General features: G+C 67.7%; 51 protein-coding genes and 1 tRNA gene (1 of these 52 cut by a window edge). 34 read left to right on the top strand and 18 right to left on the bottom strand.

All coding sequences use genetic code 11. From position 1 onward, the window contains the following. The 4 genes in view from AC1RKE_RS13140 to rhmD are tightly spaced (at most 19 nt apart) and all read right to left on the bottom strand, a layout consistent with a single transcriptional unit that may run on beyond the window. Window positions 1–143, bottom strand: partial view of an amidohydrolase family protein gene (locus tag AC1RKE_RS13140; protein ID WP_201464063.1) — the 5' end (the start) only. The gene continues 760 nt to the left of window position 1, outside the view; 143 of the gene's 903 nt are visible here — the first part of the coding sequence; the start codon lies at window positions 141–143; its stop codon lies off the left edge, out of view. Window positions 144–152: 9 nt separating this feature from the next. Then, window positions 153–905, bottom strand: coding sequence for an SDR family NAD(P)-dependent oxidoreductase (locus tag AC1RKE_RS13135; protein ID WP_152949722.1), 753 nt, complete (start codon window positions 903–905; stop codon window positions 153–155). Beyond that, window positions 902–1,765: a 2,4-didehydro-3-deoxy-L-rhamnonate hydrolase gene (locus AC1RKE_RS13130; RefSeq protein WP_348683055.1), complete on the bottom strand. Its 864-nt coding sequence runs from the start codon at window positions 1,763–1,765 to the stop codon at window positions 902–904. The genes AC1RKE_RS13135 and AC1RKE_RS13130 overlap by 4 nt, the downstream gene beginning before the upstream one ends. Window positions 1,766–1,784: 19 nt before the next feature. Continuing rightward, window positions 1,785–2,978 carry an L-rhamnonate dehydratase gene (gene rhmD, locus AC1RKE_RS13125; protein WP_348683057.1) on the bottom strand — a complete coding sequence of 398 codons (1,194 nt, stop codon included), beginning with the start codon at window positions 2,976–2,978 and terminating at the stop codon, window positions 1,785–1,787. 140 nt (window positions 2,979–3,118) lie between these two features. Between rhmD and AC1RKE_RS13120 the strand changes: the two genes are divergently transcribed. The 8 genes from AC1RKE_RS13120 to AC1RKE_RS13085 all read left to right on the top strand — a co-directional run bounded on the left by AC1RKE_RS13120 (window position 3,119) and on the right by AC1RKE_RS13085 (window position 13,152). Further along, window positions 3,119–3,925 (top strand): IclR family transcriptional regulator, encoded by an 807-nt coding sequence (locus AC1RKE_RS13120; protein ID WP_182714112.1) that lies wholly within the window; start codon window positions 3,119–3,121, stop codon window positions 3,923–3,925. A gap of 29 nt (window positions 3,926–3,954) precedes the next feature. Next, window positions 3,955–4,716 carry an L-rhamnose 1-dehydrogenase Lra1 gene (gene lra1, locus AC1RKE_RS13115; RefSeq protein ID WP_348683059.1) on the top strand — a complete coding sequence of 254 codons (762 nt, stop codon included), beginning with the start codon at window positions 3,955–3,957 and terminating at the stop codon, window positions 4,714–4,716. 9 nt (window positions 4,717–4,725) lie between these two features. Further along, entirely contained in the window at window positions 4,726–5,859 is a 1,134-nt protein-coding gene (gene lldD / locus AC1RKE_RS13110) for an FMN-dependent L-lactate dehydrogenase LldD (RefSeq protein ID WP_348683061.1), read from the top strand. A gap of 85 nt (window positions 5,860–5,944) precedes the next feature. Further along, on the top strand, window positions 5,945–7,252 hold the full coding sequence (gene pelA / locus AC1RKE_RS13105; RefSeq protein ID WP_348683063.1) for a pectate lyase: 1,308 nt from the start codon (window positions 5,945–5,947) through the stop codon (window positions 7,250–7,252). A 93-nt stretch (window positions 7,253–7,345) separates the two neighbouring features. After that, window positions 7,346–7,906: a sigma-70 family RNA polymerase sigma factor gene (locus tag AC1RKE_RS13100; protein ID WP_228186374.1), complete on the top strand. Its 561-nt coding sequence runs from the start codon at window positions 7,346–7,348 to the stop codon at window positions 7,904–7,906. Continuing rightward, window positions 7,903–8,841, top strand: a complete 939-nt coding sequence (locus tag AC1RKE_RS13095) for a FecR family protein (RefSeq protein ID WP_333895930.1) — start codon at window positions 7,903–7,905, stop codon at window positions 8,839–8,841. The genes AC1RKE_RS13100 and AC1RKE_RS13095 overlap by 4 nt, the downstream gene beginning before the upstream one ends. Window positions 8,842–8,990: 149 nt before the next feature. Next, a complete protein-coding gene (locus tag AC1RKE_RS13090; protein ID WP_395942200.1) occupies window positions 8,991–11,969 on the top strand; it encodes a TonB-dependent receptor in 2,979 nt (992 codons plus the stop codon). Window positions 11,970–12,042: 73 nt separating this feature from the next. After that, complete coding sequence (locus tag AC1RKE_RS13085; RefSeq protein ID WP_348684963.1) at window positions 12,043–13,152, top strand: pectinesterase family protein; 1,110 nt, start codon at window positions 12,043–12,045, stop codon at window positions 13,150–13,152. Here the strand turns inward: AC1RKE_RS13085 and AC1RKE_RS13080 are convergent. Genes AC1RKE_RS13080 through AC1RKE_RS13065 form a run of 4 tightly spaced genes read right to left on the bottom strand, consistent with a single transcriptional unit; the run spans window position 13,127 to window position 16,539 of the window. Beyond that, a complete protein-coding gene (locus AC1RKE_RS13080) occupies window positions 13,127–14,059 on the bottom strand; it encodes a glycoside hydrolase 5 family protein (RefSeq protein ID WP_348684961.1) in 933 nt (310 codons plus the stop codon). The genes AC1RKE_RS13085 and AC1RKE_RS13080 overlap by 26 nt on opposite strands. Beyond that, window positions 14,056–14,847, bottom strand: a complete 792-nt coding sequence (locus tag AC1RKE_RS13075) for a TIGR04290 family methyltransferase (protein WP_395942199.1) — start codon at window positions 14,845–14,847, stop codon at window positions 14,056–14,058. The genes AC1RKE_RS13080 and AC1RKE_RS13075 overlap by 4 nt, the downstream gene beginning before the upstream one ends. Beyond that, window positions 14,840–15,427, bottom strand: coding sequence for a histidine phosphatase family protein (locus AC1RKE_RS13070; RefSeq protein ID WP_224764337.1), 588 nt, complete (start codon window positions 15,425–15,427; stop codon window positions 14,840–14,842). The genes AC1RKE_RS13075 and AC1RKE_RS13070 overlap by 8 nt, the downstream gene beginning before the upstream one ends. Further along, window positions 15,424–16,539, bottom strand: coding sequence for an inositol-3-phosphate synthase (locus AC1RKE_RS13065; RefSeq protein WP_348684505.1), 1,116 nt, complete (start codon window positions 16,537–16,539; stop codon window positions 15,424–15,426). The genes AC1RKE_RS13070 and AC1RKE_RS13065 overlap by 4 nt, the downstream gene beginning before the upstream one ends. Before the next feature lie 265 nt (window positions 16,540–16,804). Here AC1RKE_RS13065 and AC1RKE_RS13060 point away from each other — a divergent pair, with 265 nt between their 5' ends. The 10 genes from AC1RKE_RS13060 to AC1RKE_RS13015 are packed head-to-tail and all read left to right on the top strand — an operon-like array spanning window position 16,805 to window position 27,154. Beyond that, window positions 16,805–17,074: a hypothetical protein gene (locus AC1RKE_RS13060; RefSeq protein WP_348684504.1), complete on the top strand. Its 270-nt coding sequence runs from the start codon at window positions 16,805–16,807 to the stop codon at window positions 17,072–17,074. A gap of 13 nt (window positions 17,075–17,087) precedes the next feature. Then, a complete protein-coding gene (locus tag AC1RKE_RS13055; RefSeq protein WP_348684503.1) occupies window positions 17,088–18,200 on the top strand; it encodes an NAD-dependent epimerase/dehydratase family protein in 1,113 nt (370 codons plus the stop codon). Beyond that, on the top strand, window positions 18,197–19,240 hold the full coding sequence (locus tag AC1RKE_RS13050; RefSeq protein WP_348684502.1) for an SDR family NAD(P)-dependent oxidoreductase: 1,044 nt from the start codon (window positions 18,197–18,199) through the stop codon (window positions 19,238–19,240). Before AC1RKE_RS13055 ends, AC1RKE_RS13050 begins: the two co-directional genes overlap by 4 nt. Continuing rightward, on the top strand, window positions 19,237–20,343 hold the full coding sequence (locus tag AC1RKE_RS13045) for a glycosyltransferase family 4 protein (RefSeq protein WP_348684501.1): 1,107 nt from the start codon (window positions 19,237–19,239) through the stop codon (window positions 20,341–20,343). The genes AC1RKE_RS13050 and AC1RKE_RS13045 overlap by 4 nt, the downstream gene beginning before the upstream one ends. Then, window positions 20,340–21,476, top strand: coding sequence for a CgeB family protein (locus AC1RKE_RS13040; protein ID WP_395942119.1), 1,137 nt, complete (start codon window positions 20,340–20,342; stop codon window positions 21,474–21,476). Before AC1RKE_RS13045 ends, AC1RKE_RS13040 begins: the two co-directional genes overlap by 4 nt. Beyond that, on the top strand, window positions 21,473–22,564 hold the full coding sequence (locus tag AC1RKE_RS13035) for a CgeB family protein (RefSeq protein WP_054765038.1): 1,092 nt from the start codon (window positions 21,473–21,475) through the stop codon (window positions 22,562–22,564). The genes AC1RKE_RS13040 and AC1RKE_RS13035 overlap by 4 nt, the downstream gene beginning before the upstream one ends. Further along, window positions 22,561–24,636 carry a bifunctional glycosyltransferase/UDP-glucuronate decarboxylase gene (locus AC1RKE_RS13030; protein WP_348685217.1) on the top strand — a complete coding sequence of 692 codons (2,076 nt, stop codon included), beginning with the start codon at window positions 22,561–22,563 and terminating at the stop codon, window positions 24,634–24,636. Before AC1RKE_RS13035 ends, AC1RKE_RS13030 begins: the two co-directional genes overlap by 4 nt. A gap of 19 nt (window positions 24,637–24,655) precedes the next feature. Continuing rightward, window positions 24,656–25,162 (top strand): DUF1003 domain-containing protein, encoded by a 507-nt coding sequence (locus AC1RKE_RS13025; RefSeq protein WP_183217652.1) that lies wholly within the window; start codon window positions 24,656–24,658, stop codon window positions 25,160–25,162. After that, window positions 25,146–26,132, top strand: a complete 987-nt coding sequence (locus AC1RKE_RS13020) for an MDR/zinc-dependent alcohol dehydrogenase-like family protein (protein WP_224761312.1) — start codon at window positions 25,146–25,148, stop codon at window positions 26,130–26,132. Before AC1RKE_RS13025 ends, AC1RKE_RS13020 begins: the two co-directional genes overlap by 17 nt. Then, complete coding sequence (locus AC1RKE_RS13015; protein WP_348685011.1) at window positions 26,129–27,154, top strand: Gfo/Idh/MocA family protein; 1,026 nt, start codon at window positions 26,129–26,131, stop codon at window positions 27,152–27,154. Before AC1RKE_RS13020 ends, AC1RKE_RS13015 begins: the two co-directional genes overlap by 4 nt. 7 nt (window positions 27,155–27,161) lie before the next feature. On the opposite strand, the gene AC1RKE_RS13010 is transcribed toward AC1RKE_RS13015, so the two are convergent. Then, window positions 27,162–28,571, bottom strand: coding sequence for an SLC13 family permease (locus AC1RKE_RS13010; protein WP_054765040.1), 1,410 nt, complete (start codon window positions 28,569–28,571; stop codon window positions 27,162–27,164). A gap of 88 nt (window positions 28,572–28,659) precedes the next feature. Here AC1RKE_RS13010 and AC1RKE_RS13005 point away from each other — a divergent pair, with 88 nt between their 5' ends. Next, entirely contained in the window at window positions 28,660–29,514 is an 855-nt protein-coding gene (locus AC1RKE_RS13005; RefSeq protein WP_395942120.1) for a hypothetical protein, read from the top strand. 12 nt (window positions 29,515–29,526) lie between these two features. Here the strand turns inward: AC1RKE_RS13005 and AC1RKE_RS13000 are convergent, their stop codons facing one another. Beyond that, on the bottom strand, window positions 29,527–30,024 hold the full coding sequence (locus tag AC1RKE_RS13000; RefSeq protein WP_201463821.1) for a MarR family winged helix-turn-helix transcriptional regulator: 498 nt from the start codon (window positions 30,022–30,024) through the stop codon (window positions 29,527–29,529). A 64-nt stretch (window positions 30,025–30,088) separates the two neighbouring features. Between AC1RKE_RS13000 and AC1RKE_RS12995 the strand changes: the two genes are divergently transcribed. The 3 genes from AC1RKE_RS12995 to AC1RKE_RS12985 are packed head-to-tail and all read left to right on the top strand — an operon-like array spanning window position 30,089 to window position 34,749. Continuing rightward, entirely contained in the window at window positions 30,089–31,864 is a 1,776-nt protein-coding gene (locus AC1RKE_RS12995; protein ID WP_395942121.1) for an N-acetylglutaminylglutamine amidotransferase, read from the top strand. Beyond that, entirely contained in the window at window positions 31,854–33,623 is a 1,770-nt protein-coding gene (gene ngg / locus AC1RKE_RS12990; RefSeq protein WP_287104224.1) for an N-acetylglutaminylglutamine synthetase, read from the top strand. Before AC1RKE_RS12995 ends, ngg begins: the two co-directional genes overlap by 11 nt. Before the next feature lie 10 nt (window positions 33,624–33,633). Beyond that, on the top strand, window positions 33,634–34,749 hold the full coding sequence (locus tag AC1RKE_RS12985) for an osmoprotectant NAGGN system M42 family peptidase (RefSeq protein WP_054765045.1): 1,116 nt from the start codon (window positions 33,634–33,636) through the stop codon (window positions 34,747–34,749). A gap of 21 nt (window positions 34,750–34,770) precedes the next feature. Here AC1RKE_RS12985 and AC1RKE_RS12980 read toward each other — a convergent pair whose 3' ends face one another. Further along, the gene (locus AC1RKE_RS12980) at window positions 34,771–36,042 is read right to left on the bottom strand and encodes a cation:proton antiporter (protein WP_348684148.1); all 1,272 of its coding nucleotides are present in this window, start codon (window positions 36,040–36,042) and stop codon (window positions 34,771–34,773) included. 89 nt (window positions 36,043–36,131) lie between these two features. Here AC1RKE_RS12980 and AC1RKE_RS12975 point away from each other — a divergent pair, with 89 nt between their 5' ends. Further along, window positions 36,132–36,626 (top strand): DUF421 domain-containing protein, encoded by a 495-nt coding sequence (locus AC1RKE_RS12975; protein WP_348684149.1) that lies wholly within the window; start codon window positions 36,132–36,134, stop codon window positions 36,624–36,626. A 9-nt stretch (window positions 36,627–36,635) separates the two neighbouring features. Here the strand turns inward: AC1RKE_RS12975 and AC1RKE_RS12970 are convergent, their stop codons facing one another. The 5 genes from AC1RKE_RS12970 to AC1RKE_RS12950 are packed head-to-tail and all read right to left on the bottom strand — an operon-like array spanning window position 36,636 to window position 41,662. Next, on the bottom strand, window positions 36,636–37,016 hold the full coding sequence (locus tag AC1RKE_RS12970; RefSeq protein ID WP_348684150.1) for a DUF1622 domain-containing protein: 381 nt from the start codon (window positions 37,014–37,016) through the stop codon (window positions 36,636–36,638). Between the two features lie 48 nt (window positions 37,017–37,064). Then, complete coding sequence (locus AC1RKE_RS12965) at window positions 37,065–38,996, bottom strand: BCCT family transporter (protein ID WP_395942122.1); 1,932 nt, start codon at window positions 38,994–38,996, stop codon at window positions 37,065–37,067. Between the two features lie 51 nt (window positions 38,997–39,047). After that, the gene (locus AC1RKE_RS12960; protein WP_348684154.1) at window positions 39,048–40,085 is read right to left on the bottom strand and encodes an oxidoreductase; all 1,038 of its coding nucleotides are present in this window, start codon (window positions 40,083–40,085) and stop codon (window positions 39,048–39,050) included. A 7-nt stretch (window positions 40,086–40,092) separates the two neighbouring features. Continuing rightward, window positions 40,093–41,529, bottom strand: a complete 1,437-nt coding sequence (locus AC1RKE_RS12955) for a helix-turn-helix domain-containing protein (RefSeq protein ID WP_395942418.1) — start codon at window positions 41,527–41,529, stop codon at window positions 40,093–40,095. Further along, the gene (locus AC1RKE_RS12950; RefSeq protein WP_152949744.1) at window positions 41,522–41,662 is read right to left on the bottom strand and encodes a hypothetical protein; all 141 of its coding nucleotides are present in this window, start codon (window positions 41,660–41,662) and stop codon (window positions 41,522–41,524) included. Before AC1RKE_RS12950 ends, AC1RKE_RS12955 begins: the two co-directional genes overlap by 8 nt. Here AC1RKE_RS12950 and AC1RKE_RS12945 point away from each other — a divergent pair. Then, window positions 41,661–43,196 (top strand): acyl-CoA carboxylase subunit beta, encoded by a 1,536-nt coding sequence (locus tag AC1RKE_RS12945; protein WP_348685298.1) that lies wholly within the window; start codon window positions 41,661–41,663, stop codon window positions 43,194–43,196. The genes AC1RKE_RS12950 and AC1RKE_RS12945 overlap by 2 nt on opposite strands. Window positions 43,197–43,381: 185 nt before the next feature. Here the strand turns inward: AC1RKE_RS12945 and AC1RKE_RS12940 are convergent, their stop codons facing one another. Next, window positions 43,382–43,759, bottom strand: a complete 378-nt coding sequence (locus tag AC1RKE_RS12940; RefSeq protein WP_348684468.1) for a GIY-YIG nuclease family protein — start codon at window positions 43,757–43,759, stop codon at window positions 43,382–43,384. Window positions 43,760–43,880: 121 nt separating this feature from the next. Between AC1RKE_RS12940 and AC1RKE_RS12935 the strand changes: the two genes are divergently transcribed. The 7 genes from AC1RKE_RS12935 to tdh all read left to right on the top strand — a co-directional run bounded on the left by AC1RKE_RS12935 (window position 43,881) and on the right by tdh (window position 53,459). Continuing rightward, a complete protein-coding gene (locus AC1RKE_RS12935; RefSeq protein WP_348684469.1) occupies window positions 43,881–45,860 on the top strand; it encodes an acetyl-CoA carboxylase biotin carboxylase subunit in 1,980 nt (659 codons plus the stop codon). A 211-nt stretch (window positions 45,861–46,071) separates the two neighbouring features. After that, the gene (locus tag AC1RKE_RS12930; RefSeq protein WP_395942059.1) at window positions 46,072–47,451 is read left to right on the top strand and encodes a methylmalonyl-CoA mutase family protein; all 1,380 of its coding nucleotides are present in this window, start codon (window positions 46,072–46,074) and stop codon (window positions 47,449–47,451) included. Continuing rightward, window positions 47,448–49,604 carry a methylmalonyl-CoA mutase gene (gene scpA, locus AC1RKE_RS12925; RefSeq protein WP_348684471.1) on the top strand — a complete coding sequence of 719 codons (2,157 nt, stop codon included), beginning with the start codon at window positions 47,448–47,450 and terminating at the stop codon, window positions 49,602–49,604. Before AC1RKE_RS12930 ends, scpA begins: the two co-directional genes overlap by 4 nt. Beyond that, a complete protein-coding gene (gene mce / locus AC1RKE_RS12920; protein WP_336970665.1) occupies window positions 49,601–50,023 on the top strand; it encodes a methylmalonyl-CoA epimerase in 423 nt (140 codons plus the stop codon). The genes scpA and mce overlap by 4 nt, the downstream gene beginning before the upstream one ends. Window positions 50,024–50,092: 69 nt before the next feature. Then, on the top strand, window positions 50,093–50,998 hold the full coding sequence (locus tag AC1RKE_RS12915) for a DUF4232 domain-containing protein (protein WP_395942058.1): 906 nt from the start codon (window positions 50,093–50,095) through the stop codon (window positions 50,996–50,998). 52 nt (window positions 50,999–51,050) lie between these two features. Beyond that, the gene (locus tag AC1RKE_RS12910) at window positions 51,051–52,241 is read left to right on the top strand and encodes a glycine C-acetyltransferase (RefSeq protein ID WP_182714707.1); all 1,191 of its coding nucleotides are present in this window, start codon (window positions 51,051–51,053) and stop codon (window positions 52,239–52,241) included. Window positions 52,242–52,406: 165 nt separating this feature from the next. Then, window positions 52,407–53,459 (top strand): L-threonine 3-dehydrogenase, encoded by a 1,053-nt coding sequence (tdh, locus tag AC1RKE_RS12905; RefSeq protein ID WP_182714706.1) that lies wholly within the window; start codon window positions 52,407–52,409, stop codon window positions 53,457–53,459. Between the two features lie 230 nt (window positions 53,460–53,689). Here the strand turns inward: tdh and AC1RKE_RS12900 are convergent, their stop codons facing one another. Then, on the bottom strand, window positions 53,690–54,967 hold the full coding sequence (locus tag AC1RKE_RS12900; protein ID WP_348683496.1) for a lytic murein transglycosylase: 1,278 nt from the start codon (window positions 54,965–54,967) through the stop codon (window positions 53,690–53,692). Between the two features lie 182 nt (window positions 54,968–55,149). Between AC1RKE_RS12900 and AC1RKE_RS12895 the strand changes: the two genes are divergently transcribed. The 3 genes from AC1RKE_RS12895 (at window position 55,150) to gapR (ending at window position 56,011) form a co-directional block, all read left to right on the top strand. Beyond that, window positions 55,150–55,226, top strand: a tRNA-OTHER gene (locus AC1RKE_RS12895). Between the two features lie 191 nt (window positions 55,227–55,417). Further along, window positions 55,418–55,543 carry a type B 50S ribosomal protein L36 gene (gene ykgO / locus AC1RKE_RS12890; protein WP_031448545.1) on the top strand — a complete coding sequence of 42 codons (126 nt, stop codon included), beginning with the start codon at window positions 55,418–55,420 and terminating at the stop codon, window positions 55,541–55,543. Between the two features lie 192 nt (window positions 55,544–55,735). Continuing rightward, window positions 55,736–56,011 carry a nucleoid-associated protein GapR gene (gene gapR, locus AC1RKE_RS12885; RefSeq protein WP_054765057.1) on the top strand — a complete coding sequence of 92 codons (276 nt, stop codon included), beginning with the start codon at window positions 55,736–55,738 and terminating at the stop codon, window positions 56,009–56,011. Window positions 56,012–56,175: the final 164 nt, after the last annotated feature.

Below are 56,175 nucleotides of genomic sequence, written 5' to 3'. Positions count from 1 at the left end.
AGCAGATAGTTCGCGTTGGCGATGGACGACATGTCCCCGGCTGGATTGTTCGGCAGGGGATCGTCCTGAAGCCAGCCGTAGCGCGCCCGTGACAGGTCCCACAGATGGACGTGGGAATCGACGATGCGGAGATCCGAGCCCACCGCGTACACTCAGTAGGTCGTGCGCCCGCCAGACGTATCGAACGTCGAGGCGGTGGTGAAGCTGCACTCTTCGGAGGCCATGAAGCAGACCATGGCGGCGCTCTCCTCGACTTCGCCCAGGCGCCCCATGGGGATTTTGGAGCGCATATAGTCGACCTGGCTCTGGGGCAGTTGCTCCAGGATCGGGCTTTCGAAGGTGGCGGGGGTCAGGCTGTTGGCGATGACGCCCTTGCCGGCCAATTCCTTGCCCAGAGACTTGGTGAAGCCGATCACCCCCGCCTTTGACGCCGAATAGGCGCTGGCGTTGGGATTGCCTTCCTTGCCCGCGACCGAGGCCACATTGACGATCCGGCCGTAGCCGTTCGCCAGCATGAAGGGCACGACGGCGCGGCAGCAGTAGAAGACGCCGTTCAGATTGATGTCCACGACCCGCTTCCAGCTGTCGATCGGAAACTCTTGCACCGGCGCGGTGGCGCCCGTGACGCCGGCGGAGGCGACCAGGATGTCGATGCGGCCGCCCAGGGCCGCGTTCGAAGTCTCGGCGGCCGACGCGACCGCCTCGGGATCGGCCACGTCCAGGGCCACGGTCGTCACGGCGCCGACCTCAGCCGCGGCGGCCTTAAGCGTGTCCGCGTTCAGATCCCACAGCACCACCCGGCCGCCCTCGGCGACGATGCGGGCGGCGGCGGCCTTGCCCAGGCCCGAGGCGCCGCCGGTCACGACGGCGGCCCGGCCTGCGAAACGTCCTTCATAGGCGCTCATGCGACCAAATCCTTGGACCAGGCCACCACGGCCTGACGCTGGCTGCCCAGCTTGTCGATGCCCAGCTCCATCACGTCGCCGGCCTTGAGGTAGAAGGGTTCGGGCTTCTGGCCCAGGCCCACGCCGGGCGGGGTGCCGGTGGTGATCAGATCCCCCGGCTCCAGCGTCATGAACTGGCTGACGTAGGACACGATCTCGGCGACGCCGAATATCATGGTCCGGGTGTTGCCGGTCTGCATCCGCTTGCCGTTCAGGTCCAGCCACATGTCCAGGTTCTGGACGTCGCCGACCTCGTCGGGGGTGACGATCCAGGGGCCGACCGGACCGAAGGTGTCGCACCCCTTGCCCTTGTCCCAGGTGCCGCCGCGCTCGGTCTGGAAGGCGCGCTCGGACACGTCGTTGATCAGCACATAGCCGGCCACATGATCCAGGGCGTCGGCCTGTTCGACGTAAGACGCGCGCCTGCCGATGACGATGCCCAGCTCGACCTCCCAGTCGGTCTTCTCAGAGCCGCGCGGGATGACGACCGTGTCGTTCGGTCCCTGAAGGCAGGACACCGCCTTGGCGAAGACGACAGGCTCCGACGGAATGGGCAGGTTCGATTCCTCGGCGTGGTCGGCGAAATTCAGGCCGATGGCGATGAATTTGCGCACGCCGTTCACCGGCACGCCGTAGCGCGGCTGGCCTTCGATCAGCGGCAGGCGCTCGGGATCGATCGCCTTCAGCGCAGCCAGGCCTTCGCCCCACAGCTGATCGGGCGTGATGTCGGGGACCACGCCGGACAGGTCGCGGATGCGGCCGTCCGCATCCAGCAGGCCGGGCTTTTCCTGGCCCCTGGGGCCGTAGCGAAGCAGTTTCATGAGACGGGGGGACTCTCGACTAGCGGGCGTAGGGGCGGTGCAGGGCGATGTCGCGGTTCAGCTCCACGCCGAAGCCTGGCGTGTCGGGAACCTTGAGCCTGCCGTTGACCGGCACGGGTTCGCCGATCAGCTGCGGATGGAACATGGGCACGACCTCGTCGGCGCCGGGGGCCATCATCAGGAACTCGGCGAAGGGGCTGTTATGGCGCGTGACGACGAAATGGTAGGAATAGACGCTGGACCCGTGGGGGATCATCAGCACGCCCTTGGCGTCGGCCAGGGCGGATATCTTCTGCAGTTCGGTGACGCCGCCGCACCAGCCGACGTCCGGCTGGATGATGTCGCAGCATTCCATCTCCAGCAGCATGCGGAAGCCCCAGCGGGTGGCCTCATGCTCGCCGGTGGTCACCAGCATCCCCTTGGGGGCGTTCTTCTTCAGCGCCTGATAGCCCCAGTAGTCGTCGGGGCTCATCGCCTCCTCGATCCACTTCAGACCCAGTTTGTGCGCTTCATGGGCCAGGCGGGTGGCGTAGTTCAGGTCCAGCGCCATCCAGCAGTCGAACATCAGCCAGAAGTCGTCGCCGCAGGCGTTCCGCATGGCCTCCAGCTCGGCGAGGTTCTTCTTGAGGCCCTCCTCGCCCTCGGCAGGGCCGTGGTGCAGGGGCATCTTGCCGCCGATGAAACCCAATTCCTTGGCTTTGTCGGGGCGCGCGCCGGTGGCGTAGAAGGTCAGTTCGTCGCGCACGGCCCCGCCCAGCATGGCGAAGACCGGCTCCTGGCGCAGTCGGCCCAACAGATCCCACAGGGCCAGATCGACGCCCGAGATGGCGTTCACCACCAGACCCTTGCGACCGTAATACTGGGTCGAGAAATACATCTGGTCCCAGATCTTCTCGACCTCGGACGGATCGCGGCCTTCCAGGAAGCGGGCCAGGTGTTTTTCGACGATATAGGCGGCGGGTTCGCCGCCTGTCGTGACCGCGAAACCGACGACGCCGTTCTCGGCCTCGATCTCGACCACCAGCGTGCCCAGCACATTGATGCCGAAGCTGCGGCGGCTCTGACGATACTCGGGATATTTCGCCATAGGCGTGGCGATATGGTCGTCAATCCAGTGGCCGTCGCCCTGATCGTGATAGTCGGCGCCGCCGCCGGTCCCGTCGTTCTTAACGACGAAGGCGCGGACATGCTTGATCCGGGGCAGGCGGCTCATTGCGGACCAGCCAAAAAGCGGCGATCCGCTCCCATATTTCGGGATTTCACTGGCTTTCCTCCCTGCGACACGCCAAGGTTCCCTGCATAGCTTTGGACGACTTGCGCGTTTTGCTACATTCTGAGAATGAGGATTACGAAATGGGACGAACGGCGTCAATCAAGACCATGCAGGTCGCAGGTGAAGACGAGGCGGGGGCCAAGGCGTCCGGCAGCCAGACCCTGCTGCGCGGTCTGGATGTCATCGACGCCTTGATCGAAGGCTCTCTGCCGCTGGCCGAACTGTCGGAAAAGCTGGATCTGACCCGCAGCACCACCCACCGTCTGGCCTCGGCCTTGGTCGAGCGTCGTCTGCTGTCGTTCCGGCCGCGCGAGGGCTATTCCTTGGGGCCGAAACTACTGGAGCTGGGTCACGCCGCCAGCCAGCAGATGCATCTGCCGCGCGTCGCCCGACCCTGGCTGGAGCAGCTGTCGGCCGCCACGGACGACACCGTGCATCTGGGCGTGCTGGACGGCCGTCATGCCCTCTATCTGGACAAGGTGGCCGGACGTCGCCGCATCAACATCGGTTCGCGCCTGGGCGAACGTCACCCCATCGCCTCGACCGGCCTGGGCAAGGCGCTGATCCTGGACAAGACCGAGGCGGAGTGGATCGACTTCTACGCCGAGCCGGACGCCAAGTTCGACTCGGCCGCCCGCGCCGTCTGGCTGGAGCGGATGCGCGGCTACGCCCAAAAGGGTTACGCCTTCGATCTTGAGGAGAACGAAGACCAGATCCGCTGCGTCGCCGCTCCGATCCGCTCGGTCGACGGCCGAATCGTCGCGGCCCTCAGCGTCTCCTCGGCCGCTCAATACATGTCCGATGCGCGGATGAGCGAACTGACCAAGACGGTGACGGAGGCCGCCGACGCCATCAGCGCCGACCTCGGCTGGTCGCCCAAAACCTGATCCAAACCCACAGAACCGTCGGAGCCCCCATGCTGCTTGAGAACAAGGTCGTCCTGATCACCGGGGCGTCGCGAGGCATCGGACGGGCGACCGCGATCGAGGCCGCGCGCCAGGGCGCTGACGTGGCGATCAACACCTATCGCGACGCCGAGGCGGCCGCCGAGGTCGTCGCCGAGATCGAGCGGCTGGGCCGCCGGGCCGTCGCCGTCGATGGCGATGTGGCCCTGCCGGACAGCGCCGCCGACTTCATCGACCGGTCGGTCCAGGCCCTGGGCCGGGTGGACGTCTTCGTCTCCAATGCCGGGATCTGCCCCTTCCACGCCTTTCTGGACATGCCGGTGGAGACCCTGCGCCGGACCATGGAGGTCAATCTGCACGGGGCCTATTTCATGACCCAGGCCGCCGCCAACCAGATGGTGAAGCAGGGCCACGGCGGGGCCATCGTGGCGATCAGCTCCATCTCGGCCCTGGTCGGCGGCGAGATGCAGACCCATTACACCCCGACCAAGGCCGGGGTTCACAGTCTGATGCAGTCCTGCGCCGTGGCCCTGGGCCAATACGGCATTCGCTGCAACTCGGTCCTGCCCGGCACCATCGCCACCGACATCAATAAGGACGACCTGTCCGATCCCGCCAAGCGGACCTATATGGAAGGGCGGATTCCGCTGGGGCGGCTGGGTCGGCCCGAGGACATCGCCTCGGTGGTCGCCTTCCTGGCGTCTGACATGGCCGGCTATATGTCCGGCGCCGCCCTGCTGGTGGATGGCGGGGCGTTCGCGAACTTTCAGTAAGACAGACCCATGATCATCTCGTCGCCCAGCGATTACCGCGAGGCCGCGCGGCGCAAGCTGCCGCCCTTCCTGTTTCACTATATCGACGGCGGCGCCTATGCCGAACACACCCTGCGCCGCAACGTCGAGGACTGGCGCGACGTCGCCCTGCGCCAGCGGGTGTTGCAGGACATGTCCAGCCTCAGCCTGGAGACGCCACTGTTCGACGAGACCCTGCGTCTGCCGATCGTCCTGGCGCCGGTCGGCCTGACGGGCATGTACGCCCGGCGCGGCGAGGTGCAGGCGGCCCGGGCGGCGGCGTCGCGCGGCGTGCCCTTCACCCTGTCCACCGTCTCGGTCTGCCCCATCGAAGAGGTGGCGCCCGCCATCGACCGGCCGATGTGGTTCCAGCTCTATGTGCTGCGCGACCGGGGCTTCATGAAGAACGCCCTGGAAAGGGCGAAGGCGGCGGGGGTGAAGACCCTGGTCTTCACCGTCGACATGCCCACCCCCGGCGCCCGCTATCGCGACGCCCATTCCGGCATGAGCGGGCCGAATGCCGAGATGCGCCGCATGATCCAGGCCATGACCCATCCCGCCTGGGCCTGGGACGTCGGGGTGAGGGGGCGGCCGCACGACCTGGGCAATGTGTCCCGATATTTGGGCAAGGCGACGGGTCTGGCCGACTATATCGGCTGGCTGGGCGCCAATTTCGATCCTTCGATCTCGTGGAAGGATCTTCAGTGGATCCGCGACGCCTGGGACGGCCCCATGATCATCAAGGGCGTCCTGGACCCCCAGGATGCGCGTGACGCCGTGGCCTTCGGCGCCGACGGGATCGTTGTGTCGAACCATGGCGGGCGTCAGCTGGACGGCGTTCTCTCCTCGGCGCAGGCCTTGCCGGCCATCGCCGACGCGGTTCAGGGCGACCTGAAGATCCTCGTGGATTCCGGCATCCGCAACGGCCTGGACGTGGTGCGGGCCCTGGCGCTCGGCGCGGACGCCGTGATGTTAGGGCGCGCCTTCATCTACGCCCTGGCGGCGCGGGGGCAGGCGGGCGTGGGCGACCTTCTCGATCTGTTCGAAAAGGAGATGCGCGTGGCCATGACCCTGACGGGAGCCAAGTCCGTCTCCGCCCTTGATCGCACTCTGATCGTGGCGTGACGGCGCAGGGGCCGCCCAACGGCGGGCGGTTGCGTCTCATGTTTCATTATGTAGAAGTGTTTCCCAAAATATTGGGAGTACGCTCGTGAGTTCTGTTTTTACCCGATCCTTCACCGCCCTGGGGGCTCTGACCCTGGTCGCCATGGCCGGAGCGCCGGCTGAGGCCGAGGTTCTTCGCCTGAACACTCCGGCCGTCGGTCTGACCATTGATCGGATCGGCGCCCTGCCGGATGGGGAGCGCGGCGCCTGGGTGGAGTATCTGGCTCGTTCCCAGGCCCAGCATCTGGCGGACCGGGCGGCTCTGGCCGCCGAACTGCCGCCCGGCGCGACTCCGCCGCCGCCGCCTCAGGCCGTGGGGTCCAGCCGGTACAACATGCCTCTGGACCGACCGTCGGACTGGTACGGATCGGCGCAGGCCCGCCGGATCGCCGACGCCATCGTCAGCTTCCAGACGCCGGCCGGCGGGTGGAGCAAGAACCAGGATCGGACGATCGCCCGTCTGCCCGGTCAGCGGTTCTCGAACGACGCCGAGACCATGGAGCAGAATCCGGCCAATTTCGACGCGCCCGCGGACCGGTTCTGGACCTTCGTCGGCACCCTCGACAACGAGGCGACCTGGACGGAGATGCGCTTCCTGGCCAAGGTCGCGGCCCACGCCCCGGGCGCCCAGGGGGACGCCTGGCGCGCCAGTATCGAGCGCGGCGTGCGCTATCTCTTGAACGCCCAGTATCCGAACGGCGGCTGGCCGCAGATCTGGCCTCTGGAAGGCGGCTTCCACGATTCCATCACCTTCAACGACAACGCTGTCGCCAACGCCGCCATGCTGCTGCGGGACGTGTCGCAGGGACGCGAGGGCTTCGACTTTGTTTCGATTGATTTGAAGTCCCGTGCAGGGGAGGCGACGCACAAGGCGGTCGAAGTCATTTTGGCGGCCCAGGTGCGTCAGGGCGATCGCCTGCTGGGCTGGCCTCAGCAGGTGGAGCCGATGCGTCTGGTTCCGACCAGCGCCCGCAACTATGAGCCTCGCTCCATCGCCAGCGGCGAAACCACCGACATCCTGATCTTCCTGATGCGCGAGCCGAATCCTTCCGCCGAGGTCAAGGCGGCCGTGCGCGGCGCGGCGGCTTGGCTGGAGGCGGTCCGGGTCTACGACAAGTCGTTCGAAATGACGGATCAGGGCCGCAAACTGATCGACAAGCCCGGCGCCGGTCCGATCTGGTCGCGCAACTATGATCTGGTGACCGGACGGCCGATCTTCGGCGACAAGGACCAGACCATCCACGACGACGTGAACGAGATTTCGATCGGGCGGCGCAACGGCTATTCCTGGTGGATCACCTCGCCGCAACGGGCGCTTGATCTGTACGCCGTCTGGTCGGCGGAGAACGGCTGATCGGGGGCCTTCGGCCGTCGAACTTTTTTCCCTCGTTCGGCGGCCTTTGACGGAAACGGTCGCGCCGCTCATCGTCATCAGATGGAGGGGCCTGTGGCGACCAGACTGAGCATTCCAAGCGACGAGGCCGTGCGCTGGCTGGCGCGCGAGGTTCTGCCGCATGAGGCGGACGTCCGCCGCTGGCTTGCCCAGTCCTTGGTCGCCGCCTCCGAAACGGACGATGTGATCCAGGAGGCCTATTGCCGACTGGTCGATCTGGACGATCCAGGCCGCATCCGCAGCCCCCGCGCCTACTTCTTCCAGACCGCCCGGTCGATCGTTCTCGAACAGCTGCGTCGGCAACGCGTCGTTCGGTTCGAAACCGTGACGGAAATCGACGGTCTGAACATCGAGTGGGACGAACCGTCTCCGGAGCGTATTGCGGCCGGGCGCAAGGAACTTGAACGCGTGATGCAGATCATCAGCCGTCTGCCCGACCGATGCCGGCGCATCTTCGAGATGCGGCGCATTCTGGGTCTGTCGCAGCGGGAGATCGCACGCCGACTGGGTGTCAGCGAGAACGTGGTCGAGAACGAAGCCGCGCGTGGGCTGAAGGCGATTCTGGCCGCCCTGGCCGCGGACGAGGCGCCGGGCATGACGAGGCGCAAGGCATGAGCGCTTCCGACCTGAATCCGATCGATGCGGAAGCGGCCGCCTGGGCGGTGAAGCTGGATCGCCCGCTGCCGGACGTCGAACGCGCGGCCTTGGAGACCTGGCTGACCCAGGATCGGCGTCACCGCGGAGCGCTGGCGCGAGCGCAGGCGGCCTATTGTTTAGCCGCCGCGCCCGCCCAGGCGGCTGAACCCGGGGCGACGACAGGTCGGCCGGCCCGGCGCTGGGTCCTGGCGGGGGCGGCCGGCTTGGCCGCCTCGCTGACGGCCGGCGGTGTTTTCGTCTCGGCCCTGCAACGCCAGCGACTGTCCACTCGTCTGGGCGAGATCCGCCGGGTGCCCCTGGAGGATGGCTCTCTGGCCGCGATCAACACCGATACGGTGGTCGAGGTCAGCCTGAAGCCGCGCCGCCGCGAGGTCGCGATCGAGCGCGGCGAGGCCTGGTTCCAGGTCGCCAAGGACGCCGCCCGCCCCTTCGTCGTCGAGGCCGGCGCGGTGCGGGTGCAGGCGGTCGGCACTGCCTTTTCCGTGCGCCGCAAGACCATCGGCGCCCAGGTCATGGTGACCGAAGGCGTCGTCGAAGTCTGGAGCGTCGACGACCCCGGCGGCGCGCGGCGGCGCGTCAAGGCGGGCGAACAGGTCTTCATTGGCGACAAGGCCGGCGCGGCGCGTCCCGTCAGCCGGCCCCTGGAGGCGGAGCGCGCCCTGGCCTGGCGCGACGGTCAGGTGGTGCTTGACGGCGACACGGTCGCCGCCGCCGCCGCCGAGTTCAATCGCTACAACAGCCGCAAGATCATCATCAGCGACCCGGCCCTGGAGGGGCGCCGCGTGGTGGGCTGGTTCCGCACGAACGAGCCCGACAGCTTCGCACGGGCGGTCGCCGTCGCGCACGGCGCATCGGTCCAGGTTTCCGACACCGTCATCGTTCTGGGCGGCTGAAGAAGAAAAATGACGGACGCGTGACGGAAAGTCCGCGCCTGATCATCGCTTGAATGGAACCCTCGCCAGAAGGGTCCGGGAACAGGAAACAGATAAGGGAGGGCCTGCGCATGCCATTCGCGCCACAATTCGACGCTCGCGCGTCGCTCATGATCGCCGTCAGCACCATCGCCCTGGCTTCGGCCGGAGCCGCCCACGCCCAGACGCGACAGTTCAACGTGCCGGCCCAGCCCGCCGCGACCGGGGTGCCGGCCTTCGCCCGGCAGGCGGATCTCCAGCTCCTGGCGTCCTCTGACGCCGTGGCGGGGCAGCAGACCGGCGCGGTTCAGGGGGTCCTGACCGTGCAGCAGGGCCTGGACCGACTGCTCGCCGGCACCAACCTCGTCGTCGCGTCCAACGACGGACGGACCGCCGTCCTCGCCCGCGACACCCGCGTCGCTCAGGGGGATGAGACGCAGGATCCGGTCTCTGAAGTCGACTCGATTGTGGTAACCGGTTTCCGCGCCTCGCTCAGCAGCGCCCTGACGACCAAGCGCCGCGCCAACGGCGTCGTGGACGTCATCAAGGCCGAGGACATGGCCGACTTCCCGGACGCAAACCTGGCGGAGTCCATCCAGCGGGTGCCGGGCGTCTCCATCGCCCGCGACGCCGGCGAGGGCCGACAGATCACCGTGCGCGGCCTGGGACCGCAGTTCACCCGCGTGCGCATCAACGGCGTGGAGGGTCAGAGCACGGCCTCGGGCACCGACAGCTCGGGCGGCGCCAACCGCAACCGCGCCTTCGACTTCAACGTCTTCGCCTCGGAACTCTTCAACAGCATCACCGTGCGCAAGACGGCCTCGGCCGAGACGGAGGAAGGCTCGCTGGGCGCCACCGTCGATCTGCAGACCGGCCGGCCCTTCGACTACGCCGGCGCCAACCTGGTCCTGTCGGGTCAGTACGGCTACAATGATCTGTCGCAGGAATGGGACCCCCGGTTCGCCGCCCTGGCCAGCAACACCTGGATGGACGGCCGCCTGGGCGCCCTGGTCTCGGTCGCCTACACCAAGCGGCGTCTGCTGGAGGAAGGCCACGGGTCCGGCGGCTGGCTGAACGGAACCGAGGCGGGCGGATACAATCCGGCTTCACCCTTTGCCGATGCGCGCCGGGCGGACGTCTATTCGCCGCGCTTTCCCCGCTACGGCCGTCTGACCCATGATCAGGAGCGGTTGGGCCTGACGGGTTCGCTGCAGTTCCGCCCGCAGGAACAGACGCTGATCAACCTTGATCTCCTCTATTCCGATTTCAAGGCGACGCGTCAGGAGAACTGGCTGGAAGCCCTGTCCTTCGCCCGCAACGCCTCTCAGGGCGGCCGGCCCGAAATCATCGTTCGCGACGGCGTCATCGATGCGAACGGCGACATGGTCTATGGTCTGTTCGACGACGTCGATGTGGAGACCGAAACCCGCTTTGACGAGCTGGACACCAAATACACCCAGGCGACGCTGAGCCTGGAGCACGACTTCAGCGATCGCTTCCGGGTGAAGGGTCTGGTCGGCTACTCCAAGTCGGACTTCGACAATCCGATCCAGACCACGGTCATCCTGAACCGCGAGAATTCGGACAACTATTTCTACGACTACCGTGAGAACCGGAACGCGCCGCTGATCGGCTTCGGCTATGACGTAACCGATCCGCTGGCCTATAATTTCGGCGCCGCCCGCTCGGAAATCCGTCTGCGGCCTCAGGGCGTGACCAACACCATCAAGACGGCCCAGTTTGACGCCGGCTATGATTTCAATCCGTCCCTGACCCTGAAGGCCGGCGTCAACTACAAGGAATATGAGTTCGATTCCTGGGCCTTGGCGCGGGTCAACGAAGGCGTGGTGCCCCAGCTGCCGGCCGGGGTGACCCTGGCCAGCCTGACCGAACTGGTCAGCGGCTTCGGCCGGAACCTGGACGCGCCGGCCGGAACGGTCACCAGCTGGATCGCGCCGAACCTTCAGGCCTTCGCCGACCTGTTCGACATCTACAGCAACACGGGCCTGTTCGAGCTGAGCGGAGCGTCCAACAGCAATGCGCGCGGCAATATCCGCAGCGTGACGGAGAAGGATTCGGCCGCCTATCTGCAACTGGACTTCAGCACCGAACTGGCCGGCGTGCCGATCCGCGGCGACGTGGGGGTGCGCTATGTGAAGACGGAACAGAGCTCGACCGGCTATCAGCTGGTCGCCGGAGCGGCGCAGCAGACGACGGTGGACCGCGACTATGACGACGTCCTGCCCGCCCTGAACGTGACTGCTGAAGTGACGCCGGACTTCCTGGTCCGCTTCGGCGCGGCCAAGGTCATGACCCGCCCGAACCTGGGCAGTGTCACGCCCGGCGGCAGCCTCAGCACCGTGGGCGTCTTCAGCGTCAGCTCGGGCAACCCCTATCTGGACCCCATCCGGGCCACCACCTACGACCTTTCGGCCGAGTGGTATTTCGCGCCGGAAGCCCTGCTGTCGGTCGGTCTGTTCTACAAGGACATCGACAGCTACATTCAGACGTCCAGGACCTCGCGCCCGTTCAATGAGTCGGGTCTGCCGCTCGAACTGCTGAACGGCCTGGGGGTCTCGCCCAGCGACGTCTTCCTGTTCAGCCAGCCGGTCAACACCGAGGGCGGTCCGCTGAAGGGGATCGAAGTCAGCTACCAGCAGCCGTTCAGCTTCCTGCCTGGACCCTTCGACAATCTGGGCGCCATCTTCAACGTCACCCTGGTCGATTCCAAGATCAGCTATATCTCGTCGCGGTCCCCGACCGGCTTTGTCGAGAACGACCTGATCGGCCTGTCGAAAACGGCCTATAACGCCACCCTCTATTACGAGGACGATCGGTTCAGCGCCCGCGTCTCGGCCGCCTACCGCGACCGCTATCTGACGGCCGTGCCCAGCGGGACCAGCACCAACGACATCGACGGGGTGCGCGACATCGTCACGGTGGACGCCTCGGCCTCCTACGCCCTCAACGACCGCATCAAGCTGACGTTCGAAGGGCTGAACCTGACCGACGCCTTCAACGAGCAATATACGGACAGCCGTCGCGACAGCATCTACGTCTATTCGCACACCGGCCGGCAGTACAACTTCGGCGTCCGCTACAGCTTCTAGTCATCCTCTCCCCTCCCGAGGATGGGCGTCGGCCGGTTCGCCGGTCGGCGCCCGCTTTTCATTCGGAGACGCCATGAACCCGCTGCTTCATCGTCGTTCTGTCCTGGCCGCCGGCGCCGCCTTGCCGCTCGCGGCGGTCGGTCCGCCCGCCTGGTCGGCGGCGCGGGCCTATGATGCGGTGGTCGCGAAACCCGCCTCGGGGCGCAACTTCGCCGCCCCGGCCTATCCCAGCCTGTCGGCCGCCATCGACGCCGCCCCGGCGAATGGGACGCGGCCGTTCCGCATCCTGATCACGCGCGGGATCTGGACCGAACAGGTGGTGGTGGACAAGCCCTTCGTTCATCTGATCGGTGAAGACCGCAGCGGTTCAGTGATCAACCACCTAGCCGCCTCCGGACTGGCGGCGCCGGACGGGCGGCCCTGGGGCACCTTCCGCACGGCGACTCTGTTCGTCCGCGCCCCGGATTTTCACGCCGAGACCCTGACGATCAACAACGCCTTCGACGGCTTGGCGGAGATGACCAAGTCGAACGGCCTGCATTCTCACAACGGCGCCGGCCCCCAGGCGGTCGCCTTGATGATGGACAAGGGCTCCGACCGGGCGGTGGTGCGCGCCTGCGACATCCTCAGCTACCAGGACACCCTGTTCCCCGATGCGGGATCGACCCTGTTCGACCGTTGTCTGATCACGGGCAGCTATGACTTCATCTTCGGCGGCGGGCGCGCCTGGTTCGAAGGCTGCGAAATCCGATCGCGCACACGTCCGGCCGATCCGATCGAGGGTTACGTCACCGCGCCCAGCACCCCGATCGATCAGCCGTTCGGCTTCGTCTTCAAAGACTGCCGGTTGACCAAGGACGCCGATGTTCGTCCGGGCTCCGTCTTCTTGGGCCGACCCTGGCGGCCGTCCAGCGCCTTTCCCGATGGGCGATACGGCGATCCCCGTTACGTCGGCGCGGCCGCCTTTCTGGACTGCTGGATGGACGACCACATCGCCCCGGAGGGCTGGACGGAGATGTGGTACACGGGGCGCGACGGCAATCCGCGCACCATGCTTCAGCCAGAGGAGGCGCGCTTCGCGACCTTCGGCTCGACCGGACCGGGCGCCGCCGACTTCGGGCGGGGGCGCCGCCTGTCTGCAGACGAGGCCGGGCGCATCACGCGATCAGTCGTGCTGGGCTGATCGCCGCATCCTGCGGTCTGGCCGGCGCATAGCGGGCGGTCATCTCGGCGCAGAAGTCTGCGAACTCTTCGGCGACCTGCGGCGGGCTGGTGTGGTGGGGCTCCAGGCCGCGATGCTCGGGCGTGAAGCAGAAGGTCACGGTCACGTCGAAGTCGGCCAAGGTCTCCATCTGCCGGTCGAACCAGTCCAGGGCGCCGTCGCGATAACGGTCCGCCCAGGACAGGCCGGTGCGCAGCCGACGTACGCCCAGGTCCTTCAGCCATCGGACCGCATCGTCCAGCCTGTGATCCTGGAAGTGAAACCACTGGCAGACCCCCATGTCGGCCGCATAGGGCCGGAAGGCCTCCAGCGCGGCCTTGGGCGAGCCGTCCTCTCGCAACAGGCCCATGTGGAAGTGCCGGTAGTAGGACGACCCCTCAGCCTCCCGATGCCGTGTCGTGGCCTCCCATGTGCGGGGCAGGTCGTACAGGCTGTACCAGTGGATGCGGGGCGCCTTGCCGATCAGCAGTTCGGCGGTCTTTTTCACGCCCCAGGCCTGGACCTCTTCGGAGCCGAAGGCGGAGACCCCGACCTCCGTCACCCAGACCGGCTTGCCGGTGACCGCCTTGATCTCGTCGATTCGCGCGGGCCATTCGTCGATGGGCCACAGGTTCCAGTCCAGGGGAAAACCATGGACGGCGACCACGTCGATCGCCCCCATCACCCCCATCTCCTCCAGTCGCCGAACGAAGGAAGGGTCGATGGGGGACATCCCGCCCAGGACGCGGGTCACCGTGGGATTCTCGGCCCGGACAGCGGCCCCGGCCAGCCGCGTCATCTCGGCGAAACGCGCCCATTCGGGGTCTAGCAGGGGGTCCCAGTGGGACTTGTTGTTCGGTTCGTTCCAGATCTTGACGGCCTCGATCATCGGCGCGGCTCCTTGGTCTTGTCATGGCCGTTGAGGGGCGAGCGGGCGGGATAGACGGCGCCGGCCTCGGTCGGCCGTTCTGTGCGGCGACACAGGAAGACTTCCTCCTCCGGTCGATCCAGCACCTGGAACCCTGCGCTGCGTAGCATGGCCGCGCTGGCCGAGGCGTTGGGCGCCCACCAGTTGGTCCAGTCCCCGGCGTAGCGGTGCTCGATGAAGTGCAGCTTCGGATAGTCGGGCCGGTCGAAATGCCCAGTCTGGCTGAAGTCGTAGTCGATTTCGGGTTCAAAGATTTCATTCGCGCCGCGTTGCATCGACTGGAACAGAAGCAGGTCGTCGGCCACGTGCTCGTGGATCAGGTCCAGCGCCAGCAGCGGGTGGCGCAGATGGTAGAGGACGCCCATGAAGATGACGAGGTCGAACCGTTCGCTGAGTTTGGCCAGGTCGTAGACGGACAGTTTGCGGAACTCGATATCCGCGTCTTCGACCTCGGCGGCGAGCCGCGCCTGGTCCAGATAGCGGTCGTCGAAATCGACGCCCAGCACCCGGTCCGCCCCCCGCCGCTTCATCTCCAGCGAGTAGAAGCCGGCGTTGCAGCCTATATCGAGCACGCTGCGGCCGCTCAGATCATCGGGGATCACATGGGCGAAGCGGGCGAACTTGTTGGCGGGATAGTCGTGGAGGAAGTGATCCGGCGCGGTGCGAACCCCCTTCAGCTCCATATTGTGAAACCAGGGGCCGAGTTCGGCCACCCGAGCGCGAACCTGCGCGGCGCTGAGTTCAGCCATGAGGAACCTCATTCAGGCGAAGAAGGGACAGGTGTTCCGGCGTCGCCGAGACGGTGGTGATCGAGCCCGGCGCGATCTCGAACCGATCGTGGTGTCGCAGCGAAAGCCCCAGAGTCAGGGCGACGACCGACTTGATCACGTCGGCGTGGCTGACCGCCGCCACGGCTCCGGCGTCGGCGGCCGCCATCGTCTCCAGCCAGCGGGACAGGCGGCCTTGGACCTCCAGCATCGACTCGCCGTTCGGCGCCCGCCCCTGGTCTCGAGCGGCGTTCCACCGGCGCCATTCGGGCAGGGCGTCCAGTTGGGCGAAATCCCGGCCGGTCCAGTCCCCGAAATCAATCTCGTTCAAGGCGGTTTCCTCTTCGAGCCGCCCAGAGTGGGCGGCGGCTATCACGGCGGCGGTCTCTCGCGTCCGGTCCAGGGGGCTGGTCAGCACCCGATCAAGTCGGGGGAGGACGCGCGCCAAAGCCTCGGCTTGACGTCTTCCTGTGTCGCTCAGACCCACGCCAGGAGTGCGTCCGCAAAGCCGTCGGGACACAAGGTCGTGGGCTCCGTGTCGGATCAGGTGGATGATCGTCACGAGACCATGCGAGCGGCGCGCGGGGCAGGGGCGGGCTCGTCGCCGCGGATAAAACGCAGCGTCCGCTCGCGCGCCTCCTCGTCCGTGAACTGTTCCGGGGGGGATTTCATGAACCAGCTGGACGGCCCGATCAGAGGCCCGGATACGCCGCGATCCATCGCCACCTTGGCGCATCGGACGGCGTCGATGACGACGCCTGCGCTGTTGGGACTGTCCCAGACCTCCAGCTTGACCTCCATGCTGATCGGCACGTCGCCGAAGGTGGTGCCCTCCAGACGGATGTGCGCCCATTTGCGGTCGGTCAGCCACGGGACGAAATCACTGGGGCCCACATGGACGTCGTCGTCGGCCAGCGGCGTCTCGAACTGGCTGGTGACCGCCTGGGTCTTGGAGATCTTCTTCGACGTCAGTCTTTCGCGCTCCAGCATGTTCTTGAAGTCGGAGTTGCCGCCGAAGTTGAGCTGATAGGTGCGATCGACGCGCACGCCCCGCTCACGCATCAGATTGGCCAGAACTCGGTGAACGATGGTGGCGCCGACCTGGCTCTTTATGTCGTCGCCGACGAGGGGCAGTCCGGCGTCGCTGAAGCGCTTCGCCCAGGCTGGGTCCGAAGCGATGAAGACCGGAATGCAGTTGACGAAGGCGCAGCCGGCCCGCAGCGCCTGTTCAGCGTAATATTCGGTGGCCTTTTGCGATCCCACGGGCAGGTAGGAAACCAGCACCTGGGTTCCGCTGTCCCGTAAGGCCTGGGCCACATCGACGGAAGGAGCGGCGCTCTCTTGCAGGTCGTCGATCATGTATCGGCCGATCCCGTCCAATGTCGGTCCGCGCTGGACGGTGACGCCGGAGGGGCCGGGGGAGGCGAAGCGGAAGGTGTTGTTCGGCGGGGCGAAGATGGCGTCCGACAGGTCGCGGCCGACCTTGGCCGCATGGATGTCGAAGGCGCTGACCATCTCCATGTCTTCGATACGATAACCGCCGAGTTCGACGTTCATCAGCCCGGGCGGAGGGGCGTTGCTGGGGGCCGCCGCGTAATGGGCCAGGCCCTGCACGAAGGACGAAGCGCAGTTGCCCACGCCCACGACGCCGATCCGAACGGATTTTCGTTGCATTGGCTGGTCCCTTCGCCGTTCCGCGGCCCGATCGGCCGCAGCAGGAGGAAGGATCTACAAAGCTCCCGGTTCCGTGAAATGGCCAAGTATCCGTCAGATCAAGGATCGAAGCGGAAGATAGGTGTTCTTGTGTCGGATTTTAAACATTGAAATAAACGGCGAAAAGGAAAGTGGTCGCGCAGTATGTTCAAAATTGAACGCTCCAAATATCGGAACAGATCGGTAGAAGAAGCTGTTGCTCGGGTGAACCTGCCGGAGCTGCACCATGTCCGAAGCGAACCGCCTGACTGATCATGACGATATCCGCGCCTGGGCCGAGGCCCGCGGCGCCAGGCCTTCTCGCGTAGCCAGCACGGCCGACGCCGACGGCGGCGGTGTGCTGAGGTTCGACTTCGGCGACAAGGAAGAGGCGCTGGAGGAGATCTCCTGGGACGAGTTCTTTCGCATCTTCGAAGACAGCGATCTGGCCTTGCTTGCGCAGGACCAGACGAGCGGCGGCGAGACGAGCCGTTTCTCCAAGTTCGTGCAGCGCTGAGCCGGAGATCCCCATGGCGAACACTGTCCTGATCACCGGCGGCGCGGGCTTCGTCGGCCGTCATCTCGCCCGATCCCTGCTTGAACAAGGCCACAGGGTGAGGGCGCTGGACAGCCTGATCGAGCAGGTTCACCCCACTGGCGCGCGGCCCGACGAACTGGACCCCGAGGTCGAACTGGTGGTCGGCGACATTCGCGACGAGGACCGGGTCCGGGCGGCGCTTCAGGGGGTGGACAAGGTCGTTCACCTCGCCGCGGAGGTCGGCGTCGGCCAGAGCATGTATGCGATCGACCGCTATACCTCGGTCAACGATTACGGCACGGCGGTGCTGTTCCAGCAGTTGATCGACCAGCCGGTGCAGCGGGTGGTCGTCGCCTCCTCAATGAGCATCTACGGCGAGGGCCTGTACCGCACTGAAGACGGCGATCTGCGTCAGGAGGTGGTGCGCGGCGCCCGCAACCCGGACGGCTCATGGGACCCCACGGACGACCAAGGGCGTGCGCTGATCCCCGTGCCGACGCCAGAGACCAAGTCGCCGGCGCTGAAGAGCGTCTATGCGATCAACAAGTTCGTTCAGGAACGGCTCACCCTGACCCTGACGGCCCAATACGGGATGGAAAGCTGCGCCCTGCGGCTCTGGAACATCTACGGGCCAGGGCAGGCCCTTTCCAATCCCTACACCGGCGTCCTGGCCATCTTCGCCTCCCGCATCGCCAACGGTCAGGCGCCGATGGTGTTCGAGGACGGCCGTCAGAGGCGCGACTTCGTGCATGTCTCGGACGTGGCGCGCGCCTTCCTTCTGGCGCTGGAGAAGCCGGAGGCGAATGGGCAGGTCTTCAACATCGGCTCTGGGGAGGACCGCACCGTCGAGGACGTGGCGCGGCTGCAGGCGGCCTCGATGGGGCGGCCGGATATCGAACCCCTGATCACCAACAAGGCCAGGGCAGGCGACATCCGCCACAATATTCCCGATCTGACGAAGGCCCGGGAGGAACTCGGCTATGAGTCGCGTCAGGACTTCGCGGCAGGTCTTGAGGAACTGGCCGAATGGGTGGCGCGCCAGGAAGCCCAGGACCGGGTTGATCAGGCGCGCGGTGAGCTGGAACGTCGGGGGCTGGTCGCATGAGCCGCGTCCTGATCACGGGCGGCGCCGGTTTCATCGGCTCCAACCTCGCCGACCGACTGGCCGGCCAGGGTCATGAGATCGTGGTGCTGGACACTCTGGCGCGGCGGGGGGTGGAGGGAAACCTCAAATGGCTGCTGCTGCGCCACGGCGCACAGGTCCGGCACCTGACCGCTGACGTCCGCCAGGCCGAGGCGGTCGAGACGGCGGTCGCCCAGGCGGACGTGGTCTTCCACCTGGCCGCCCAGGTGGCGGTGACGACCAGCTTGGCCGATCCCCGCACCGACTTCGACGTCAATCTGATCGGGACGCTCAACGTCCTGGAGGCGGCGCGCCGGCGACGCACTCCGGTCGTTTTCGCCAGCACGAACAAGGTCTACGGCGACCTGGGCGACATCGAGCTGGGCGTTCAGAACGAGGCCTGGCTGCCGACGGATGCGGCCCTGCGGACGCGGGGCGTGGACGAACGGCGGCCGCTGGACTTCCACACGCCCTACGGCTGCTCCAAAGGCGCGGCCGATCAGTATGTGCTGGACTATGCCCGCAGCTACGACGTGCCGACCTGCGTGCTGCGGATGAGCTGCATCTACGGTTCCCGTCAGATGGGTACGGAGGACCAGGGCTGGGTCGCCCATTTCCTGATCCGGGCGCTGGAAGGCGCCCCGATCACCCTTTACGGCGACGGTCGGCAGGTGCGCGATATTCTGGACGTATCGGACGCTGTCGACGCCTATGTCGCGGCCTGGAAGCGGATCGAGGCCGTGTCGGGCCGCGCCTTCAACCTGGGCGGCGGGCCTGAGAACGCCGTCAGCCTGAGGGGGTTGATCGCTCATATCGACCGACTGCTCGGTCGCGCGACAGAACTGCAGTTTGAGGACTGGCGGGCCGGGGATCAGCGCTACTTCGTCGCCGACGCCTCGGCGGCCCACCGCGCCCTGGGGCTGGGCGCGGTCAAGTCCTGGCGGCCGGGCGTGTCGGACCTGGCGGACTGGCTGCGGGCGGAACGGCGACTGGACGCCCGCATCGGCTCGGCGGCGGCATGAGTCTGGTCCCCCTTCACGTGCTGATGACCACCGACGCCGTGGGCGGCGTCTGGACCTATGCGCTGGATCTGGCGGAAGGCCTGTCGGCGCGCGGCGTCCGCATCACCCTAGCCGTGTCGGGCCCTGCGCCCCGTCCCGCCCAGCGACGAGCCGCCGAACAGATTGGGGGGCTCACGCTGGTCGAGGCGGGGGGGACGCTCGATTGGCTGGCGGACGGTCCCCGCCCGCTGGACCAGACGGCGCGGGCCCTGCGCGGTTTGGCGGCCCAGAACGGCGTGGATCTGGTGCACCTTAACAGCCCCGCCTTGCGGGGCGACGAGGACTGGGGCGCGCCCGTGGTCGGGGTTTGTCACTCCTGCGTGGCGACCTGGTGGGACGCGGTGCGCGGAACGGCCTTGCCGGAGGATTTCGTCTGGCGGACGGAGCGGCTCGCCCAGGGTTACCGGCGTTGTGACCGTCTGATCGCCCCCAGTTTCGCCTTTATGCAGACGACGGCGGCGCGCTACGGCGTCCTGCCCGCTACGGTTCGAAACGGCCGCCGTCCCATTGGAACCCGCCCAGTTCCCCGGCGCCGGCAGGTTCTGACCTCGGGCCGGCTGTGGGACGAGGGCAAGAATATCGCGACCCTCGAACGGGCCGCGCGACGGATGCGGGGCCGGGTGGAGGCCGCCGGTCCGCTTGAAGGACCGAACGGTCAATCGGTTCATCTGGACCGGATCCAGGCGCTGGGCGCGCTGAGCCCCTCCGACTTGCAGCAAAGGCTCCGACCGGCGTCGATCTTCTGCGCGCCGTCGCTGTACGAGCCTTTCGGCCTGGGCGTGCTGGAGGCGGCCCAGGCGGGATGCGCCCTGGTCTTGGCCGATATTCCGACCTTCCGCGAGCTTTGGGAGGGGGCGGCGCTGTTCGTCTCTCCGCAAGACGACGCCGCGCTGGCGGTCGTTCTGGATGAACTGCTGGAAGACGCCGACCGCGCGCGCCGCCTGGGAAGGCTGGCGGCCGAGCGCGCCGAACAGTTCAGCCTCGAGGCCATGGTCGAGGGAACCTTGGCCGTCTATGCCGAGGCTTTGGCCCAGCGCGCCCCCTTCGGGGAGGCGGCGGCGTGAAGATCGTCTATTTCACCCATTCGCTGGAGTCGTGCTGGAACCACGGCAATGCGCATTTCCTGCGTGGGGTGCTGCGCGAACTGATCGCCCGCGGCCATCAGGTCGAGGCGTGGGAGCCGCACGACGCCTGGAGCCGCGCCAATCTGGTCGCGGACCATGGCGAAGAAGGACTGGCGCCCTATCGGCAGGCCTATCCCGAACTGGTCAGCCGCCGCTTCCATCCGCCCCTTGATGTGGATCGGGCGCTGGACGGGGCGGACCTGGTCATCGTGCATGAATGGAACGATCCGGCGCTGGTGGCGGCCGTCGGTCGCGCGCGGGGGGGGGGCCGCTTTACTCTGTTGTTTCACGACACCCACCACCGGGCCGTCAGCGAACCGGAGGCCATGCAGGCTTTCGACCTGTCGGAATATGACGGGGTGCTCGCCTTCGGTGAGACCCTGGCGGCGGTGTATCGCCGATGGGGCTGGGGCGATCGCGTCTTCGTCTGGCATGAGGCGGCCGACGTCCGCCTGTTCCATCCTCCGCTTGAGCAGCAGGGCCGGGAAGGACTGGTCTGGGTCGGCAACTGGGGCGACGGGGAGCGGACTGCGGAGCTGGAGCGATTTCTGTTCGCCCCGGCGGCGGCGAGCGGCCTTGAACTTGATCTCTACGGCGTCCGCTATCCCGAGGCGGCGCGGCGGCTGCTGGACCGCTACGACGTCCGCTATCACGGCTGGCTGGCCAATGCGGCCGCGCCGGGGGTGTTCGCACGGCGCCTGGCGACCGTTCACGTCCCGCGCCGTTTCTACGTCGAGACGCTTCCGGGCATTCCGACCATTCGCGTGTTCGAAGCCCTGGCCTGTGGAATCCCCCTGATCAGCGCGCCGTGGACGGACAGCGAGGGCCTGTTCGAGGTCGGTCGTGACTTCCTGATGGTGCGGTCTGGCAGCGAAATGGCCTCGGCGCTCCGGGCGGTCAAGTCGGACGCCGGCCTGCGCGCGGAACTGACCGACCACGGACTGGCGGCAATCCGCGCCCGCCACACCTGCGCACACCGGGTCGATGAACTGATGGCGGTGCTGGGGCGGCTCGGCGCGCCCGCCGCCGATCCCGCTCCAACCTCCCACCCCGTCATGGAGATTGCGGAATGAAGATCGCCTTTTACGGCTCCAGCCTGCTGTCGTCCTACTGGAACGGCGCGGCCACCTACTATCGCGGCCTGCTGGGCGCCTTGGCCGAACGCGGATGGGACATCCTGTTTCTGGAGCCCGACGCCTTCGACCGGCAGCAGCATCGCGACATTGATGCGCCGGACTGGGCTGAGGTGGTGGTGTGGGACAACACCGTCGAAGGCTGCAAGACAGCCATGGCGCGCGCCGTGGAGGCCGACGTAGTGGTCAAGGCTTCCGGCGTCGGCGTGTTCGACGACGTCCTGCTGGGCGTGTTCGACCTGGCGCGCCCCGACGCCCTGACCGTCTACTGGGACGTGGACGCCCCCGCCACCCTGGCGGAGGTGAAGGCCGCGCCCGATCATCCGCTGCGGCGGGTCCTGCCGCAGATTGATCACGTCCTGACCTATGGCGGCGGCGCTCCGGTCGTGCAGGCGTTCCAAGCGCTCGGCGCCCGCGACTGCCGTCCGATCTATAATGCGCTCGATCCCGCCACCCATCATCCCGTCCAGCCGGACCCCGGCTTCTCCGCCGACCTCGCGCTCCTGGCCAATCGACTGCCGGATCGGGAACGCCGGATCGAGACCTTCTTTCTGGAGCCCGCCGCCGCCCTGCCGCAACGCCGGTTTCTGCTGGGCGGCAACGGCTGGGCCGACAAGGCCATGTCGGCGAACGTCCAGACCATCGGTCATGTGGGCACGGCCCAGCACAACGCCTTCAACTGTACGCCCCTGGCGGTGCTGAACGTCGCCCGCGACAGCATGGCCGAGGTCGGCTTCTCGCCCGCCACGCGGGTGTTCGAGGCCACCGGCGCCGGGGCCTGCCTGATCACCGACTATTGGGAAGGCGTCGAACAGTTTCTGAAGCCGGACGTCGAAGTGCTGGTGGCGCGCGACGGCCAGGACGTGGCGGCGCATCTGGCCGCCCTGACGCCGGAACGGGCGCAGGCCATCGGCCGGGCGGCGCGCGACCGCGTCCTGGCGGACCATACCTACGCCCAGCGGGCCGAGGCGGTGGACGCCCTGTTCCGCGAACGGCTCGCGGCGCGCCGCGAAAGGAGCGCGGCATGAAGCTGGTCGTGCTGGGGCTCAGCCTGTCGTCCGCCTGGGGCAATGGCCACGCCGTGACCTTCCGCGCCCTGCTGTCCGCCTTCGCGGACCGGGGACACGAGGTGGTGTTCCTGGAGCGGGAAACCCCTTGGTATGCGGCGCACCGCGATGTGTCGGACCCGCCCTATTGCCGCCTCGACTTCTATTCGGATCTGCAGGATCTGGAGCGTTTTGCGGACGAGGTGCGCAGCGCAGACGCTGTCCTGGTCGGCTCATACGTGCCCGAGGGGATCGAGGTCGGCCGGTGGGCGCGTCGCACGGCGACGGGCGTGGTCGCCTTCTACGACATCGACACCCCTGTGACCCTGGCCCGGCTGGTGCAAGACGACTGCGACTATCTGCGAGCCGACCAGATTGCGAACTACGACATCTATTTCTCCTTCACCGGTGGGGCGACGCTTGAGCGTCTGGAGCGCGACCACGGCGCGCCGGCGGCCCGCGCCCTCTATTGTTCGGCGGACCCCGAGGCCTATCGACCGCAAGCCGTCGCTCCGCAGTGGGATCTGTCCTACCTCGGCACCTATAGCCCGGATCGTCAGCCGACATTGGAGCGCCTGCTGCTGGAGCCGGCCCGGCGTATGTCGGATCGTCGCTTCGTGGTGGCGGGCCCTCAGTATCCCGATGACATCGACTGGCCCCAGAATGTCGAGCGGATCGACCATCTGCCCCCGGCCGACCATCCGGCCTTCTACGCCGCCAGCCGCTTCACCCTGAACGTCACTCGCGCGGACATGCGGGCGGCCGGGCACAGCCCCTCGATCCGGCTGTTCGAAGCCGGCTCCTGCGGTTGCCCGATCATTTCGGACGCCTGGCCCGGCATCGAGACGCTCTTCACCCCCGGCGAGGAGATCCTGCTGGCCGACGCCGCCGAGACGGTGATCGACGCGCTGTCCGCGCCTGTGGATCAGGCTCGCGAGATGGGCGAGGCCGCGCGCCGTCGCATCCTGTCCGAACACACCCCCTCCCACCGCGCCCACACTCTGGAGCGTGAGTTGATCGCGGCTCTACGGGCCAAGACGAAGGACCGACCTATGAAGTCCATATCCGACACCCGCACCGTCCTGGTCGCCGGCGGCGCCGGTTTCCTCGGTTCGCACCTGTGCGACCGGTTGTTGGCGGAAGGTCGCCACGTCGTCTGCCTCGACAATCTGCAGACGGGCGACCTGGCGAACCTCAAGGACGCAATGAAACAGCCGCGGTTCGAGTTCGTGCGCCACGACATCGTCGACCCCCTGCCGGAGCGGATCACCGCCCGTCGGTTCGACCGCATCTACGACCTGGCCTGCGCCGCTTCGCCGCCGCAGTATCAGCAGGATCCGGAGCATACGATGCTGACCTGCATCCTCGGGGTTCGTAACCTGCTGCAACTGGCCGAGAAGACCGGCGCGCGTCTGTTGCTGACCTCCACCAGCGAGGTCTACGGCGATCCGGAGGTCCATCCCCAGCCGGAAACCTATCGCGGCAACGTCAATCCGATCGGCCCGCGCGCCTGCTATGACGAGGGCAAGCGGGCGGCCGAGACCCTGGTGTTCGACTATGATCGGGCGGGGCGAGCCGAGGTTCGCGTGGCGCGGATCTTCAACACCTATGGGCCGCGCCTGTCGGCGGCCGACGGTCGGGTCGTCTCCAACCTGATCACCCAGGCCCTTTCGGACGCGCCGATCACCATCTATGGCGACGGCAGCCAGAGCCGGTCCTTCTGCTATGTGGACGACATGATCGGCGGCCTGATCGCCCTGATGGAGCATGAGGGACCGCAGCCGGGACCGATCAACCTCGGCAATCCGGTCGAGCTGACGGTGTCCGAACTGGTCGAGGTCATTCTTGATCTGACCGGCTCCGGCTCCGGAATCGTCCACCGACCGCTGCCCGCCGACGACCCGCGGCGTCGCCGTCCGGATATCGCCAAGGCCGATGCAGTCCTGGATTGGCGCCCGACCACCGCCTTGCTTGACGGTCTGCGCCGCACCATCAACTGGTTCGACGCCGATCGCTCGATTGTGGTCAGCGACCGTCCGGCCCTCAGCGCCTGAGGTGCGGGCCGACGGCGACATGGCGGAGGTTCTGCGGCGCAATATCGAGGCCATGCGTGCGCAGCGAAAAGAGGCGGCCGAGGCGGCGCCATGGCCGGAACGGCTCGCCCAGCGCATCACCGGATTCGCGGGGAGCATGGGGTTCGTGCTGCTGCACCTGCTGATTTTCGGCGGCTGGATCCTCTGGAACCTGTTGGCTCCGGAGCCGTGGCGTTTCGACGAGACCCTGGTCGTCCTGGCCATGGCCGCCTCCGTGGAGGCCATCTTCCTGTCGACCTTCGTCCTGATCAGCCAGAACCGGATGGCGGCGGCGGAGCACGGGCGGGCGGAGTTGGATCTGCAGATCAATCTGCTGGCCGAACACGAAATCACCCGGCTGATTGATCTGGTCGGTCGCCTCGCCGCGCACGCGGGACTTTCGGAGACGGACCCGCACCTGGACGAGCTGCGCCGCGACGTCGCGCCGGACGCCGTTCTCGATCAGATCACGCGATCAAATGAGGAAGACGATGACAGAGGTTCTTGACCAGACGCACACCATGCGCGCGGCGGTCGTCACAGGCCCCGGTCAACTGGAGGTGCAGCGCGTGCCCAGGCCTGAACCCGGCGTGGGTCAGGTCCGGATCAGGCTGGAGGGCTGCGGCGTCTGCGCCTCCAATCTGACGCCTTGGGCGGGGCCGGACTGGATGACCTTTCCAACGCCGCCCGGCGGGCTGGGCCACGAAGGGTGGGGCGTCGTGGATGCGGTCGGCGAGGGCGTATCGCGTGTCGCGGTCGGCGACCGGGTCGCGGCCCTGTCCCAGAGCAGTTTCGCCGAATATGACGTCGCCGATCAGGCGGCGGTGGTGCCCCTGCCGTCCGAACTGGACGGCCTGCCGTTTGCGGGCGAACCCCTGGGCTGCGCCATGAACATCTTTCGGCGCAGCGGGATCTCGCCCGGTCAGACCGTCGCCATCGTCGGAATTGGTTTTCTGGGGGCGATCCTGACACGGTTGGCGACTGATGCGGGCGCCCGCGTCATCGCCCTTTCCCGGCGGCCCTATTCTCTGGACGTCGCCCGTCGCATGGGGGCGGTCGAAACCCTGGCGCTGGACGACCACTACGCCTTGATCGCCAGGGTCTCCGAACTGACGGAGGGGCGGTTCTGCGATGTGGTGATCGAGGCGGTCGGCAAGGCCTGGCCGCTGGACCTGGCGGCCGAACTGACCCGTGAACGCGGTCGGCTGGTCATCGCCGGCTATCACCAGGACGGCCCGCGGCAGATCAACATGCAGCTGTGGAACTGGCGCGGCCTGGATGTCGTCAACGCCCATGAGCGCGACCCCGCCGTCTATGCTGAAGGGGTGCGCGAGGCCGTGGAGGCGGTGCGCTCAGGGCAGTTGGACCTCAACGACCTGATCACCCACGCCTATCCGCTGGAACAGTTGGACCAGGCGCTGGACGCCACCCGCGACCGACCGGACGGCTTCCTGAAGGCGGTGGTGAGGATGCGATGACCGATCTGCTTCTGCAACGCGGCGCGTCGTCTGAACTGCGTCGCCCGCGCGTGGGATTCCTGGGCGTGGGCTGGATCGGGCGGCATCGGATGGCGGCCATGCTGGACGCGGGCCGGATCGAGGCGGTCGCCGTCGCCGAGCCCGACCCGGACATGGCGCGCGAGGCCCTGGTTCTCGCCCCTGACGCGACGGTCTGCGCCGACCTCGATGATCTGCTGGCCCAGGATCTGGACGGTGTGGTGATCGCCACACCCAGCGCGCTTCACGCCGATCAGGCGCAACGGGCCCTGGACGCCGGCGTCGCCGTCTTCTGCCAGAAGCCGCTGGGCCGGAACGCGCAGGAGACCGAGGCCGCCATCGCCGCCGCCCGCCGCGCAAACCGGCTGCTGGCGGTGGACCTCAGCTACAGGTTCACCGCAGCCGTTCAGGCTCTGAAGACGCAGCTTGAATTGGGGGCCATGGGCCGTGTTCATGCGGTCGATCTGACCTTCCATAACGCCTATGGACCGGACAAGCCCTGGTTCTACGACGCGGCTCTCTCTGGCGGCGGATGCGTCATGGATCTTGGCGTCCATCTGGTCGATCTGTGTCTGTGGCTGCTGGACGACGCGGTGGCGGGGGTCGAGGCGCATCTGCGGCGACAGGGTCGTCCCCTGGCTGGTCGCAAGGAGGCGGAAGACTACGCCGTCGCGACCCTGATCCTGAAATCCGGCGCGGTTGTCCGCCTGGCCTGTTCATGGCGGCTGCCTGCGGGCCAGGACGCGGTGATCGAAGCGGCCTTTTACGGCGAGCGGGGCGGGGCGGCCCTGCGCAATCTCGGCGGCTCCTTCTATGATTTCGAGGCCACGGCGTTTGAAGGGGTGACGCGGCGCGTTCTGGCGTCGCCGCCGGACGACTGGGGCGGCCGCGCCGCTCAGGCCTGGGCTCAGGCCCTGGCGGAAGGGAAACGATACGACCCTGAGGTCGAGCGGCTGGTGGAGGTGGCCCGGACCCTGGACCGGACCTACGCCGCCGCAGCCTGAGGCTTGATCAGAACGGAAAGACGATCGGGATCGCCACCATGGCCGCGACCCAGGTCGCCAGGTTCAGCGGAAGCCCCACGCGAACGAAGTCCATGTAGCTGTAGCCGCCCATGTTGAAGACCAGCACATTGGTCTGATAGCCGAAGGGGGTGGCGAAGGCGGCTGAGGCGGCCATCATGACCCCGACCAGAAAGGGCCGGGGATCGACACCCAGGCTCTCCGCCAGGGCGACGGCGATGGGGGTGATCAGCACGGCTACGGTCGCGTTGGACAGAAGCTCCGTCGCAAACAGGGTGACGCCATAGAGCACGACCAGGGCCCCGAACGGCCCCATGGGGCGGATGACGTCGATCAGTCGCTCGGCGCCGGCTGCGGCGAGGCCGGTCACCTCAATGGCGGTTCCGACCACCACCATTCCGGCGATCAGCAGCAGGATTTCCGGCCTCAGGCCGGCGTAGGCTTCCTCCGGCGTGATGACCCGAAGCAGGATCAGCGCCACGGCCCCGGCGAAGGCCGAGGCGGCGATCGGCGCCCAGCCCAGGGCCGCTGAGGCGATCACCAGGACGAAGACCGCCAGGGACATCATGGCCGGGCGCAGCCGGAAGGGGCGGTCCGCCGCCTCATACAGGGTGACGTCGCCCAGATGGGCGTCCCCCGACCCGTCCGCCTGATTGCGGGATTCGCCCAGGCGCGGCAGGCCGAAGGGGATGATGCGCTTGCGCCGCTTCGCCGCCTCGGCCTCGGCGCGCCGTCGCGCCGCCTCCATCTCGGCCAGCCGCGCGGCCTGGGCCTCGTCCTGGGCGACGGAACGACCCAGCTGTCGCGCCCCGAAGAAGTAGAGCCACAGGCCGCCGACGATCGCGATGAACAGACCCACCGGCGTGATCTCGAACAGGCCGAAGACCGGCTGGCCGGCGTTGCGCGCCATGTCGTTGACCAACAGGTTCGTCGAGGTGCCGATCAAGGTCAGAAGCCCGCCCATGACGGTGACGTGGCTCAGCGGCATCAGAAAACGTTTGGGCGACAGCTTCAGCGACTGGGCCACGTCGCGGATCACCGGCGCGGCCAAGACGACCACCGGGGTGTTGTTCAAAAAGCCCCCCACCGCGCCGCACAGGCCGATGACGATCCAGATCCCCTGGGCTCCGACGCGGGCCGCCAGACCGGTCGCCTGCCGGATCAGCAGGCCCAGCAGGCCCGACAATTCGATGGCGTAGGCGATCACGAACAGGCCGGCCAGGGCGATGACGGCCGGACTGGCGAAGGCGCTCTGCACCTCGACCGGCCGCACGACGCCCAGCAAAAGCAGGACGGCCGCGCCGCTCAGGGCGACGACGTCGGCGCGCAGCTTGCCGTGGATCAGGACGCCGACCACGCCGATCAGCACCGCCAGGGCAACCATCTGGTCGAAAGTCATAGGGTGTGCAGACCGTTCTCCGCGCCCTTCGTCAACCTTTTTCGCAGGGCCGCCCCAAAAGCGACCGACCTTATGCTAGGCTTGGTTCATGCTCGAACCGATCGCGTCGCCTCGCCCGTCGGTCGTCGCGCTCGCGGCGTCTGTCCTCCTCCTCGGTCTCGTCCTGGCGGGCTGTCAGCGCGAGGAGCCGGCGCCTGAAGCCGCTCCGCCTCAAACCCAGGCCCAGACCCAGGCCCCGGTCGTTTCGGTCGCGCCTGCGCCGACCCTGGACCGGGCGAGCTTGCTGCAAGCCATGGACGTGGCCGCTTCGGCCTATGCGGCGGGGCGCAAGGTCGGCGGCACGGACCTGGTCGGTCGGCGCTTTGCGGTGCGTCAGGTCTTCGGCTGCACGGGGCCCGGCACGCCGCCCGCCGGGGACGCTGCGTCCGGCGACGGCCTGGCCCGCTGGTCCTGGGGCGATCGGCGGCGAACCCTGAAGCTGACGCTGGCGCCGGGCGACTGGACCGACTCCGCCCTGATCGCCGGGGGCGCCGACAGCTGGGAGGCCGCCGAGGGCTTTTGGTTGACCCGTCCCTGGTTGAGGACCGAGAGCTGCCCCGGCGTCCAGGGCGATCCCCTGGCCGGCGGCTCCGTCGCCCCGTCTCCCCAGACCGCGGGCCTGGCGGCGGTCTTCGACCAGGACGGTCCGCGCACCGGCCGCCGCAACGGTCGCGCCTATGAATATGTCGTAAGGGGCGAAGGGGACCAGCCGCCTCCGGCGCCGTCAGACGGCTACCGGCTGGTGCTGGAAGGGCGAATGGCCGCCTTCGCCGACGGCCGCGCCATCCGCTGCCGCGCCGCCGGCCCCGATCAGCGGCCGGTCTGTATCGGCGCGGTTCGCCTGGACCGCGTGGCCTTTGAGGATGCGAGCGGCAAGCTGCTCAGCGAGTGGCGGGGGGGCTGACGGCGGTCGTCCTCAGCCCGTTTCGCCGTCTTCTGAAAACGCAGGCGGGCGCGGTTGCATCATCGTCGCCAGCCGATCCACGGCCGTCGCCATCGCCGCCCGGTCGTCCGCCGACAGTCGGCCGAAACCTGAAATGAAGCCGTCGCCGAACAGGCCGGGCGAGGAGGCCAGGGCGCCTCGCCCGGCCTCTGTCAGCCGGACATGGACGATCCGACGGTCAATCGTTGAGCGATAACGCACAGCCATCCCCTTGGCCTCCAGCTTGTCCAGCACGGCGACCACTGTGGGCGGGGACATGGAGACGTCGCGGGATATGGCGCTGGTGCTGACCTCGCCCAGGTCGCGGATCGATTGCAGCACCAGCAGCTGCGGCAAGGTGAGGCCCGTCAGGCGCGCGATTTCCCGCGATCGGACGTCGATCGCCTGGGCGATCCGTCTGAGGGAGCGGACCAGGGTCGCCGTCGAATCCGTCGGCGCGTTGGGAGACAGCCCCGCTGAAAGATCAATCATCCGGTTGAACTCTTTCGTACACGAAACATTTGTACCCGCTGCATCCACAATTCAAGGAGGCCCCATGTGCGGTCTTAGCGGCGAGATCAATTTCGACGGACGGCCGGCCGACGCCGGCGCCGTGCAACGCATGACGGATGCGCTCTCGCCTCGGGGACCGGATGGGTCCGGCATAGTGATGCGCGGCCCGGTGGGGCTGGGGCATCGCCGGCTGAAGATCATCGACCTGTCGGAGGCGGCGCAGCAGCCGATGGTGGACGCCGACCTGGGCGTGACCCTGGCCTTCAACGGCTGCATCTACAACTATCCGGAGCTGCGCGAAGAGCTGCAGGGGCTGGGCTTTCGCTTCTTCTCGCACGGCGACACCGAGGTGATCATCAAGGCCTGGAAGGCCTGGGGCGAGGCCTGCGTCGAACGGTTCAAGGGCATGTTCGCCTTCGTCCTGCATGAGCGGGACACGGGCCGCACCGTGATCGCCCGCGACCGGTTCGGCATCAAACCGCTGTATCTGGCCGAGAGCGGCAAGCGGCTGAGGTTCGCCTCCAGCCTGCCGGCCCTGCTGGCGGCGGGGGATGTGGACAAGACCATCGATCCGGTCGGCCTGCACCACTACATGACCTTCCATGCGGTCGTTCCGCCGCCGCACACCATACTGAAAGGCGTGAAGAAGTTTCCCCCGGCGACCGTTCGGGTGATCGAGGCGGACGGGACGGCGAAGGACCGGCTGTACTGGCGGCCGGACATGACCCGCCACGCCGAGGACGCCGGACTGACGGCCGAAGACTGGCGCGACCGGGTGCTGGACAGTCTGCGCGAGGCGGTGAAGCGCCGCATGGTCGCGGACGTGCCGGTGGGCGTGCTGCTGTCGGGCGGGGTGGATTCCAGCCTGATCGTCGGCCTGCTGGCCGAGCTGGGCCAGAAGGATCTGATGACCTTCTCCGTCGGCTTCGAAGAGGCCAATGGCGAGAAGGGCGACGAGTTCGTCTATTCCGACCTGATCGCCAAACACTATGGGACCAAACACCACCAGATCTTCGTGCCGCACCAGCGGCTGATGGAGGCCCTGCCGGGGACCATCGGGGCCATGTCGGAGCCGATGGTCAGTTACGACAACGTCGGCTTCTATCTGCTGAGCCAGGAAGTCTCGAAACACATCAAGGTGGTGCAGTCGGGCCAGGGGGCGGACGAGGTCTTCGCCGGCTATCATTGGTACCCGCCGATGCTGGAGGCGACCGACCCGGTCGAGACCTACGCCAAGGCCTTTTTCGACCGCAGCCATGCGACGCTGAAGACCCAGTTGAACGGCGCCTATATGGCCGACACCGACGTCAGCCGCGCCCTGGTCGAGGCCCATTTCGCCCAACCGGGCGCCGATACGCCGGTCGACCAGGCCCTGCGCCTGGACAGCCAGGTGATGCTGGTCGACGATCCGGTGAAGCGGGTCGACAACATGACCATGGCCTGGGGGCTGGAGGCGCGGGTGCCCTTCCTCGACCACGAGCTGGTCGAACTGGCCGGCCGGATTCCGCCGGAGCACAAGCTGGCTCAGGGGGGCAAGGGGGTGCTGAAGGAGGCGGCGCGCCTGGTGATCCCGTCCGATGTGATCGACCGCAAGAAGGGCTATTTCCCCGTCCCCGCGCTGAAATACATCCAGGGTCCGTATCTGGAGATGGTGCGCGAGGCCCTGACCAATCAGGCGGCGCGCGACCGCGGCCTGTTCGACAGGGGGTATCTGGACACCCTGTTCGCCGATCCGACCCAGCACATCACGCCGCTGCGCGGGTCGGAACTGTGGCAGGTCGCCGTGCTCGAGATGTGGATGCAACAGCATGGCGTCTGACGTTCGACCTGAACGGTCCAAGGCGCACCGGCTGAAGCGGCTGCGCCACGAGGGGCTGAAGCCGCCCGTGCAGTCCGGCGACGGACCGAGGCCGGACGCCGTGCTGGACTGCGGCTGGGGCCGGCTGCTGTTCGCCCAGACCTTCGAGACGGCCGAGCCCCTGGTCGAGGCCCTGCGCGCCGAGGGGCCGGACCGGCGCGACATCGCCTTCTACGTCCGCAATCCGCATGTCCTGCTGGCCCAGGCGCCGCAGGAGCTGTTCCTGGACCCGTCGCACACCTATCGGCTGGAGCTGGCCACCTATCGCGCGGGCCGTCGCCAGCCGAGAGGCTTCACCGTGCGCCGCCTGACGTCGGAGGCGGACGCCCAGGCGGTCAACGACATCTACGCCAAGCGCAAGATGGTGCCGGTCCCGCCCGACTTCTTCTGGTCCCATCGCGACGACCGGACGATCACCTATTTCGTCGCCGAAGATGCGACGACGGGCGCCGTCATCGGCACGGTGACGGGGGTCAATCACGCGCGCGCCTTCGACGATCCCGAATGCGGATCTTCGCTATGGTGTCTGGCGGTCGATCCCCAGGCGACCCAGCCGGGCGTCGGCGAGGCCCTGGTCCGGCGGCTGGCCGAGCATTTCAAGACCCAGGGCCTGGCCTACATGGACCTGTCGGTCATGCACGACAACGACCAGGCCATCGCCCTGTACGAGAAGCTGGGGTTTCGCCGCGTCTCCTTCTTCGGGGTCAAGCGCAAGAACCCGATCAACGAGGCCCTGTTCGTCGGCCCGACCGACGATCACGACCTGAACCCCTATGCCCGGATCATCGTCAACGAGGCGCGGCGGCGCGGCATCCATACCGAGATCATCGACGCCGAGGGCGGACTGTTCCGGCTGAACTGGGGCGGCCGGTCGGTGCGGTGCCGCGAGAGCCTGTCGGAGCTGACCTCGGCCGTGGCGCTCAGCATCTGCGACGACAAGCGGATGACGCGACGCATCGTCGAGGCGGCCGGGGTGCGCGTGCCCGAGCGGGTCGATCCGGACGATCCCTCCGCCATCGACGCGGCCCTGGAGCGGTTCGGCGCCCTGGTGGTCAAGCCGGCGCGGGGCGAACAGGGGCAGGGCGTCGCCGTGGGTCTGACGACCATGAAGGCCGTCCAGTCGGCCCTGGTCCGCGCGCGCCGCATCTGTTCCGAAGTGCTGATCGAGGAACAGGTCCAGGGGGAGGATCTGCGTCTGGTGGTGATCGACTACAAGGTCGTGGCTTGCGCCCTGCGTCGCCCGCCCCGCGTCATCGGCGACGGGCGCACCCCGCTTCGGGCCCTGATCGAGCATCAGAGCCGCCGCCGCGCCGCTGCGACCGGCGGAGAATCGACCATACCCATTGACGAAGAGACCGAACGCACCCTGGGCGAGGCCGGCTATGGCCTGGACGACGTCGCGCCCGAGGGCGTCGAGGTTCTGGTGCGCAAGGCGGCCAATCTGCACCTGGGCGGCACCATTCACGATGTGACGGAGGAGGTGCACCCGACCCTGATCCGCGCCGCCGTCGCCGCCGCCCGCGCCATCGACATCCCGGTCACCGGCATAGACCTGATGGTGAAGTCGCCACGCGAGCCCGACTACGCCTTCATCGAGGCCAACGAACGCCCCGGCCTGGCCAATCACGAACCCCAGCCGACGGCCGAGCGTTTCATCGACCTGTTGTTCCCCCTGTCCGCCCCGACCTCGGCGCGCGCCGTGGTTCGCGCCGACGTCTGAAGGAGGCCCCTTGGCCCGTCCAGCGATCGACCTCGACTATCTGAAGTCCCGCCTCGCCGACCTGCTGAACACGCCCAGCCCCACCGGCTATACCGACGAGGCCGTGTGGCAGGTGTGCCGAGAGCTGCAGCGGCTGGGGCTGGACTATGAACTGACCCGACGCGGCGCCATCCGGGCCCGCCTGCCGGGCCGGGCCTCCAAACCCGCCCGCGCGGTCGTTGCCCACGTCGACACCCTGGGCGCCCAGGTCAAACAGGTGAAGGACAACGGCCGGCTGGAGCTGGTGGCCATCGGCCACTGGTCGTCGCGCTTCGCGGAGGGCGCGCGGGCCACAGTCTTTTCGGAGGGCGGCGCCTGGCGCGGCACCATCCTGCCGCTGAAGGCCTCGGGCCACACCTTCAATGAGGAGGTGGACACCCAGCCGGTCAGCTGGCGTCAGGTCGAGCTGCGCATCGACGCCGTGACCCACGGGCGCGACGACACCCTGGCTCTCGGGATCGACGTCGGCGACATCGTCGCCATCGACCCCCAGCCCGAGTTCACCGACACCGGCTTTATCGTCTCGCGCCATCTGGACGACAAGGCGGGGGTCGCGGTCCTTTTGGCCGCTCTGGAGTGCATGATCCGTGAAGAGCGCACCCCCACGGTCGACACCTGGTGGCTGTTCACCATCGCCGAGGAGGTGGGGCTGGGCGCCTCGTCCGTGCTGATCCCGGACGTGGCGGCCATGGTCACGGTCGACAACGGCACGACGGCGCCGGGCCAGAACTCGTCGGAGTTCGGCGTCACCATCGCCATGGCCGACCAGACGGGGCCGTTCGACTGGCACCTGTCGCGCAAACTGGTCCAACTGGCGCGCGACCACGACATCGCGCATCAGAAAGACGTCTTCCGCTACTACCGCTCGGACTCGGCCTCTGCGCTGGAATCCGGGGCGGACATCCGCACCGCCTTGATCACCTTCGGCGTGGACGCCAGCCACGGCTATGAGCGGATCCACGAAACCGCCCTGGCGGATCTGACGCGCCTGCTGATCGCCTATGCCGAGAGCGAGGTCGAAATCGGCCGTGACGCCAAACCCCTGAGCGGGGTCAAGGGCTTCACCCACCAGCCGGTTGATGAATAGTTCAGCTGAGGCGCGCCTCGGTCAGTCGGCGACGGCCGCCGAGGCGCGTCTGACGCTGCGACGCACCAGCCCCCCGATCGTCGCCCCCTGGGCGAGGACCGAGAACAGGACGACCATATAGGTGGCGGCGAGGATGACGTCCTTCATCGGTCCTTCCGGCAGGGACAGGGCCAGGGCGATGGATATGCCGCCCCTCAGACCGCCCCAGGTCATGACGGGGAAGGCCAGCGGAAGCGGCAGAAGCCTGCGCCAGAACAACAGGGGCGCCCCCACCGAAACCGCTCGGGCGGCGAGCACCAGGGGAATCGTCAACAGTCCCAGGCCGAGCAGGCCGATGCTGTCGGCCAAGACGACCGCTTCGAGTCCGATCAGCAGGAAGAGGACCGCGTTCAGGACCTCGTCGATCAGGGCCCAGAACTTCAGCACATAGTCCTTGGTGGTGTCGCTCATGGCGTAGCTGACGCCCGGATTGCCGACGATCAGCCCCGCAACGGCCATGGCGACGGGGCCGCTGATGTGAAGAGCCGTGGCGAGGGCGTAGCCACCCATCACCGTCGCCAGGGTGATCATCACCTCGACGGAATAGTCGTCGATCATCTTCATGGCCCGATAGGCGATCCAGCCGATCACGGCGCCCAGAAGAGCGCCGCCCAAGGCCTCGACCACAAACATCTCGCCGGCGTGCGGGATTGAGAAGGCCTCTCCACCGACGGCGCTCGCCAGAAGAATGGAGAAGACCACGACCCCCACCCCGTCGTTGAACAGACTCTCTCCCGCTATGGTGGCCTGAAGGGTCGGCGGAACTCTGGCGGTCTTCAGCACGCCCATGACGGCGACGGGGTCGGTGGGGCTGATCAAGGCGCCGAAGACGAAACACCAGATCAGCGGCGCCTCCATGCCGACCAGGCCGGTCAGGGCTTTCAAGCCGAAGCCGACGATCAGGGTGGAGGCCGCCACGCCGATCGTGCTTAGGATCGCGATCTGCCACCGTCCCCGCCTGAGATGTTCGATATCGACGTGCAGGGCGCCGGCGAACAGCAGGAAGGACAGCATGCCGTTCATCAGGGTGTCGTGGAAATCGATGTCGTCCAGGAAGCGGCTGACCTGGGCGGAGATGTCGCTGCCCTGAAACACGGCGTCCGCAGCGATCACGCAGAGAGAGGCCACGGCGCCCATCAACGTCATGGCGACCGTACCCGGCAGCCGGAAATAGCGATGATTGACCCAGCCCAGCACGGCGCTGAGCACGATCAGGATCGCCGCGGCGTCGAAGGGCGACAGATGGATAGGCATGTCCAGGGACTCGTCTTTGGACTGCGACCGGTTACGCACCCTAGGGCGATTTGACGCAACTCTGCAAAAGGCCGTCCGTTGGGGTCCACATGGACTCCAATCCCTTCCCCCAAGCCCTGTTCGACGGCTGGTCGGGCGTCGTTCGCATCCTGATCATCGCTCCGGCCGCCTACGCCGCCCTGGTGCTGATCTTGAGGCTGTCGGGCAAGCGGACCCTGTCCAAGCTGAACGCCTTCGACCTGATCGTCACAATCGCCATCGGTTCCACCCTGGCCTCCATCATCACCACCAAAACTCTGGCGCTCGTCGAGGGGCTGACGGCGCTCCTGCTCCTGGTCCTGATGCAGCTGGTGGTCACCGCCGCCTCCGTCCGCTTCAAGCCGGTTGATGCGCTGGTGAAGGCCGAGCCCACGCTTCTGCTGCGGGGCGGCCGACCGCTTCCGGAGGCGATGCGCCGGCAGAGGGTCACCCAAGGCGAGATCGAGGCGACCGCCCGCGCCGCCGGAGTCGAGCGCCTCGATCAGCTTGAGGCTGTCTTTCTGGAGACGGACGGCTCCTTGACCGCCCTGCCGAAATCCGCCTGATCTCGGCTTTCAGCGTTCGTCCGCGCGCCGATCGTCGGACCGGGCGGCCCGACGCCAGGGCCAGCAACCCTCGATCTCCGTCTCCAGGGAGAAGCTGAGGAATGTCCGGATCAGCACCACCAGACCCAGCAAGCCCACCGTCTGGAGCGTCAGCGGGGCCGTAATGGTGCTGATGATGTCGGCGCCGACCAGCAGCTCAAGCCCCAGCAGAATTCCGCGGCCGAGGTTGGCGCGATAGGTCGTATAGGCCTGACGCCAGTTCCGGTCGCGCGCGCCGTGCAGGGCGAAAAGCATGGTCGCCAGCACGACGCCGCCGACGATGATCCCGGCTCCGGCCAGCTCCAGCAGGACGGCGAAGGGCTGGATGAAGGCGTGAACATTGCTCAGCATGGCGGCTCCGACCCTTGGCGGCGCCGTCGGCAAGTCGTCTCGCCGACGTCACCCCATGCGCCAAAGGCGCAGATGTTCAAGCACGTCGGCGACGATCTGTTCCCGGGTGAACCCCGTCAGATCGCGCGCCCGCCCGGCGGCGTCGGAATAGGCGGACAGCCGCCATTCCATCGCGCGGCGTTTCTCGGGCGCATCCAGCGCGGTCATGGCGGGGCGCGGACGTTCACGCGCCGCGAGGCGATAATGGAACGTCGGCCCGTTCTGACCGGTCGCGGTCAGGACCAGGCCGGTCGCCTCGCGCGCCACCTCAGCCTCCAGTCCTTCGGCGGACAGGGCCGCGCGAACCGTCTCCAGGGCCGGGGCTCCGGCCTGGTCCAGCTGGCGGTCGATATCGCGCCGGTTCGCGGGCGACAGAATGCGTTTGAGCTGTTCGGACAGGGGCGGGCCTTCGGTCTCGACCGCGCGTCCGGCCAGGTCGGCGTTCATCTGCCGCACCAGTCCGGCGGCCAGCAGGATCATGATGACGGCGAAGGGCAGGGCGGCCACCAGGGTCGCCGCCTGAAGCGCGCCCAGGCCCCCGGCCAACAGCAGCAGGGCGGCGGCCAGCCCCTCCAGCGAACACCAATAGACCCTTTGCCAACGCGGCGTATCGTCGGCCCCGCCCGACGCGATGGTGTCGATCACCAATGAGCCGGAATCCGCCGAGGTGACGAAGAAGACCGCCACCAGCAGCACCGCCAGGGTCGAGGTGACGGCGGCGCCCGGCAGTTCCTCGAAGAAGCGGAATATGGCGGTGGACAGGTCCGCCGTCACCGCATCGGCGATGGCCCCCGCCGCGACCCCCATATCGAGATTGACCGCCGTATTGCCGAAGATCGTCATCCACAGAAAGGTGAAGCCGGTGGGAACCAGCAGCACGCCGATGACGAACTCCCGCACCGTGCGGCCGCGTGAGATGCGGGCGATGAACATGCCCACGAAGGGCGACCAGGCGATCCACCAGGCCCAGTAGAACAGAGTCCAGTTCGCCATCCAGCCGCGGGGCTCATAGGCGTAGAGGTTGAAGGTGCGGATGAAGAAATGGTCCAGATAGAGGCCGAAGTTCTGGACCAGGGCCTTCAGGAGGAAGCCGGTCGGCCCGACGACCAGGACGAACAGCATCAGCAGCACCGCCAGCACCAGGTTCAGCTCCGACAGCCGCCGGACCCCCTTGTCCAGTCCGGTAAGCACCGAGGCGGTGGCGCCCGCCATGACCAAGGCGATCAGCCCCACCTGCACCCAGGGCGTATTGGGCAGGCCCGTCAGATCGTTCAGCCCGCTGTTGATCTGCGACACCCCCAGACCCAGGGAGGTGGCGATGCCGAACAGGGTGCCGCAGATGGCGAAGACGTCGACGGCGTCGCCGATCGGTCCGTTGATCCTCCGGCCCAACAGGGGCGACAGGCCCGAGCGAAGGGTCAGCGGCAGGCCCTTGCGATGGGCGAAATAGGCCAGGCTGAGCCCGACCAGCGCATAGGCGGCCCAGGCGTGGACGCCCCAATGGGTGAAGGTGATCACCATCGCCTCTCGCGCCGCCTCGAAGGTGCGGGGCTGGGCCTCGGGCGGGCTGGCGTAATGCTGGATCGGCTCGGCGACGGCGAAATACATCAGGCCGATGCCCATGCCGGCGGCGAACAGCATGGCGAGCCAGGAGACATAGGGGAAGTCCGGCTCCGAATCGTCCGGCCCCAGCTTTAGGGCCCCGGTCGGCCCCAGGGCGAGGAACAGGATCAGCAGCAGAAATCCGGCGACGGCGGCGATGTAGAACCAGCCGAAGGTGTCGATCACCCAGCCTTGAGCGGCCTGGAACAGACGGTCGGACTCGCCGGGGGCGGCGACGGCCAGGGCCAGCAGCAGGCCGACGATCAGGCTTGCGCCCCAGAAGACGCGCGGATTCATCTTGGTCTTAAGCATGGACCTATAGCGTGACAGTTCCGCCATGGTTGCGGACTCCATTGCCGCGTTCGGTTCAAACCGGCTTTCAGACCGTCTTCACAGGGGGATTTCCCGCCGCTCTGCGGCGCTGCGCAGGCCGGCGTCCAGGACGCGCATGACGATCAGCGCCTGGTCGGCGGGAACGGGCGCGGGCGCCGCGCCGCGGACGGCGTCGCGGACTGCGGCGTAGAAGGCGGGGTGGTCGCCGCGTTCGGGCGCGGGCGTGGTGCGGACGGCTTTGCCGTCGATCTGCCTGGTCAGTACGCCGGGCGACGGGTCTAGGCCCCAGTCGTCGTCGCCGGGACGCAGGCCCGCCTTGGACTGGCTCTCCTGGGCGTCGAGGCCGTGTTTGATGAAGCTGCCGCCCGTGCCGTGGACGACGTAGCGGAGGCTGGCCTCTGCGGCGAGGTGGCTCATGTTCAGGATGACCCGCAGCCGGTCGTAGCGCAGCAGGACGTGGGCGTAGTCGATGGCGGTCGCGCCGACGCGCTGGGCCTGGAGGTCGGCGTAGACGCCCACGGGCGGGCCGAACAGTTGCACCGCCTGGTCGATCAGGTGTGGGCCCAGGTCGGCCCAGACGCCGCCGTCGCGTCTGTCCTTCCAGCGGTCGGTGACGGTCGGGCGGAAGCGGTCGTAGTGGCTTTCGAACGCGGCGACATCGCCCAGTTCGCCCTGGTCGATCAGCCGGCGCAGGGTCAGGAAGTCGGCGTCCCAGCGGCGGTTCTGGAAGACGCTGAAGACGCCGGGCGACGAAGCCGCGACGGCGGCGACGGCTTGCGCGTCGGACAGGGTGACGGCGAAGGGCTTGTCCACCACCACGGACTTGCCGGCCTGAAGCGCGGCGATCGACTGTTCGGCGTGCAGGGCGTCGGGGGTGGCGACGACGATCAGCCCGATGTCGTCGCGGGCCAGGGCGTCGTCCAGATCCGGCAGGACCGCGACGCCAGGCAGGTCGGCGTGGACCGCTTCAGGGCGCGACGAGACGACGGCGGTCAGGTGCAGGCCCGGGGTCGCCTCGATCAGGGGGGCGTGGAAGGTCTGGCCCGCCAGGCCGTAGCCGACGACGGCGACGCCGATGGGTGCGTGTGAGGTCATGCCCCGATCAATAGCGTTCCGGGCGGGGGCCATCCAGCACATAGGGCACCACGCCGCGCTCGTTCTCGGGGACGTGAAGGGCGCGGTCGAGGGGCGGGAAGGCGCGCTGGGTGCAGTCAGTGCGCTCGCAGATGCGGCAACTGACGCCGATCCGGGCGGCGGGGCCGTTCAGGTCCAGACCGGCGGCGTAGACCAGCGACCCGGCGTGCTCGATCTCGCAGCCCAGGGACAGGGCGTAGCGGCGGTCGTTGGCGAGGTATGAGCCGCTGGGCTTGGACACGGAGCGGGCGATGGAGATGTAGCGCGAGCCGTCGGGCATTTCGGCCAGCTGCACCCCGATTCGGTCGGGCGTGGCGAAGGCCTCGTGGACGTTCCACAGGGGGCAGGCGCCGCCGAAGCGGGCGAACTGGAAGCGGGTGGCGCTGTGCCGTTTGGTGATGTTGCCGGCCATGTCGACGCGGGCGAAATAGAAGGGCACGCCGCGCCAGCCGGGCCGTTGCAGGGTCGAGAGCCGGTGGCAGACCTGTTCGAAACTGACCTGGAACCGGGTGCGCAGGCGGTCGATGTCGTGCTTCTCCGCCCGCGCCGCCTCGAGGAAGGCGCGGTAGGGCAGCAGCAGGGCGCCGGCGGCGTAGTTGGCCAGGCCGACGCGGGCCACGTCGCGCGCGACCTGGGTGCGGAAGGCGGCCTGGTCCAGCTCGGTCTCGATCAGGTCGCGGAAGGACAGCAGGGCCAGCTGGTGGGCCAGCTGGAACGACCGGGTGGCGCCGGGCTGCCAGGCGTCGAGGGTCAGGATTCGGCCGGCGGGATCATAGCGGCGCAGGGCCTCCTGCCCCGCGACATAGACGGTGCGGACGCCGTGCCGGTCGGCCAGCAGGGTCTCCAGCGCCCGTTCGATCGGGCCGTCCTGGGGGATGTCGGCCGCCAGGGCCTCGGCCGCCGTGTCCAGGCTGTCGACGTAGTTGTCGCGGTAGTGGAAGAAGTCGCGGACCTCCTCATAGGGCAGCAGGGCGACGCGGGCGCCCAGTTCGTCGCGGCCCAGGGTGTCGTCCAGCGCCTTCACCCGCTCGTCCAGCTGGCGGAAGGCCTGGTGCAGGGCCAGGAACTGATGGGCCAGGCGCGGGGTGTTGGCGACGGCCTGTTTCAGCTCGGCCGCGGTCGGGGGCTCGGCCCCGCCGCTGACCGGACCGGCGATGTCGGTGGTGGCCTCGCGCAGGTCGGCGATCAGGCGGGCGTCGCCCTCGAGATCGAACAGGCTGGCGTCGATGTGGAAGGCGCGGGTCAGGGCGATCAGGACGCGGGCGGTGGCCGGGCGCTGATTGGTCTCGATCTGCGACAGATAGGAGGGCGACAGGCCCAGACGTTCGGCGCAGGCCTCCAGCGTCCAGCCGCGCGCCTCGCGCAGCTTGCGCAGCTTGGGTCCCAGAAAAAGCTTCTCAGCCATTCGCAAGTTTGCAGTTCACAGCCGCCGCCTTTGCAAGTCCGCGCAGTTCCGCATCTTTTGCAAAGTTGCGTTTGCCATTTTGTGATGAAGGCGCCACGCCTTGCCGTTCGAACGAGAGGCCGAAACCGATCATGACTCAAGCCATCCTTGAAGAACTGGAGCGCCGTCGCGCCGCCGCGAAACTGGGCGGCGGGGAAAAGCGTATCGCCGCCCAGCACGCCAAGGGCAAGCTGACGGCGCGCGAACGCATCGACGTTCTGCTGGACGAGGGCTCCTTCGAGGAGACCGACATGTTCGTCGAGCACCGCAGCCACGACTTCGGGATGGAGACGCAGCGCATCCCCGGCGACGGGGTGGTGACGGGGCGCGGCACCATCGGCGGGCGGCTGGTCTATGTCTTCTCCAAGGATTTCACGGTGTTCGGCGGCAGCCTGTCGGGCGCCCATGCGGCCAAGATCGTCAAGCTGCAGAAGATGGCCCTGACCACCGGCGCGCCGATCATCGGCCTGTTCGACGCGGGCGGGGCGCGGATCCAGGAGGGGGTGGAGAGCCTGGCCGGATACGCCGACATCTTCCTGCAAAACACCCTGGCCAGCGGCGTCATTCCCCAGATCAGCGTGATCATGGGGCCGTGCGCGGGGGGCGACGTCTATTCGCCGGCCATCACCGACTTCATCTTCATGGTGAAGGACACGAGCTATATGTACGTGACCGGCCCCGACGTGGTGAAGACGGTCACCAACGAGGTCGTCAGCCACGAGGACTTGGGCGGGGCGCGGGTGCATGCCGGCAAGTCGGGCGTGGCGGACGGGGCGTTCGAGAACGACCTGGAGGCCCTGTCGGAGGTGCGCCGCCTGATCGGCTTCCTGCCCCTGTCGAACCGCGAAAAGCCGCCGGTGCGCGAGAGCTATGACGAGCCCGAGCGGGACGAGCCGTCGCTGGACACCCTGATCCCGGCCAACCCGAACCAGCCCTATGACATGAAGGAGCTGATCCTGAAGGTGGTCGACGAGGCCGACTTCTTCGAGATCGGGGCCGACTTCGCCAAGAACATCATCTGCGGCTTCGGCCGGCTGGACGGCCAGACGGTCGGGATCGTCGCCAACCAGCCCCAGGTGCTGGCCGGGGTGCTGGACATCGATTCAAGCCGCAAGGCCGCGCGGTTCGTGCGCTTCTGCGACGCCTTCGGCATTGCGATCGTCACCTTCGTGGACGTGCCGGGCTTCATGCCGGGGACCAAGCAGGAGTACGGCGCCCTGATCAAACACGGGGCCAAGCTGCTGTTCGCCTATGCCGAGGCGACGGTTCCGAAACTGACCCTGATCACGCGCAAGGCCTATGGCGGCGCCTATGACGTGATGAGTTCGAAACACCTGCGCGGCGACGTCAACTACGCCTGGCCCACCGCCGAGATCGCGGTCATGGGCGCCAAGGGCGCGGTCGAGATCATCTTCCGCAAGGAGGCCGGCGATCCGGCCGCCCTGGCCGCGCGCGAGGCCGAGTACAAGGACCGGTTCGCCAACCCGTTCGTGGCGGCGGGGCTGGGCTATATCGACGACGTCATCATGCCGCACGGGACGCGGCGGCGGCTGGTGAAGGCGCTGCGGACGCTGAAGAACAAGGTCCAGGAGAACCCCTGGAAGAAGCACGATAATATTCCGCTGTGAGGGTGGTTTTGATGCTTCCCGAAAGTGCGTCATCCTCGGGCTTGTCCCGAGGATCCAGACTCCCGGTGTCGAGCGTGGACCGCCGGTCTCAACCGCGTCGCGTCACCGGCTGGCGCGCCCCGCTGAAGACCGGGAGTCTGGATCCTCGGGACAAGCCCGAGGATGACGGCTTTGGGAGGGGTGGTTCACTCTTCCGGCGGAATCCAGTTTCGATAGGCGTCCGGGTCAGGCTCGGCGCCGGTCGTCCGCACCAAGCCGTCGAACAGGTCGTCCCAGTGCGGGTTGGTGCGTTCGATCAGATTGGCCTTCCAGTCGCGGGGCCAGTGTTTCAGCGTTTTCTCCCGCCGGATCGCACCGACGATGGTGTCATGGAACTCGTACCAGACAAGGCGTTTCAGGCCGTACCGCTTCGTGAAGCCGTCGATGACGCCCGCGCGATGCTGACCGACACGCGTGACCAGTTGGCTGCTGACGCCGACATAGACGACGCCGTGCATCCTGTTGGCCATCATGTAGCAGCCGATCAGACTGTCCGCCGTCACCATCGCACCCCCCCACCACACGTCATCCTCGGGCTTGTCCCGAGGATCCAGACTCCCGGTATCGACCGTGGCCCACCGGCCTCGACGGAGTCTCTGGATCCTAGGCGCAAGGCCTAGGATGACGATTATGAAGGACTGAACCATGTTCTCCAAAATCCTCATCGCCAACCGAGGCGAGATCGCGGTTCGGATCATCAAGACCTGCCGCCGCATGGGCATCAAAACCGTGCAGGTCTATTCGGAGGCCGACGCCGGGTCGTTGGCGGTCGAGATGGCTGACGAGGCGGTGCTGATCGGGCCGGCGCCGGCGGCGCAGTCCTATCTGCTGGCCGACAAGATCGTCGAGGCGGTGCGCCAGACGGGGGCGGAAGCCGTGCATCCGGGCTTTGGCTTCCTGAGCGAGAACGCCGGGTTCGCGCGGCGGCTGAGGGAAGAGGGCATCGCCTTCATCGGCCCGAACCCCGAGGCCATTGAGGCCATGGGCGACAAGATCAGCTCCAAGAAACTGGCGGCCGAGGCGGGGGTCTCGACCGTGCCGGGGCACATGGGGCTGATCGAGACGCCGGAAGAGGCGGTCAGGATCGCCAACCAGATCGGCTATCCGATCATGATCAAGGCCAGCGCCGGCGGCGGCGGCAAGGGCATCCGCGTGGCCCATTCGGACGCCGACATGGCCGAGGGGTTCGCGGCGGTGAAGGCCGAGGCGCTGAACGCCTTCGGCGACGACCGGGTCTTCCTTGAGAAGTTCATCATCGATCCGCGCCACATCGAGATCCAGGTGCTGGGCGACAAGCACGGCCATGTGGTCCATCTGTTCGAGCGCGAATGTTCGATCCAGCGCCGCAACCAGAAGGTCATCGAGGAGGCGCCGTCGCCCCTGCTGGACGAGGCCACCCGCGCCGCCATGGGGGCGCAGGCCGTCGCCCTGGCCCAGGCGGTCAACTATGACTCGGCCGGGACGGTCGAGTTCGTGGCGGGGCAGGACAAGTCGTTTTATTTCCTGGAGATGAACACCCGTCTTCAGGTCGAACATCCGGTGACGGAGCTGATCACCGGGGTCGATCTGGTCGAACAGATGATCCGTTCGGCCTGGGGTGAAAAACTGGCCTTCGAGCAGAAGGACCTCAAGATCGACGGCTGGGCCATCGAGAGCCGGATCTACGCCGAGGATCCCTATCGCGGCTTCCTGCCCTCCATCGGTCGGCTGGTCCGATACGAGCAGCCGGAGGAGGGCGAGCAGGACGGCTATGTGGTCCGAAACGATTCCGGCGTCCGCGAGGGCGACGAGATCAGCATGTTCTACGACCCGATGATCGCCAAACTGTGCGCCTGGGGCGAGACGCGCGAGGCCGCAGTCGCGGGCATGGCCCGGGCGCTGGAGGACACCCATCTGTCGGGCCTGGGGCATAATGTGCCCTTCCTGGCGGCGGTGATGGACCAAGAGCGGTTCAAGTCGGGCCGGCTGTCGACCAGCTATATCAAGGACGAGTTCCCGGACGGTTTCCACGGCCTGAAGCCGACGCAGCACCAGGAGCGAATCCTGATCGCCGCCGCCATGGCCATGCACGAGATCCTCGCTGAGCAGGAGGGCGATCCGTCCGACCGCACCGACTGGATCGTGATGATCGACAAGACGCCGCACGGGGTGGGCCTGTCCTATGATGCGGACGAAGCGATGATCCTGACCCTGACCGGCGGGGGCGACGTCCGCCTGTCGGAGATCGACTGGCGGCCCGGCCTGGCCCAGTTCAAGGCCGAGCTGGACGGCGGGGCCTTCACCGCCGAGGTTCGACGCGTGGCCGACGGCTTCGACATCCGCCACCGGGCCGCGAAGGCGCGGGTGCGGGTGCTGCGGCCCCAGATCGCCGAACTGTATGCGCGCCTGCCGGAGAAGGCGGTCGCGGATACGTCGAAACTGGTGCTGTCGCCCATGCCGGGGCTGGTGGTGTCGATCCCGGTGGTGGTGGGCCAGGCGGTCAAGACCGGCGAGACGGTGGCCATCATCGAGGCGATGAAGATGCAGAACATCCTGAAGGCCGAACGCGACGGGGTGGTGAAGGCGGTGGGGGCGAAGGACGGGGATCCGGTGGCGGCGGATGACGTGCTGGTGGAGTTCGGGTGATGGTTGCCGTTCTCTTCTTTCGTCATCCTCCGGCAAGCCGCGTCTTCGCGGCGCAGACCGGGGGACCCAGCGGCGCGCGTGAGCGCGAACCTGTCGCGGATTCGGTCTTCAAACATCGTGCGGCTGAACCATTTCGCCTTCGGCGCCGCTGGGTTCCGGGTCTCCGCTGCGCTTCGCCCGGAATGACGAAAGTAGAAGGGTGGGCGGCCGCATGAGCTTCCCCATCCCCACCCCCCTCGAATGGCGCGAAGCCGCCCAGAAGGCGCTCAAGGATCGGCCGATCGAGTCGCTGATGCACCTCGATGCGGACCATCTGGCGACGCGGCCCCTCTACGCCGGGGCGACCGGGGTCCAGCCGATCTTCGCCCCGCGTCCGTCCGATTCCGAAGGCCGGGCGTGGGATCTGCGGACCCTGGTCGAGGGGGATGATCCCGAGGCGGTCAATGAGGCCGTGCTGACTGATCTGGAGAACGGGGCCGCCTCGGTGGTGCTGAAGGGGCGGGTGCTCGCGGATTCCGCGCCGCTGGGCCGGGCGCTGGAGAGCGTGGCGCTGGAGCTGGCGCCGGTCGCGCTGGACGCCGGGATCGACGGGCCGGATGCGGCCAACGCCCTGGCGGTCGTCGCCAAGGGTTCGCCGCGCGCCAAGCTGAGGTTCCACATGGACGTGATCTCGGCCTTCGCCGAGGTGGGCGGGGCGCCGCGGTCGGTGGAGGAGCATCTGAGCCTGGCGGCCAATACGGCGGCGCGTCATGCGGGGGCCTATCCCGAGGCGACCTTTTTCCTGGCCAGCGGCCGGGTTGCACACGAGGCGGGCGGGTCGGCGGCGCAGGAACTGGCCTTTGCGGCCTCAAGCGTCGTGGCCCATGCGAAGGCGGCTGTGGACGCGGGGATGTCGGTCGAGGCGGCCCTGAAGGGGATGGTGGTCGGCCTGTCGGTCGATGCGGAATATTTCGACAGCCTGGCTAAGGTCCGGGCCATGCGGCTGATCTGGGCCGGCCTGACGCGAGCCTTCGGGGTCGAGGCGCCGGCGGTGATCGAGGCGCGGTCGTCGCGGCGGATGCTGTCGGCGCGCGATCCCTGGCCCAATCTGCTGCGGCTGACGGCGGCGGGGTTTGCGGGCGCCGTGGGGGGCGCGGACGTGGTGGTGCTGGATGGCTTCACCCGCGCGGCGGGCCGGTCCGACGCCTTCGCCCGGCGACAGGCGCGCAACACCCAGCTGGTGCTGATGGAGGAGGCCAATCTGGGCCGGGTCGACGATCCGGCGGCGGGTTCCTGGTATCTGGACGCCCGGACGCGGGATCTGGCCGAGGCCGGCTGGGCCGAGTTTCAGATGATCGAGGCCGAGGGCGGCCTGGTCGAGGCCCTGAAGGGCTCGGTGATCCAGCCGCGCATCGCCCGCGCCCGCGCCCAGCGTGAGGCGGCGCTGAAGAACGGCGCGGCCCAGATCATCGGCGTGACCAAATATGTGGACCCCGAGGTGCGGCCGGCGCCGGTCGAGGCGGTCGATGAGGCGGGGGCGGCGGTGGAGCGGGTGTGCGAAGCCCTGAGCCCGATCCGCTTCGCGGCGGCCTTCGAGGAGGTGATCGGATGAGCTTCCCCGATTTCAGCAGGATCGCCCTGAACCTGATGCCGACCGGGCAGGGGCCGGCGCGCGAGCCGTGGGCGACGCCCGAGGGGCTGACGGTCGAGACCGCCTACGGCGCCGAGGCGCTGGAGGGGCTGGCGCACCAGGACGGTCTGCCGGGGTTCGCGCCCTTCGTGCGCGGGCCCTATCCGACCATGTATGCGGGCAATCCCTGGACCATCCGCCAGTACGCCGGTTTCTCGACCGCCGAGGAGTCGAACGCCTTCTATCGCCGCAATCTGGCGGCGGGTCAGAAGGGGTTGAGCATCGCCTTCGATCTGGCGACGCACCGGGGCTATGACAGCGACCATCCCAGGGTAAAGGGCGACGTCGGCATGGCCGGCGTGGCCATCGACAGCATCTATGACATGCGGACCCTGTTCGACGGGATTCCGTTGGACCAGATGTCGGTGTCGATGACGATGAACGGGGCGGTGCTGCCGATCCTGGCGCTGTATGTCGTCGCGGCGGAAGAACAGGGGGTGCCGCACGCGGCCCTGACCGGGACCATTCAGAACGATATTCTGAAGGAGTTCATGGTCCGCAACACCTACATCTATCCGCCCGAGCCCTCGATGCGGATCATCGCCGACATCTTCGCCTGGACGGCGCAGGAGACGCCGAAGTTCAACAGCATCTCCATCTCCGGCTATCACATGCAGGAGGCGGGGGCCTCGGCCGATATAGAGCTGGCCTACACCCTGGCGGACGGGATCGAATATCTGCGGGCGGGCGTCGCGGCGGGGATGCCGATCGACCGCTTCGCGCCGCGGCTGAGCTTCTTCTGGGCCATCGGCATGAACTACTTCATGGAGGTGGCCAAGATGCGAGCGGGCCGCCTGCTGTGGGCCGAGGCGGTGCGGAAAGAGGGCGGGGTCGATCCGAAGTCCCTGTCCCTGCGCGCCCACTGCCAGACCTCGGGCTGGTCGCTGGCGGCACAGGACGTGTTCAACAATGTCAGCCGCACCATGGTCGAGGCCATGGCGGCGGCGGGCGGGCAGACGCAGAGCCTGCACACCAATGCGCTGGACGAGGCCCTGGCGCTTCCGACCGACTTCTCGGCCCGGATCGCGCGTAACACCCAGATCCTGCTGCAGCAGGAGACCGGCCTGACCCGCGTCATCGACCCCTGGGGCGGCAGCTATTATGTCGAGCGGCTGACCCACGAACTGGCCGAACGGGCGCGGGCGCACATGGCCGAGGTCGAGGCCCTGGGCGGCATGGCCAAGGCGATCGAAGCCGGGATTCCCAAGCTGAGGATCGAGGAATCCGCCGCCAGGACCCAGGCGCGGATCGACACCGGCCAGCAGACGGTGGTGGGGGTGAACAAATATCTGAACCCCGTCGTCGACGATATTCCGATGCTGAAGGTCGACAATGCGGCGGTGCTGGCGGCCCAGATCGACAAGCTGAAACGGCTGCGGGCCGAGCGAGACCCGGCGGCGACCGATGCGGCGCTGGAGGCGCTGACGAACGGTGCGCGCGGGAAGGCGAACCTGCTGGAGCTGGCGGTGCAGGCCGCTCGGGCCAAGGCGACGGTGGGGGAAATCTCCGACGCGCTGGAGGCCGCCTTCGGCCGCCATGTGGCGACGGTTCAGACCGTGTCCGGCGTCTATGCGAAGGAGGCAGGGACGGACGCCCGCTTCGCCCGCGCCCGCGAGATGGTGGCGACCTTCGTCGAGAACGACGGCGGGCCGCCGCGCATCCTGATCGCCAAGCTTGGTCAGGACGGGCACGATCGGGGCCAGAAGGTGGTCGCCACCGGCTACGGCGACCTGGGCTTCGACGTCACCGCCGGCGCCCTGTTCCAGACCCCGGCCGAGGCGGCGCGCGATGCGGTGGACAAGGGGGTTCACGCAGTGGGCGCCAGTTCGCTGGCCGCCGGGCATCTGACCCTGGTGCCGGAACTGAAGGCCGAGCTGGAACGGCTTGGACGGCCCGACATCATGATCGTGGTCGGCGGCGTCATCCCGCCGTCCGACGTGCAGCCCCTGCTCGATATGGGGGCGGCGGCCGTCTATCCGCCCGGTTCGGCCATCGCCGATACGGCGGCGGACCTGATCGAGAAGCTGAACCAGCGCCTGGGTTACGCCCAGCCCGCGCCTAAGGAGACCGCATGATCGGCGCCCTGAACCATGTCGGGGTCGCGACCCCGTCCATCGCGGATTCGATCAAACTGTATCGCGACATTCTGGGCGCGACGAAGATCGGCGAGCCGTTCGACCTGCCGGCGCAGGGGGTGAAGGTCTGTTTCATCGACACCCCCACGGCTCAGATCGAGCTGATCGAACCCTATGACGAGACCAGCCCCATCGTCGGCTTCCTGGCCAAGAATCCCAAGGGCGGCCAGCATCACGTCTGTTTCGAGGTCGATGACATCCACGCCGCCGTCGCCGAGATGCGGGCCAAGGGGGTGACCCTCCTGGGCACGGGCGAGCCGCGCATCGGGGCGCACGGGACGCCGGTCGTCTTCCTGCATCCGAAAGAGATGGGCGGGGTGCTGATCGAGCTGATGGAGACGCCGAAAGGCGATCACTGAAGACCGATCACGGATCGCTGGAGCTTTTCGCCAGCTTGACCGTTAAGGGCGTGAACAGGAGACCTGATCATGACGCGCCGCCTGACCGCCCTGCTCGCCATCGCCGCCCTGACGGGCGTCTCCGCCTGTCAGCAGGCCGAGCCGGAGCAGCCGGTCGCCCCGGTCGAGGCCCAGCCCGTGCCCGCCCCGCCGGTTCCGGGCGTCGGCTACGCCTGCGAAAGCGGCGCGACGGTCGAGGCCCGCTATGCCGACAGCGCCACCGCCCAGCTGGCCTATAAGGGCCGGACCTATGATCTGCGGTCCGCCCAGGCCGCCAGCGGGGCCCGCTATGTCGGCTCCGGCGTCGAATGGTGGACCGCCACCCGTGACGGCCAGGAGACGGCCACCCTCAGCCGGCTCAGCCCGAACGACCAGGTCGGCGTGGCCGTCCTGGAACGCTGCGCCCGACCGGCGGGGACGCCGTCTCCCTTGGCCGAGGCCCAGCCGGAACCGGCGGTCGCGCCGGCCCCCGGCGGGGTGCTGCCGGCCTCCACCCCCTGTAAGGGACCGCAGCTGAAGCTCGCGGCCGAGGACGGCGACGCCGGGGCGGGCAATCGGGTGCGCAACTTCAGTCTCCAGAACATCGGCCGCCAGGCGTGCAGCCTGACCGGCTATCCGGGGGTGACCCTGTTGGACGCGCAGGGGCGGGCCCTGACCTCGATCCGCGCCGACCAAAGCCCCGGCAGCTATTTCCGCCAGGGCCAGGCTCCGACGCCGGTCGAACTGGCGCCCCAGGCCAGGGCCTATTTCGAAACCGCCTGGAACGTCATCCCCGACGAGACGATGCAGAAGACCTGTCCCAATGTGGCGACGATCCGGGTCACCGCGCCCGGCGACACGGCGGCAGTCAGCCTTCCCTTCGCCTTCCAGCCGTGCGGCGGCAAGATCCGCGTCAGTCCGATCCGGGCCGAGGAAAACCCCCAGGCCGCGACCTGACATCGCGTCGAGACGTCTGGAAACCCGGCCGAAATGGGCGTAGGTCGCGGCCATGACCCAGAGCTTCTACGACCGTATCGCCGGCGAACTGACCGAGATCGACGCCCAGGGCCTGACCAAGCCCGAACGTGTGATCGCCTCTCGCCAGGGGCCGGTGATTCAGGTCGGCGGGCGCGAGGTGCTGAACTTCTGCGCCAACAACTATCTGGGCTTGGCGGGCGACGAGCGGGTGACCCAGGCCGGGATCGCGGCGCAACAGAAGTGGGGGGCGGGCACGGCCTCGGTCCGCTTCATCTGCGGCACCCTGGAAATTCATAAAGAGCTGGAGGCGGCTGTCGCCGGCTATCTCGGCTTTGAGGACGCCATTCTGTTCGCCGCCGCCTTCGACGCCAACGGCGGGATATTCGAGCCCCTGTTCGGCGAAAACGACGCCATCGTCTCCGACAGCCTGAACCACGCCTCGATCATCGACGGGGTGCGGCTGTGCAAGGCCAAACGCTATCGCTTCGCCAATTCCGACATGGACGAGTTGGAGACGCGGCTGAAGGAGGCCCGCGAGGCCGGCGCGCGCGACATCATCATCGCCACCGACGGCGCCTTCTCGATGGACGGCTATATCGCCCGCCTGAAGGACATCCGCGCCTTAGCCGACAAATACGACGCCCTGATCATGGTCGACGACTGTCACGCGACGGGCTTCCTGGGCCCGCAGGGCAAGGGCTCCTTCGCCTATCACGGGGTCGAGGTGGACTTCGTCACCGGCACCTTCGGCAAGGCCCTGGGCGGCGCCATGGGCGGCTTCATCTGCGCCAAGAAGGCGGTGGTCGACCTGCTGAAACAGCGGGCGCGGCCCTATCTGTTCTCCAACGCCCTGTCGCCGGCGGTGTGCGGGTCTTCGCTGGAGGCCATCCGTATCGCCCAAGGGGCTGAGGGCGACGTGCTTCGCACCCGCCTGTCCGCCAACGCCCATCGCTATCGCAACGCCATGGCGGACGCGGGCTTCACCCTGCTGGACGGGGAACACCCAATTATCCCGGTCATGCTGGGCGACGCTAAACTGGCGCAGGATTTCGCGGCGCGGGCGCTGGAGCTGGGCGTCTATGTGATCGGGTTTTCCTTCCCGGTGGTGCCGCGGGGCCAGGCCCGGATCCGCACCCAGATGTCGGCGGCGCATACGTTCGAACAGATCGACCGGACGGTTGAGGCGTTTACGCAGGCGGGCCGGGAGCTGGGGGTTATCTGACCCTGTGCTCCGTCACGCTAGGCCACATTATTCCCGTCATCCTCGGGCTTGTCCCGAGGATCCATAGACTCCGTCGAGGACGGTGCGCACCGGCTAAAACCGGGAGTATGGATCCTCGGGACAAGCCCGAGGATGACGATCTTAGACTTTTTAGGAGACGCCGTAATGGCCGAAACGATGAAAGCCCTGGCCAAGACCGGACCGGTCGAGGGCCTGGAACTGATCGACGCCCCGATCCCCGAGGCGGGGCCGGAGGATGTGCTGATCCGGGTGCATCGCACCGCCGTCTGCGGCACCGACATCCATATCTGGAACTGGGACGAGTGGTCCCAGAAGAACGTCCCGACCCCGATGATCACCGGCCATGAGTTCGCCGGCGAAATCGTCGCCATCGGCAAGGAGGTGGATCGCCCGCTGAAGATCGGCCAGCGCGTCTCGGCTGAGGGACACGTGATTGACCTGAACTCCGAAGCGGCCCGCGCCGGGCACTTCCACTTGGACCCGCATACGCGCGGCATCGGCGTCAACCGCCAGGGCGCCTTCGCCGAGTTCGTGGTGGCGCCGGCCTTCAACGTCATCGAACTGCCCGACGACGTCCCCTATGAGATCGGCTCGATCCTGGATCCGTTCGGCAATGCGGTGCACACGGCCCAGCAGTTCGACCTGCTGGGCGAGGACGTCCTGGTCACCGGCGCCGGCCCCATCGGCATGATGGCCGCCGCCGTGGCCCGTCACGCCGGGGCGCGCACCGTGGTCCTGACCGACATCAACGACTTCCGGCTGGAGCTGGCGCAGAAGGTGGCGCCGGGCGTGCGCACCGTGAACACGACCAAGGAAGACATCCACGACGTCATGAAGGAACTGGGCCTGAAGGTCGGCTTCGACGTGGCGCTGGAAATGTCGGGCTCGCCCGTCGCCTTCAAACAGTGCGTCGACACCCTGATCATGGGCGGCGGCATGGCGATGCTGGGCATTCCGGGCAAGCCGATGGAGACCGACTGGGGCGCGATCATCCTGAAGGCCCTGACGATCAAGGGCGTCTATGGCCGCGAAATGTTCACCACCTGGCGCAAGATGCTGGGTCTGCTGAAGGCCGGCCTGGACCTGAGCCCGTTGATCACCCACCGGCTGGACTACGCCGACTATCGCCAGGGCTTCGAGGCGATGAAGTCGGGCCAGTCGGGCAAGGTGGTGCTGAACTGGGACAAGGCGGCCTAAGGCGGCCGGCCCCCTCCGTCGGCTTCGCCGACACCTCCCCCAAGGGGGGAGGACTTTGGTCTCCGCCATTCGCATTCCTCCCCCAGAGGGGGAAGGGGACCGCGCGAAGCGTGGTGGAGGGGGTCTTGACGCCCCATTGACGCCTGGGATGCGGTGAAGAGCCCCTCCGTCTCTCCGCTTCGCTCCGAGCCACCTCCCCGCCAAGCGGGGAGGAGACAGGGCGTTACCGCTCAGTTCGCCTTGCGGATCAGCTCATCCGCCAGGGCGGCGGTCAGATAGCCGTCGGCGATGCGGCCGTTGGCCAGCTGCCAGCGGCGCAGGGCCGCGCGGGTGTTGGCGCCGATCACCCCGTCTACGCCGCGGGTGTCGTAACCCAGCCGCGTCAGGGCCGCCTGGGCGCCGATCCGCTGGTCGCGCGACAGGGAGGCGTCGTTGGGCCAGGGCTTGGTCAGGCCCGGCTTGCCCATGATCCCGTCCGCCGTCAGGCCGATCGCCAGGGCGTAGGAGACCGAGTTGTTGTAGCTGCGGATCACATAGTGGTTCGGCAGGGCCAGGAAGGCCGGGCCGTTGGCCCCCTGCGGCAGGAGGATGGTCGCATCCTCCACCGCCTCGGCGCCGTTCGGCGTGCCGCCCTGGGCCAGGCGCACGCCCTTGGCCGCCCAATAGGCCCAGTCGTGTTTGGGCCCTTCCGCCAGGGCGTAGTCGAAGCCGGCGGGCAGGACGACCTCATAGCCCCAGGTCTGGCCGCGCTTCCAGCCCGCCTGGGCCAGCAGATTGGCGGCCGAGGCCAGGGCGTCGGCGTCGTCGCCCCAGATGTCCACCTTGCCGTCGCCGTCCTGATCCACGCCCAGGCGCAGATAGTTGTCCGGCATGAACTGGGTCTGGCCCATGGCGCCGGCCCAGCTGCCCTTCAGGCCCGCCCGTTCGCGGCGGCCGTCGACGACGATGTCCAGGGCGTCCTTCAACTGGGCCTCGGCCCAGTCGCGGCGGCGCCCGTCATAGGCCAGGGTCGCCAGGGAGCGGATGACGTCATAATCGCCCTGGACCTGGCCGAAGGCGCTTTCCTGGGCCCAGACGCCGACCAGGATTTCAGAGGGGACGCCGAAACGCTGGACCACCGCCCAGGGCACCCGGTCGATCCGCTGCTTGGCCTGGGCGATCCGCACCGCAGTCACGGCGTTCTGGATATAGGCGCCGGCGGGTTTGGAGAATTCCGGCTGATTCCGGTCCAGCCGCACCACGCTGGGGTCCGGCGTCAGACCGGCCAGTTCCCGCTCATAGTCGGCGCGACGGGCGCCGCCCTTGCGCGCCAGAAAACCCTGTTTCCAGCCCTCGAATCCTTCCTGGTCATAGGCGGCGAGCGGCGGCGCCTGCGGCGTCGGCGGCGGGACCACGGCGGCGGGAACCGGATCAGGCTGCGGCGTCGGCAGGGACACCGGCGGCTCCGGCAACATGGGAGCGCAGGCCGCGACGGAGCCGATGAGGAGAAGGCGATAGGAAAAGCGCATGAGATTCAGACTACAGTCCCCGAACGGATAGGGGAAATGACATACGCGCGAAGCGGTTTCGCCGGCCCTGATCCGCCTGGGAGGAGAAAAGTCCGTCCACGGACTCCCCAATCAGCGTCGTTAACCCTCATTTATATCGACGGAGGCGCCCGCTGCGGCGTAATGGCGCAGACTTCTCCGACGGCCTGATGGCGGAGTGGCGACGCAACGGGCGTGCAAACCCGAATACCCTCCGTTCGACTCGGAGGTCAGGCCTCCATATTTTTTGCGCTATCGCGCTTCGCGCTGCTTGAGCGCGTTTTGGGGCGCTACCGTCCCCTTGGGCTGCTTTAGCGGGTTTTCGGTCCCAAGCGGCTTGACCTTCTAAGGACCGCTCTCTATACGACCGCCTCCGCCGCGATCCGCCCGGATCAGCGGCTTTCTTATTGGCTTCTCTCAGGACGTCCGACCATGAAGGTCCGCAGCTCGCTCAAGTCCCTGAAGACCCGTCACCGCGACTGCAAGGTCGTGCGTCGCAAGGGCCGGGTCTATGTCATCAACAAGACCGACCCGCGCTTCAAGGCCAAGCAAGGCTAAGCTGCGTTCGAGGCGCGCTGCTCGGCGGCGCGCGCACGCAGGTCTGCCCAAGCCGCCCAACGGGCGGTAGGGCAGGAAAAGCCCTGACGATCCACAGGCTGCGGATTCTGTCCGCGGCCTTTTTCGTGTTCGCGGTTGAGTCGCGCCGGACGGCGTGGTTAGCGTCCGCGCCTGATTTCTGGAGTGTTCCCCATGGCCGATGACGCCTCGTTCGACGGCAATCCCGACGTCCTGACCGCAACGGCCCAGGGCCGTCTGCGCACCATCATCGAGCGGCTGGAGCGCCTCGAAGAGGACAAACAGGCCGTCATGACCGACATGAAGGAGGTCTTCGCCGAGGCCAAGGGCGAGGGTTATGACGTCAAGGTCCTGCGCAAGGTCATCCGCATCAGGAAGCAGGACAAGGCCAAGCGCCAGGAGGAGGAGGCCATCCTGGACCTCTATCTGTCGGCCCTCGGCGAGGTCTGAGGAGATTAGGGGCTGAAGCGCACGCCCATCGATTCGTCGAAAGGCCGGCTGTCGCGCTCAAGCAGCCCGAAGGGCGGTAGCGCCCCTCTGTCGCGCTCAAGCAGCCCGAAGGGCGGTAGCGCCCCTCTGTCGCGCTCAAGCAGCCCGAAGGGCGGTAGCGCCCC

Source organism: Brevundimonas sp. GW822-FHT03E11 (assembly GCF_058801445.1).
The sequence above is the reverse complement of the archived record's forward strand: the minus strand, read 5'-3'. Positions and strand labels throughout refer to the sequence as shown.

Bases quoted from the DNA above. Each gene is read 5' to 3' on its own strand.
- AC1RKE_RS12955 (WP_395942418.1), bottom strand. From the start codon at position 41,529: ATGGCTGAGAAGCTTTTTCTGGGACCCAAGCTGCGCAAGCTGCGCGAG.
- AC1RKE_RS12910 (WP_182714707.1), top strand. From the start codon at position 51,051: ATGACCCAGAGCTTCTACGACCGTATCGCCGGCGAACTGACCGAGATC.
- rhmD (WP_348683057.1), bottom strand. From the start codon at position 2,978: ATGAGCCGCCTGCCCCGGATCAAGCATGTCCGCGCCTTCGTCGTTAAG.
- AC1RKE_RS13005 (WP_395942120.1), top strand. From the start codon at position 28,660: ATGCTCGAACCGATCGCGTCGCCTCGCCCGTCGGTCGTCGCGCTCGCG.
- ngg (WP_287104224.1), top strand. From the start codon at position 31,854: ATGGCGTCTGACGTTCGACCTGAACGGTCCAAGGCGCACCGGCTGAAG.
- AC1RKE_RS12945 (WP_348685298.1), top strand. From the start codon at position 41,661: ATGACTCAAGCCATCCTTGAAGAACTGGAGCGCCGTCGCGCCGCCGCG.
- AC1RKE_RS12915 (WP_395942058.1), top strand. From the start codon at position 50,093: ATGACGCGCCGCCTGACCGCCCTGCTCGCCATCGCCGCCCTGACGGGC.
- mce (WP_336970665.1), top strand. From the start codon at position 49,601: ATGATCGGCGCCCTGAACCATGTCGGGGTCGCGACCCCGTCCATCGCG.
- AC1RKE_RS13065 (WP_348684505.1), bottom strand. From the start codon at position 16,539: ATGCAACGAAAATCCGTTCGGATCGGCGTCGTGGGCGTGGGCAACTGC.
- AC1RKE_RS13075 (WP_395942199.1), bottom strand. From the start codon at position 14,847: ATGGCTGAACTCAGCGCCGCGCAGGTTCGCGCTCGGGTGGCCGAACTC.
- AC1RKE_RS13035 (WP_054765038.1), top strand. From the start codon at position 21,473: ATGAAGATCGCCTTTTACGGCTCCAGCCTGCTGTCGTCCTACTGGAAC.
- AC1RKE_RS13010 (WP_054765040.1), bottom strand. From the start codon at position 28,571: ATGACTTTCGACCAGATGGTTGCCCTGGCGGTGCTGATCGGCGTGGTC.
- AC1RKE_RS12900 (WP_348683496.1), bottom strand. From the start codon at position 54,967: ATGCGCTTTTCCTATCGCCTTCTCCTCATCGGCTCCGTCGCGGCCTGC.
- AC1RKE_RS13090 (WP_395942200.1), top strand. From the start codon at position 8,991: ATGATCGCCGTCAGCACCATCGCCCTGGCTTCGGCCGGAGCCGCCCAC.
- AC1RKE_RS12995 (WP_395942121.1), top strand. From the start codon at position 30,089: ATGTGCGGTCTTAGCGGCGAGATCAATTTCGACGGACGGCCGGCCGAC.
- AC1RKE_RS13030 (WP_348685217.1), top strand. From the start codon at position 22,561: ATGAAGCTGGTCGTGCTGGGGCTCAGCCTGTCGTCCGCCTGGGGCAAT.
- AC1RKE_RS12960 (WP_348684154.1), bottom strand. From the start codon at position 40,085: ATGACCTCACACGCACCCATCGGCGTCGCCGTCGTCGGCTACGGCCTG.
- AC1RKE_RS12930 (WP_395942059.1), top strand. From the start codon at position 46,072: ATGAGCTTCCCCATCCCCACCCCCCTCGAATGGCGCGAAGCCGCCCAG.
- lra1 (WP_348683059.1), top strand. From the start codon at position 3,955: ATGCTGCTTGAGAACAAGGTCGTCCTGATCACCGGGGCGTCGCGAGGC.
- AC1RKE_RS13060 (WP_348684504.1), top strand. From the start codon at position 16,805: ATGTCCGAAGCGAACCGCCTGACTGATCATGACGATATCCGCGCCTGG.
- AC1RKE_RS12950 (WP_152949744.1), bottom strand. From the start codon at position 41,662: ATGATCGGTTTCGGCCTCTCGTTCGAACGGCAAGGCGTGGCGCCTTCA.
- AC1RKE_RS13135 (WP_152949722.1), bottom strand. From the start codon at position 905: ATGAGCGCCTATGAAGGACGTTTCGCAGGCCGGGCCGCCGTCGTGACC.
- AC1RKE_RS13055 (WP_348684503.1), top strand. From the start codon at position 17,088: ATGGCGAACACTGTCCTGATCACCGGCGGCGCGGGCTTCGTCGGCCGT.
- AC1RKE_RS13015 (WP_348685011.1), top strand. From the start codon at position 26,129: ATGACCGATCTGCTTCTGCAACGCGGCGCGTCGTCTGAACTGCGTCGC.
- tdh (WP_182714706.1), top strand. From the start codon at position 52,407: ATGGCCGAAACGATGAAAGCCCTGGCCAAGACCGGACCGGTCGAGGGC.
- AC1RKE_RS13045 (WP_348684501.1), top strand. From the start codon at position 19,237: ATGAGTCTGGTCCCCCTTCACGTGCTGATGACCACCGACGCCGTGGGC.
- AC1RKE_RS13025 (WP_183217652.1), top strand. From the start codon at position 24,656: ATGGCGGAGGTTCTGCGGCGCAATATCGAGGCCATGCGTGCGCAGCGA.
- AC1RKE_RS13085 (WP_348684963.1), top strand. From the start codon at position 12,043: ATGAACCCGCTGCTTCATCGTCGTTCTGTCCTGGCCGCCGGCGCCGCC.
- scpA (WP_348684471.1), top strand. From the start codon at position 47,448: ATGAGCTTCCCCGATTTCAGCAGGATCGCCCTGAACCTGATGCCGACC.
- AC1RKE_RS13120 (WP_182714112.1), top strand. From the start codon at position 3,119: ATGGGACGAACGGCGTCAATCAAGACCATGCAGGTCGCAGGTGAAGAC.
- AC1RKE_RS12965 (WP_395942122.1), bottom strand. From the start codon at position 38,996: ATGGCGGAACTGTCACGCTATAGGTCCATGCTTAAGACCAAGATGAAT.
- AC1RKE_RS12970 (WP_348684150.1), bottom strand. From the start codon at position 37,016: ATGCTGAGCAATGTTCACGCCTTCATCCAGCCCTTCGCCGTCCTGCTG.
- AC1RKE_RS12980 (WP_348684148.1), bottom strand. From the start codon at position 36,042: ATGCCTATCCATCTGTCGCCCTTCGACGCCGCGGCGATCCTGATCGTG.
- lldD (WP_348683061.1), top strand. From the start codon at position 4,726: ATGATCATCTCGTCGCCCAGCGATTACCGCGAGGCCGCGCGGCGCAAG.
- AC1RKE_RS12935 (WP_348684469.1), top strand. From the start codon at position 43,881: ATGTTCTCCAAAATCCTCATCGCCAACCGAGGCGAGATCGCGGTTCGG.
- gapR (WP_054765057.1), top strand. From the start codon at position 55,736: ATGGCCGATGACGCCTCGTTCGACGGCAATCCCGACGTCCTGACCGCA.
- AC1RKE_RS13080 (WP_348684961.1), bottom strand. From the start codon at position 14,059: ATGATCGAGGCCGTCAAGATCTGGAACGAACCGAACAACAAGTCCCAC.
- AC1RKE_RS13000 (WP_201463821.1), bottom strand. From the start codon at position 30,024: ATGATTGATCTTTCAGCGGGGCTGTCTCCCAACGCGCCGACGGATTCG.
- AC1RKE_RS12975 (WP_348684149.1), top strand. From the start codon at position 36,132: ATGGACTCCAATCCCTTCCCCCAAGCCCTGTTCGACGGCTGGTCGGGC.
- AC1RKE_RS13095 (WP_333895930.1), top strand. From the start codon at position 7,903: ATGAGCGCTTCCGACCTGAATCCGATCGATGCGGAAGCGGCCGCCTGG.
- AC1RKE_RS13020 (WP_224761312.1), top strand. From the start codon at position 25,146: ATGACAGAGGTTCTTGACCAGACGCACACCATGCGCGCGGCGGTCGTC.
- ykgO (WP_031448545.1), top strand. From the start codon at position 55,418: ATGAAGGTCCGCAGCTCGCTCAAGTCCCTGAAGACCCGTCACCGCGAC.
- AC1RKE_RS13130 (WP_348683055.1), bottom strand. From the start codon at position 1,765: ATGAAACTGCTTCGCTACGGCCCCAGGGGCCAGGAAAAGCCCGGCCTG.
- AC1RKE_RS13050 (WP_348684502.1), top strand. From the start codon at position 18,197: ATGAGCCGCGTCCTGATCACGGGCGGCGCCGGTTTCATCGGCTCCAAC.